The organism is Microbulbifer mixtoriginis (SeqCode) (genome assembly GCF_052466765.1).
Window position 1 is genome coordinate 1,210,436 of the sequence record NZ_CP174289.1, and the last position, 57,671, is coordinate 1,268,106.

At 47.9% G+C, this 57,671-nt stretch carries 52 protein-coding genes and 1 tRNA gene (2 of these 53 running past the window's edge); 19 read left to right on the forward strand and 34 right to left on the reverse strand.

What is annotated here, in order from left to right; translation table 11 throughout:
• From ACJJIV_RS05350 to ACJJIV_RS05365, 4 genes are all read right to left on the reverse strand, one after another.
• Nucleotides 1-610, reverse strand: partial view of an aldehyde dehydrogenase family protein gene (locus ACJJIV_RS05350; protein WP_444891021.1) — the 5' end (the start) only. The gene continues 818 nt to the left of window position 1, outside the view; only the first 610 of its 1,428 coding nucleotides appear in the window; it begins with the start codon at nt 608-610; the stop codon falls past the left edge of the window.
• 173 nt (nt 611-783) lie between these two features.
• Nucleotides 784-1,659 (reverse strand): regulatory signaling modulator protein AmpE, encoded by an 876-nt coding sequence (gene ampE, locus ACJJIV_RS05355; protein WP_252084956.1) that lies wholly within the window; start codon nt 1,657-1,659, stop codon nt 784-786.
• Nucleotides 1,660-1,766: 107 nt separating this feature from the next.
• Complete coding sequence (gene ampD / locus ACJJIV_RS05360; protein ID WP_444891022.1) at nt 1,767-2,327, reverse strand: 1,6-anhydro-N-acetylmuramyl-L-alanine amidase AmpD; 561 nt, start codon at nt 2,325-2,327, stop codon at nt 1,767-1,769.
• A gap of 168 nt (nt 2,328-2,495) precedes the next feature.
• Complete coding sequence (locus tag ACJJIV_RS05365; RefSeq protein WP_444891023.1) at nt 2,496-4,856, reverse strand: DUF1631 domain-containing protein; 2,361 nt, start codon at nt 4,854-4,856, stop codon at nt 2,496-2,498.
• A 481-nt stretch (nt 4,857-5,337) separates the two neighbouring features.
• On the opposite strand from ACJJIV_RS05365, the gene nadC reads away from it, so the two are divergent.
• Nucleotides 5,338-6,192: a carboxylating nicotinate-nucleotide diphosphorylase gene (gene nadC, locus ACJJIV_RS05370; RefSeq protein ID WP_444891024.1), complete on the forward strand. Its 855-nt coding sequence runs from the start codon at nt 5,338-5,340 to the stop codon at nt 6,190-6,192.
• A 55-nt stretch (nt 6,193-6,247) separates the two neighbouring features.
• Here nadC and ACJJIV_RS05375 read toward each other — a convergent pair whose 3' ends face one another.
• The 10 genes from ACJJIV_RS05375 to ACJJIV_RS05420 form a co-directional block, all read right to left on the reverse strand.
• Nucleotides 6,248-6,994: a sulfite exporter TauE/SafE family protein gene (locus ACJJIV_RS05375; RefSeq protein ID WP_252084952.1), complete on the reverse strand. Its 747-nt coding sequence runs from the start codon at nt 6,992-6,994 to the stop codon at nt 6,248-6,250.
• 6 nt (nt 6,995-7,000) lie between these two features.
• Complete coding sequence (ccoS, locus tag ACJJIV_RS05380) at nt 7,001-7,177, reverse strand: cbb3-type cytochrome oxidase assembly protein CcoS (RefSeq protein ID WP_252084951.1); 177 nt, start codon at nt 7,175-7,177, stop codon at nt 7,001-7,003.
• Nucleotides 7,178-7,193: 16 nt separating this feature from the next.
• Nucleotides 7,194-9,638, reverse strand: a complete 2,445-nt coding sequence (locus ACJJIV_RS05385; RefSeq protein WP_444891025.1) for a heavy metal translocating P-type ATPase — start codon at nt 9,636-9,638, stop codon at nt 7,194-7,196.
• Nucleotides 9,635-10,159 (reverse strand): FixH family protein, encoded by a 525-nt coding sequence (locus ACJJIV_RS05390; RefSeq protein ID WP_252084949.1) that lies wholly within the window; start codon nt 10,157-10,159, stop codon nt 9,635-9,637. The genes ACJJIV_RS05385 and ACJJIV_RS05390 overlap by 4 nt, the downstream gene beginning before the upstream one ends.
• 84 nt (nt 10,160-10,243) lie before the next feature.
• Complete coding sequence (ccoG, locus tag ACJJIV_RS05395; protein ID WP_444891026.1) at nt 10,244-11,662, reverse strand: cytochrome c oxidase accessory protein CcoG; 1,419 nt, start codon at nt 11,660-11,662, stop codon at nt 10,244-10,246.
• A 139-nt stretch (nt 11,663-11,801) separates the two neighbouring features.
• Complete coding sequence (gene ccoP, locus ACJJIV_RS05400; RefSeq protein WP_252084947.1) at nt 11,802-12,710, reverse strand: cytochrome-c oxidase, cbb3-type subunit III; 909 nt, start codon at nt 12,708-12,710, stop codon at nt 11,802-11,804.
• A complete protein-coding gene (locus tag ACJJIV_RS05405; protein ID WP_252084946.1) occupies nt 12,710-12,946 on the reverse strand; it encodes a cbb3-type cytochrome oxidase subunit 3 in 237 nt (78 codons plus the stop codon). Before ACJJIV_RS05405 ends, ccoP begins: the two co-directional genes overlap by 1 nt.
• 18 nt (nt 12,947-12,964) lie before the next feature.
• On the reverse strand, nt 12,965-13,582 hold the full coding sequence (gene ccoO / locus ACJJIV_RS05410; RefSeq protein ID WP_252084945.1) for a cytochrome-c oxidase, cbb3-type subunit II: 618 nt from the start codon (nt 13,580-13,582) through the stop codon (nt 12,965-12,967).
• An 11-nt stretch (nt 13,583-13,593) separates the two neighbouring features.
• On the reverse strand, nt 13,594-15,048 hold the full coding sequence (gene ccoN, locus ACJJIV_RS05415) for a cytochrome-c oxidase, cbb3-type subunit I (protein WP_252085974.1): 1,455 nt from the start codon (nt 15,046-15,048) through the stop codon (nt 13,594-13,596).
• Nucleotides 15,049-15,235: 187 nt separating this feature from the next.
• On the reverse strand, nt 15,236-16,456 hold the full coding sequence (locus tag ACJJIV_RS05420) for an argininosuccinate synthase (protein ID WP_444891027.1): 1,221 nt from the start codon (nt 16,454-16,456) through the stop codon (nt 15,236-15,238).
• A 321-nt stretch (nt 16,457-16,777) separates the two neighbouring features.
• Between ACJJIV_RS05420 and pyrC the strand changes: the two genes are divergently transcribed.
• The 3 genes from pyrC (at nt 16,778) to ACJJIV_RS05435 (ending at nt 18,943) form a co-directional block, all read left to right on the forward strand.
• Complete coding sequence (gene pyrC, locus ACJJIV_RS05425; protein WP_252084943.1) at nt 16,778-17,809, forward strand: dihydroorotase; 1,032 nt, start codon at nt 16,778-16,780, stop codon at nt 17,807-17,809.
• Between the two features lie 90 nt (nt 17,810-17,899).
• A complete protein-coding gene (gene rnt / locus ACJJIV_RS05430) occupies nt 17,900-18,574 on the forward strand; it encodes a ribonuclease T (protein ID WP_252084942.1) in 675 nt (224 codons plus the stop codon).
• A gap of 174 nt (nt 18,575-18,748) precedes the next feature.
• A complete protein-coding gene (locus ACJJIV_RS05435; RefSeq protein WP_252084941.1) occupies nt 18,749-18,943 on the forward strand; it encodes a PFL_1563 family small protein in 195 nt (64 codons plus the stop codon).
• Between the two features lie 135 nt (nt 18,944-19,078).
• On the opposite strand, the gene secF is transcribed toward ACJJIV_RS05435, so the two are convergent.
• The 4 genes from secF to queA all read right to left on the reverse strand — a co-directional run bounded on the left by secF (nt 19,079) and on the right by queA (nt 24,372).
• Nucleotides 19,079-20,080: a protein translocase subunit SecF gene (gene secF, locus ACJJIV_RS05440; RefSeq protein WP_252084940.1), complete on the reverse strand. Its 1,002-nt coding sequence runs from the start codon at nt 20,078-20,080 to the stop codon at nt 19,079-19,081.
• A gap of 11 nt (nt 20,081-20,091) precedes the next feature.
• The gene (gene secD / locus ACJJIV_RS05445) at nt 20,092-21,960 is read right to left on the reverse strand and encodes a protein translocase subunit SecD (RefSeq protein WP_444891028.1); all 1,869 of its coding nucleotides are present in this window, start codon (nt 21,958-21,960) and stop codon (nt 20,092-20,094) included.
• Nucleotides 21,961-22,165: 205 nt separating this feature from the next.
• On the reverse strand, nt 22,166-23,284 hold the full coding sequence (gene tgt, locus ACJJIV_RS05450) for a tRNA guanosine(34) transglycosylase Tgt (RefSeq protein WP_444891696.1): 1,119 nt from the start codon (nt 23,282-23,284) through the stop codon (nt 22,166-22,168).
• Between the two features lie 14 nt (nt 23,285-23,298).
• A complete protein-coding gene (gene queA / locus ACJJIV_RS05455; protein WP_444888286.1) occupies nt 23,299-24,372 on the reverse strand; it encodes a tRNA preQ1(34) S-adenosylmethionine ribosyltransferase-isomerase QueA in 1,074 nt (357 codons plus the stop codon).
• 178 nt (nt 24,373-24,550) lie between these two features.
• Here queA and ACJJIV_RS05460 point away from each other — a divergent pair.
• The 4 genes from ACJJIV_RS05460 (at nt 24,551) to ACJJIV_RS05475 (ending at nt 27,094) form a co-directional block, all read left to right on the forward strand.
• Nucleotides 24,551-24,637: transfer RNA gene (locus tag ACJJIV_RS05460), tRNA-Leu, on the forward strand.
• Nucleotides 24,638-24,988: 351 nt separating this feature from the next.
• The gene (locus ACJJIV_RS05465; RefSeq protein WP_444891029.1) at nt 24,989-25,462 is read left to right on the forward strand and encodes a hypothetical protein; all 474 of its coding nucleotides are present in this window, start codon (nt 24,989-24,991) and stop codon (nt 25,460-25,462) included.
• Between the two features lies 1 nt (nt 25,463).
• Entirely contained in the window at nt 25,464-26,333 is an 870-nt protein-coding gene (locus ACJJIV_RS05470) for a DUF2971 domain-containing protein (RefSeq protein WP_444891030.1), read from the forward strand.
• Between the two features lie 89 nt (nt 26,334-26,422).
• Nucleotides 26,423-27,094, forward strand: coding sequence for a hypothetical protein (locus ACJJIV_RS05475; protein WP_444891031.1), 672 nt, complete (start codon nt 26,423-26,425; stop codon nt 27,092-27,094).
• A gap of 121 nt (nt 27,095-27,215) precedes the next feature.
• Here the strand turns inward: ACJJIV_RS05475 and ACJJIV_RS05480 are convergent, their stop codons facing one another.
• Both ACJJIV_RS05480 and ACJJIV_RS05485 read right to left on the reverse strand, forming a co-directional pair.
• The gene (locus ACJJIV_RS05480; protein WP_444891032.1) at nt 27,216-27,467 is read right to left on the reverse strand and encodes a hypothetical protein; all 252 of its coding nucleotides are present in this window, start codon (nt 27,465-27,467) and stop codon (nt 27,216-27,218) included.
• Between the two features lie 30 nt (nt 27,468-27,497).
• A complete protein-coding gene (locus tag ACJJIV_RS05485; RefSeq protein WP_444891033.1) occupies nt 27,498-28,046 on the reverse strand; it encodes a hypothetical protein in 549 nt (182 codons plus the stop codon).
• Between the two features lie 354 nt (nt 28,047-28,400).
• On the opposite strand from ACJJIV_RS05485, the gene ACJJIV_RS05490 reads away from it, so the two are divergent.
• Complete coding sequence (locus ACJJIV_RS05490) at nt 28,401-28,832, forward strand: GFA family protein (RefSeq protein WP_444885785.1); 432 nt, start codon at nt 28,401-28,403, stop codon at nt 28,830-28,832.
• A gap of 356 nt (nt 28,833-29,188) precedes the next feature.
• On the opposite strand, the gene ACJJIV_RS05495 is transcribed toward ACJJIV_RS05490, so the two are convergent.
• Both ACJJIV_RS05495 and ACJJIV_RS05500 read right to left on the reverse strand, forming a co-directional pair.
• On the reverse strand, nt 29,189-29,446 hold the full coding sequence (locus ACJJIV_RS05495) for a hypothetical protein (protein WP_444885786.1): 258 nt from the start codon (nt 29,444-29,446) through the stop codon (nt 29,189-29,191).
• 43 nt (nt 29,447-29,489) lie between these two features.
• Complete coding sequence (locus tag ACJJIV_RS05500) at nt 29,490-29,717, reverse strand: hypothetical protein (RefSeq protein WP_444891034.1); 228 nt, start codon at nt 29,715-29,717, stop codon at nt 29,490-29,492.
• Nucleotides 29,718-30,312: 595 nt separating this feature from the next.
• On the opposite strand from ACJJIV_RS05500, the gene ACJJIV_RS05505 reads away from it, so the two are divergent.
• Both ACJJIV_RS05505 and ACJJIV_RS05510 read left to right on the forward strand, forming a co-directional pair.
• Entirely contained in the window at nt 30,313-30,858 is a 546-nt protein-coding gene (locus tag ACJJIV_RS05505) for an NYN domain-containing protein (RefSeq protein ID WP_444891035.1), read from the forward strand.
• Between the two features lie 207 nt (nt 30,859-31,065).
• Entirely contained in the window at nt 31,066-31,425 is a 360-nt protein-coding gene (locus tag ACJJIV_RS05510) for a hypothetical protein (RefSeq protein ID WP_444891036.1), read from the forward strand.
• A 304-nt stretch (nt 31,426-31,729) separates the two neighbouring features.
• Here ACJJIV_RS05510 and ACJJIV_RS05515 read toward each other — a convergent pair whose 3' ends face one another.
• Complete coding sequence (locus ACJJIV_RS05515; protein WP_152452115.1) at nt 31,730-32,449, reverse strand: helix-turn-helix transcriptional regulator; 720 nt, start codon at nt 32,447-32,449, stop codon at nt 31,730-31,732.
• Between the two features lie 175 nt (nt 32,450-32,624).
• Here ACJJIV_RS05515 and ACJJIV_RS05520 point away from each other — a divergent pair, with 175 nt between their 5' ends.
• On the forward strand, nt 32,625-33,569 hold the full coding sequence (locus ACJJIV_RS05520; protein ID WP_444891037.1) for an alpha/beta fold hydrolase: 945 nt from the start codon (nt 32,625-32,627) through the stop codon (nt 33,567-33,569).
• Between the two features lie 71 nt (nt 33,570-33,640).
• Here ACJJIV_RS05520 and ACJJIV_RS05525 read toward each other — a convergent pair whose 3' ends face one another.
• A complete protein-coding gene (locus tag ACJJIV_RS05525) occupies nt 33,641-35,587 on the reverse strand; it encodes an aconitate hydratase (RefSeq protein WP_444891038.1) in 1,947 nt (648 codons plus the stop codon).
• A gap of 461 nt (nt 35,588-36,048) precedes the next feature.
• Between ACJJIV_RS05525 and ACJJIV_RS05530 the strand changes: the two genes are divergently transcribed.
• Complete coding sequence (locus ACJJIV_RS05530) at nt 36,049-37,074, forward strand: patatin-like phospholipase family protein (RefSeq protein ID WP_444891039.1); 1,026 nt, start codon at nt 36,049-36,051, stop codon at nt 37,072-37,074.
• A 205-nt stretch (nt 37,075-37,279) separates the two neighbouring features.
• Here ACJJIV_RS05530 and ACJJIV_RS05535 read toward each other — a convergent pair whose 3' ends face one another.
• Nucleotides 37,280-37,930, reverse strand: coding sequence for a class I SAM-dependent methyltransferase (locus ACJJIV_RS05535; RefSeq protein ID WP_444891040.1), 651 nt, complete (start codon nt 37,928-37,930; stop codon nt 37,280-37,282).
• 489 nt (nt 37,931-38,419) lie between these two features.
• Between ACJJIV_RS05535 and ACJJIV_RS05540 the strand changes: the two genes are divergently transcribed.
• Together ACJJIV_RS05540 and ACJJIV_RS05545 are read left to right on the forward strand one after the other, a co-directional pair.
• Nucleotides 38,420-39,304: a DUF4396 domain-containing protein gene (locus ACJJIV_RS05540; RefSeq protein WP_444891041.1), complete on the forward strand. Its 885-nt coding sequence runs from the start codon at nt 38,420-38,422 to the stop codon at nt 39,302-39,304.
• A gap of 312 nt (nt 39,305-39,616) precedes the next feature.
• Complete coding sequence (locus tag ACJJIV_RS05545) at nt 39,617-40,708, forward strand: acyltransferase family protein (protein WP_444891042.1); 1,092 nt, start codon at nt 39,617-39,619, stop codon at nt 40,706-40,708.
• A 142-nt stretch (nt 40,709-40,850) separates the two neighbouring features.
• Here ACJJIV_RS05545 and ACJJIV_RS05550 read toward each other — a convergent pair whose 3' ends face one another.
• A complete protein-coding gene (locus ACJJIV_RS05550) occupies nt 40,851-41,489 on the reverse strand; it encodes a LysE/ArgO family amino acid transporter (protein ID WP_252084900.1) in 639 nt (212 codons plus the stop codon).
• A 101-nt stretch (nt 41,490-41,590) separates the two neighbouring features.
• On the opposite strand from ACJJIV_RS05550, the gene ACJJIV_RS05555 reads away from it, so the two are divergent.
• Complete coding sequence (locus tag ACJJIV_RS05555) at nt 41,591-42,493, forward strand: LysR family transcriptional regulator ArgP (RefSeq protein ID WP_444891043.1); 903 nt, start codon at nt 41,591-41,593, stop codon at nt 42,491-42,493.
• Nucleotides 42,494-42,533: 40 nt separating this feature from the next.
• Here the strand turns inward: ACJJIV_RS05555 and ACJJIV_RS05560 are convergent, their stop codons facing one another.
• Nucleotides 42,534-43,430, reverse strand: coding sequence for a fatty acid desaturase family protein (locus tag ACJJIV_RS05560; RefSeq protein ID WP_444891044.1), 897 nt, complete (start codon nt 43,428-43,430; stop codon nt 42,534-42,536).
• A gap of 20 nt (nt 43,431-43,450) precedes the next feature.
• Nucleotides 43,451-44,257 carry a hypothetical protein gene (locus tag ACJJIV_RS05565; RefSeq protein WP_444891045.1) on the reverse strand — a complete coding sequence of 269 codons (807 nt, stop codon included), beginning with the start codon at nt 44,255-44,257 and terminating at the stop codon, nt 43,451-43,453.
• A gap of 793 nt (nt 44,258-45,050) precedes the next feature.
• Between ACJJIV_RS05565 and ACJJIV_RS05570 the strand changes: the two genes are divergently transcribed.
• Nucleotides 45,051-46,358, forward strand: coding sequence for a CAP domain-containing protein (locus tag ACJJIV_RS05570; RefSeq protein WP_444891046.1), 1,308 nt, complete (start codon nt 45,051-45,053; stop codon nt 46,356-46,358).
• Between the two features lie 630 nt (nt 46,359-46,988).
• Here the strand turns inward: ACJJIV_RS05570 and ACJJIV_RS05575 are convergent.
• Nucleotides 46,989-47,993: an alpha/beta hydrolase family protein gene (locus ACJJIV_RS05575; protein ID WP_444891047.1), complete on the reverse strand. Its 1,005-nt coding sequence runs from the start codon at nt 47,991-47,993 to the stop codon at nt 46,989-46,991.
• 155 nt (nt 47,994-48,148) lie between these two features.
• Nucleotides 48,149-51,454 carry a DUF5060 domain-containing protein gene (locus ACJJIV_RS05580; RefSeq protein WP_444891048.1) on the reverse strand — a complete coding sequence of 1,102 codons (3,306 nt, stop codon included), beginning with the start codon at nt 51,452-51,454 and terminating at the stop codon, nt 48,149-48,151.
• 861 nt (nt 51,455-52,315) lie between these two features.
• Between ACJJIV_RS05580 and ACJJIV_RS05585 the strand changes: the two genes are divergently transcribed.
• A complete protein-coding gene (locus ACJJIV_RS05585) occupies nt 52,316-53,317 on the forward strand; it encodes an AraC family transcriptional regulator ligand-binding domain-containing protein (RefSeq protein ID WP_444891049.1) in 1,002 nt (333 codons plus the stop codon).
• A 411-nt stretch (nt 53,318-53,728) separates the two neighbouring features.
• Here ACJJIV_RS05585 and ACJJIV_RS05590 read toward each other — a convergent pair whose 3' ends face one another.
• Nucleotides 53,729-54,568, reverse strand: a complete 840-nt coding sequence (locus ACJJIV_RS05590) for a nucleoside deaminase (RefSeq protein WP_444891050.1) — start codon at nt 54,566-54,568, stop codon at nt 53,729-53,731.
• 25 nt (nt 54,569-54,593) lie between these two features.
• The gene (locus tag ACJJIV_RS05595) at nt 54,594-55,463 is read right to left on the reverse strand and encodes a LysR family transcriptional regulator (protein WP_444891051.1); all 870 of its coding nucleotides are present in this window, start codon (nt 55,461-55,463) and stop codon (nt 54,594-54,596) included.
• A gap of 93 nt (nt 55,464-55,556) precedes the next feature.
• Between ACJJIV_RS05595 and ACJJIV_RS05600 the strand changes: the two genes are divergently transcribed.
• Complete coding sequence (locus ACJJIV_RS05600; protein WP_252084890.1) at nt 55,557-56,060, forward strand: lactoylglutathione lyase family protein; 504 nt, start codon at nt 55,557-55,559, stop codon at nt 56,058-56,060.
• A 73-nt stretch (nt 56,061-56,133) separates the two neighbouring features.
• Here ACJJIV_RS05600 and ACJJIV_RS05605 read toward each other — a convergent pair whose 3' ends face one another.
• Together ACJJIV_RS05605 and ACJJIV_RS05610 are read right to left on the reverse strand one after the other, a co-directional pair.
• Nucleotides 56,134-56,778 carry an SGNH/GDSL hydrolase family protein gene (locus tag ACJJIV_RS05605; protein ID WP_444891052.1) on the reverse strand — a complete coding sequence of 215 codons (645 nt, stop codon included), beginning with the start codon at nt 56,776-56,778 and terminating at the stop codon, nt 56,134-56,136.
• A gap of 113 nt (nt 56,779-56,891) precedes the next feature.
• Nucleotides 56,892-57,671, reverse strand: partial view of a multidrug effflux MFS transporter gene (locus tag ACJJIV_RS05610; RefSeq protein ID WP_444891053.1) — the 3' portion only. 420 nt of this gene lie beyond the right edge of the window; 780 of the gene's 1,200 nt are visible here — the last part of the coding sequence; its start codon lies beyond the right edge, outside the window; its stop codon occupies nt 56,892-56,894.

Sequence of the window (57,671 nt, forward strand, 5' to 3'; positions counted from 1 at the left end):
ACATAATATGATCCCAGCGCTGCTCCAGTAACTTAGAGGTCTCGGCCGCAGCGCCTTCAACACAGGCAAAAGCGTCGTGGTCGAGGTAACGTGGCAGCAGTTCAGCAATCAATTGGGAGATACTGGGAGCCAGCTCCGAGGGTTTCACAACTGCGCAGTTACCCGCAGCAATCGCGGGAACCAATGGCGACAACAACAACTGCAAAGGGTAATTCCAGGCACCAATAATCAGAACCACCCCAAGCGGTTCCGGCTGGATGTAACTGTTTGCGGGCTGGGTCAAAAGTGGTGAGGATACTTTGCGAGGGCGAACCCAGCGCTTCAAGTGTTTCAGAGTATGTTCGATATCAGCGTAGAGGAAAGCAATCTCGGTCAGATAAGCTTCTTGTGGCGCCTTATGTAAATCTTCACCCAGGGCCTGAATAAAGCGGGATTCATTTTCACTGAGCATCTTGCGCAGTTGATTCAACTGCCGGCGTCTCCAGCTCAGTTCCACAGTGGCACCACTACGGAAATAAGCCCTAAGGCCAGCAACCAAAGCTGCGGTATTGCCACCACTTGCCACACTGAGATCTGACAGCATTTGTGCTTCCAGTAATGAAACCTTCAACCCCTGCATCCTCCACTAAGTATATGTCGCCCGCAGCCAGGCAAAGAACCTGGATTTTGTAGCGGGCGCAATCTTCTTGGATACTGGTGTTAAGTCAAGTAACTGTTAGCAAATTAATCCCACTTTATAATTTTTTGTGGAACTTTGATTCCAATGGGTGCGAGTGTTCACATTTAGAAAAACAAGACAGTAAGTGCCAGTGCGGTAATCCACAGCAGTAGGGACCTGGATAGTAACGCCTGCAAACCTTCGATCTCCGCACCACTCTGGCGCTGGATATGGGAGAGATCTGCAGAGGCACTGCACTCACTGGCATCAATCCCTCCCAGGGCCCCCTCCAAATAGGATTCGAGAACCTGATCAGTATCCCGTTCCCGGCACATCAGGCACTGCCTCCAGGCCCTGTAACAGCCGGCAAAGTTACCGACAATGGCGAAACTTAGCCCCATCAACCTTACTGGCACCCACTCCAGCAACCACAGCCAGCGCGCGGCCACAGCCTCTCGTTCGGTTCCCCGAGCACGCTCCGCGTAAAGAGCGCTCAGGCGAAACAGCAGCGCCCCCGGAATACCCAGCAGGATAAACCAAAACAAAACGGCAAAAAGTCGCTCGAAAGCGGAATAGGCCGCTCCGCGAAATACCTGCTCATGCAAACGTCCGCCCTCGGCGGCACTCTCGTGAATTTCCCGCAACAGGGGGCGTGCCGCTTCGGCGGCCCCGTTAAAATCACCCCGATACCAGTTGCGCAGATAAGCACTCAAAGTCTCATTAAAATTTCCACGCCCCAGGCAATAGAGCAATAGAGGGACCCCTAGCAAAAGCCCCCCCAAAGCCCCAGCGAAAGATTGGGCAAAAGCCATTGCCAGCGCCGCCACCAGAACCGGCGGCAGGACGCTAAATCCGATTAGCAAGCCTTCTTTTCCCTGTAGCGGGGAAAGCCCCTCGATGTGGGTACTCCAGCGATCGAACCAGTGATCGCGATGTAAAGGCGCGCCCGATCCCCAAATTTGTACCAAACCTAAGGTCAATAAAATAATCAGCAAGGTCATAACGTTGCCGTGATAGTGCGTAAAGAAATTCAGTTACCGGCACAAAAGTGCCGAGATTCGATTGTAAGACTCTATTGATAAATATGCGCCAATAATACCGCTCACAATTACTCGGCGACTTTTTTTACGTGCCCCAGATAGCGCTGCCAGTCAAAGCCTGGGCCCGGGTCTAATTTGCGCCCAGGAGCTATATCAGAATGCCCGGTAATTTTATCGACTCCTATCCCTGGATAAGCCTGCATAATCGCTCGGGTAACTTCTGCCAGCGCCAGATACTGAGCATCGGTATAAATATCCGTATCCAGGCCCTCCAGCTCAATACCAATGGAAAAATCATTGCAGTTGCTGCGCCCCCTAAACTCCGACTTGCCCGCGTGCCAGGCTCGCCGGTCCAAAGGCACATATTGAGTGACGATGCCGTCGCGATCGATAAGCAAGTGGGCAGAAACCTGTAAAGCGGCAATTTCCGTGAAGTAAGGGTGGGCATCAATGTCCAACTGCCCAAGGAAAAACGTATCAATATAAGGGCCACCGTACTGACCAGGGGGCAGGCTTATGCTGTGAATCACCAGTAGGTCTACAGGGCAGTTATCCGGCCGGCTGTTGCAGTGTGGGCTGGGAACACGACGCGCCCCTGATAACCAGCCGGAATCCACTTGATATTTCAATCTGCGATCTCCGCTCCAAAAAAACTACCAACCCGAGTAGCCCGGGATTTCAGCAGTAACCATTTTATGGAAGCGTTGATCGATATGCCAATCCGTTTGGAACTGTCTGACGACAGAAGTGGAAACCCGGTCTAGACTGCCGGGTATATGAAATTGCCTTTTTATTCCCTAACGCTGTTCACTGCGTTTTTTACGTACATTACCGATTACTGACTGCAAGGCGCGCTCGAACAGCATGCCGTCATCTAGGGGTAACAACTGTGCTGAGCGCAGGGCATGGGCCAGTTCCAGGCGGGCAAATTCCGCTACTTTGGCACCATTGCGATTTACAAAAATAAACTGGTCGATATCCCGGATCACCGCCGCCAAACGGCAGCGGAACTGTTCCTCTTCGGATCGCTTCAGCTCGAACCAGCTACCCTGAGCCAGGCGGAAGGTCATCTGCCAGTGGGGATCGTCTTCATCGAGTTGTGCCAGTCCCTGCTGCTCCTCGGTAACCGGGGCGACTTCAGCTTGGGCCACCGCCTGCTCTATCTCCTCCATAGGCGGCAGAGCAACTTCCTCCTTGGCTTCGGCACTATCAACCGCTACCCGATCCTCAGCCAAGGCCACTTCAGCTTCTGGCGATTCTGCAACACCTTCAATCTTGGCTGTTTCAGCCGGTGTTTCCGCCACCACTTCTAAGGCAGTAGCGGCTTGGACTTCCCTGGCTACCTGCTCTTTGACTAAGCGCTCACGCTCCTCTGTTAAGCGTTGTGCCAAGGCGAAGCGCTCGCGATAAATTTCCTTAAGGCCGGCAAACAGACTACGGGCCTCAAAGGCATTGTAGGAAAGTGCTTCAATACCTTCCCTCAGGCGCTCCTGCAAAGTTGGCAGAAGGCTCAAAAGCTGCTTTCGCGCTTCCGGCATCGGCGCCTGCACACTCCAGACCAGGTCCCGAGCGGTGCGTACATCGCGACTCCAGGCCTCACTGTCAGTACCCTCTTTAACGCAGGTGAGGAATAAAACGTTATTCCAAACCTTGTTGAGCCAGTCCTGCACAACCGGCGGCAGATCGCGCTCCGCCACCAACGCATCCATAACAGCGGCAACGCGCGCTCGCGCGGCCTGGGTTTTTGCACGGCCATCGGCCTCATCCACCACCCGGCGTTCTAGCATCTCGGCGCGTTTGCGCTCACGGGCTATAAATTCACGCAGGGACTCCAACAAGGATGAAAAGATATGAATATCCTGATCAAACTCATTCAGGGCGCGCTCAACAATCTGGGAGATTTCCCGGAAAAGAGGGTCGGACTCATAGTTTTCCGGAGCCTGCCAACCCGTGGCTGCATCGGCGAGTTCGTTGAGCAGCTTACGTGCGGGGTGCCCCCCTTTACTAAAGAATGATTTATCGGCGATAGCCACCTTTAGCAAGGGCAGCTGTAAACGACCCAACAAGGATTTAATGGGCGTTGCCAGGCTGCGATCTTCCAGGATAAAGGAGAACAGCATCTCCACCAGCTTGATAACATCACTGTCCACTTTCGCCAGCGATGCCGCTTGGTTTGCCTCTACCAAACGCTGCTGTAATAGCTCACCCACATTGAGCAATTGGGCCGTACCACCGCCCTGGTAATGAGCTCCGCTCTGTAAGGCGCCCAGGTGGCTGAGCAGATCTCCCGCCGGCATGGGGGTCATACCAGCTGTAGTAGGTACTAGGCCCGGAGCAACGTGGCCGCTAACTGGAACGCCTGAAGCAACCGGCCCCTGCCCCTCAGCCTCAGCATGGCCAGTACCCGCTGTAGTCTGGGCACCACCTGACACCGGCGTAGAATGTGCAGGCCGTTGGCGTGCCGCACGCTGTTGCTCCCTCAGAGAGGGCAATACTCCCTGCTCCACCAACAACTGGTTACAAAAATCATAAAACCCCCGCAGCTGTTGCATAACAAGCTGCTCAAACTTTTTCAGCAGGGTGAGGCGGGCGCGAATATGTAGATCGAGAGGCTGGATTGCCTCCACAAAGGCGTCGCAAATAACATCGGGCCCCAAGGGGTTGTTCTTGTCGTAAATCTTAACCGAATAAAGGGTATCCAGGCGCAGACACAATTCCGTTAAAGGTTCTGCAAAATCGCGTTTTGCAGAAGCCACCATGGTATCTGCAGCCACCAACTGCTCTAGATCATCGTTGTGTACCAGTGACAGATTATCTGGAGCAAAGCTGGGTGTGTCCTGAGCCTCCTGGCGAATCTGAAAAGCCTGTTGGACATTGCCAATGAAGTTTTCTGCAATATTGCGGCGCTCAACCCGCAACAGGCGCAAGGCTTGGAACAATCCATCTTGCTCTTCCTGACCATGGGCACGCTCGGCCATGGCAAAAAGTGAGTCATCCACTTTGCCAAACAGTGACTTGACCCGCTCGAATAACTCGGCGCAAGCCTTCTCCTTCAACATTGCAACGGCCGATGGAAGCACCATGGCTTTACCTGCAAGCGCCGTAGATCGCTCTGCGCTTTTCTCTGAAAGGGAAACTACCTTGCTGGATTCACTCATTTCCAAGAGGTCCTTCAAATACCATCCGGCTATTACGTATTTGCTGGCTTAAATCTTGTTGGCCGCACAAGTCGCGGTAAATAACCAAGCCTTACTTTTTACCCACACCACTTCTATCAATCAGTGGCAACAGGTTGGGATGCACACCGCCACCACTAATTGAAATTAATCGACATTCTGCTTGAAAAAACCAATAACCTGTTGATTTTGCTCAGATTTCAAGCTTTTTAATGCAGGTAAATTGAATAGTGAAGACAGGGATAACGTGCGCCTACGCCGATACCCATCCGCCTTGGATTTTACCCATGATAACTGCCCTATTGACACAGTTTCGCGACACATTTGAGACACTTGTCACAGCGAAATGTTGGGGCAGCTGCTATCGGGAAAAATACATGCAAAGGAGTGGCATGGACCCCCAGGCAATCCAAATCCCATGGGTTTTGGTAAACTGCCCGCGCGTTTATTTCGAGGTTTGCCAATGCACCCTAAAGACTCCACCATCCCAAACATCATGACCGACCTGCAAAGGGCTGTGCGAACGGCACTGGAGGAGGATATTGGCAATGGCGATATCACCGCCCAGCTGATCCCCGTTGATCGCAGTGCCCGCGCCCGCGTGATCACCCGCGAGGACTGCGCCCTGAGCGGGCGCGCCTGGGTTGAGGAGATCTTTCGACAACTGGATCCCGACCTGCAATTAACCTGGCATTTTACTGATGGCGATAGAGTTTCCGCCAATAGCGTGATTTTTGAACTCGAGGGCAATGCCCGCACAATCCTCACCGGCGAGCGCACCGCACTTAACTTTCTGCAAACCCTGTCCGGCACAGCAACCACTGCCGCAGAGTTCGCCGCACGCGCCACCGGTACCGAGGTGAAAATCCTCGACACCCGCAAAACCATTCCAGGCCTACGCAGCGCGCAAAAATATGCCGTACTGTGCGGCGGCTGCCACAATCACCGCATCGGCCTCTACGACGCTTTTCTTATCAAGGAAAATCATATCGCCGCTGCCGGTGGTATCGACAAGGCCGTAGCCCAGGCGAGAACGATTAAACCGGGGGCACTGGTAGAGGTTGAGGTGGAAACTCTCGAAGAACTCCAGCAAGCGCTAGATAGCGGTGCAGATGTAATAATGCTCGATGAATTCAACGATGCGGACACCCGCAGTGCTCTGGATATGGCCAAGGGGCGCGCGCGAATTGAAATTTCTGGCAGTGTAGATCGGGAGCGCATCGCACAGCTGGCGGAACTGGAAGTCGACTACATATCCTCTGGCAGTTTGACCAAGCACCTGCGTGCTGTCGACCTATCGCTGCGTATCGAATTTTAGATTTGATGGGGCACAGTGCTGCTACTGCCGTGCCCCACAAGCCCGCCAACAACAATCAGTGATGATGGTGGTGGCTTTCTTCCTGTGGCTTCTCCTCAACAGATTCCACGGCATTCATAGCACCGTGATTGCTGTGATCTCCGTGCCCCCCATGGCCGAGAGCGCCCCACAATGTCCAAAAGCCAAACAGCATAATCGCGGCGGCAAACCCCAGACGCACCCCTGGCTTCTGCACGAAATTACGCACCTGTACGGCGGCGGCGCCAGTGGCCAACATGGCTGGCAAGGTGCCTAGGCCGAAAGCAAGCATCGCCAACGCTGAGCGTTCCGCACTGCCCTGGGCCAAAGCAAAAGTCAGGGCGCTGTAGACTAAACCGCAGGGCAACCAACCCCACAGAGAACCCAGTGCAATAGCCTGTCCCGCGGAGCGCACCGGCAACAACTTAGCGGAAAGCGGCTGAACATAGCGCCAGAGGTAGCTACCGCCCTTCTCAAGCCACACCAGGCCGCGCCAGATACCCGCTACATAGAGCGCCATCACAATCAACATTATTCCTGCAGCAAACCGCAACGGTGTCAGTGCCGGAATAACGGCAGCCCCCAGGGCACCGGCCAGGCCACCCATCAATGTGTAACTGGCAACGCGCCCCAACTGGTAGGAACCCAGTTGCACCCAGGCGGTCTGCCTACCTGGCACCGCCATGCCCAGCGCGCCAGAAATCCCTCCACACATACCAATACAGTGACTACTACCGAGAAAACCGATGGCGAGCGCAGCCGCCAAAAAACCCCAATCCCCCACGAACTACTACTCCTTTTCCTCAGTCTTTGTGGATGATGCCTGCAGATCATCTTCAAACAAGATTCGTCGTCCCTCCGTCTCCAGATCGTCATATTGGCCGTTATTTACGGCCCAGAAGAAGACTTTTATGGCGAGAGCAACAAATACCACCGCAATAGGAATCAGGAAATAGAGACTGTCCACGCTTCACTCCTCTGTATTAATCCGCCAATCTGGGGCGAATATTGGGCTCTACACGGGTGGTGTCCTCTGTAGAAGGTGCGGCTCGAGACAAGCGCAGTGCATTGATGACCACTACCAGAGAGCTCAGAGACATACCAATAGCGGCGGCCCATGGAGGCACCAGGCCGCACACCGCCAGGGGTAGTGCTATGACGTTATACCCCAGGGCCCAGGCCAGATTTTGACGTACCACCCGGCGACACTTACGCGCCAGAGCGACAGACTGCGCCAACACCCGCAGGTCACCGTTGAGCAGAATTGCATCCGCGCGGGATTGGGCCAGGTCAGCGGCAGACATCATCGCCACCGACGCGTCAGCACCTGACAATACCGGCACATCATTGAGGCCATCACCCACCATCAGGACTTTCTCCCCCGCGTCCTGCCGCTGCTTCATATGGGAGAGCTTGTCTTCGGGCGATGCACCAGCGCGGAAACCTTCGATGCCCGCCTGGGCAGCCAACCGTTTTACTTCAGCGGATTGGTCGCCGCTCAACAATTCAACTGACAGGCCCATTTGGCCCAGCTGCTCAACCGCCTGTGCAGCGGAGTCCCGCAATTTATCGCCAAGCGCGATCCAGGCGATGGCGCCAACCTCATCGGCCAGCAACAGCCACTGCCCCTCTCCCTGTGGAGCTGTAATAGATTGCATGATGACAAAATCGGCTCGGCCCAGGCGGTAGCGGTTGCCCTCTATCTGCCCCTCCAGGCCGCGGCCTGTATGTACCTTGAGCTGGCTTGCAGTCAGGTTGCCACGCCAGGCACGAAATGCCCGTGCCAGTGGATGGTGAGTTTGGGACTCGAGTGCTGCAGCCACATCTTTGACTTTCTGTTCGGTCCAGCCATCACGCAGTAAATCAATATGCAGGATGCGTGGTTCGCCACGGGTCAAGGTACCGGTTTTATCGAACACCACACGACTGATGCGGGGCAAGGTCTCTAAAAGACTGCCGCCAGCAACCAACAAGCCCAGCTCCTGCAGACGCAGAGTTGCTGAGGCCAATGCCGCGGGAGTCGCCAAAGACAAAGCACAGGGGCAAGTCACCACCAACACGGACAAGGCCACCCAAAATGCCCTACTCGGGTCCAGTTGCCACCAGACCGCGAAAGCACTCAGGGCTGCAACCAGTACGACTCCGACAAAAATGCCGGCAACCCGATCCGCCAGGGCTACCTGAGCTGGCTTCTCCAGCTGGGCGCGCTCCACAAGACGCTCAATTGCCGACAAGCGCGTGGATTTTCCGGCGGCAGTGACACGCACGGTAAGACTGGAATCGCCGTTGACGCTGCCTGCATACACAGGACTGCCCACGGTCTTTTGCTGTAGCGCGGATTCACCACTGAGTAGCGATTCATCTACGCCACTCTCACCTTCGAGTACCTCACCATCAGCGGGAATCGTATCGCCGGGGCGCAGTAAAATCCGGTCGCCAGCCGCCAGGGCTGCTACGGGGACGTGGGCAACCTCAGTGCCGTCATATCTTGCCGCGGTCATGGGCAACAGCTGCGCGAGCCCACCGCTGGCTAGCCCCGCTCGGTGGCGCGCGCGCATCTCAACAGTGCGCCCCAACAGCAAAAAGAAGGTAAACATGGAGATGGATTCAAAATATACCTCGCCGGTACCGAATACGGTGGCATAGAAACTGGCCCCATAGGCCAGGCCAATAGCGAGGGAAACCGGCACATCCATACTTAAATGGCGCGTGCGCAGACTGCGCAGGGCCGCGCTAAAGAAAGGCCGCGCGGCATAGAACACTACAGGAGTGGCTACCAGCAGAGAGACCCAGCGGAAGTAGCGTTCGAACTCACCCACATCACCGCTGCCGGCACCAAAATAGAGGGCGATGGCGAACATCATCACCTGCATGGTACCGAGACCAGCGACCCCGAGGCGGCGCAGGGCAGCGCGATGCTCACTCTGAATTACACTTTCGCGGTTGGCGGCAGTCGCCGGCGCAGGGCGATAGCCGATCTGCTCCAGGGCCTCAAACAGGGCGCTGGGTTGAATCTGCTCTGGATCGAAAACAATTTGCGCACGCTGGGTACTGGCGTTGACCGAGACTTTCTCGATACCGGCTAATTGCCCCAGATGTTTTTCTATCAACCAGACACAGGCGGCACAAGTAATACCACCGATCAGCAGCGCCGCCATTTGGCGCCCGCCGTCCCAGTCGTGCACAAACTGCTGCTGCACTTCGGGAAGATCATAAGCACTCCAGCGATCCTGTGGCTGGTTCTGCTCCGGGCGATCACTTTGTTTTTCCCGATAACGGTAAAAGCCGTCCAATCCCCCGGAGACAATTGCACTCGCCACGGCCTCACACCCCGGACAGCACATGCTGCGCGGGACACCTTCGATCACAACAGAGTGATTACTGCCAGCGGGAACCGGTAGCCCACAGTGATAACAGGGTGACTTCATTGACTGCCGGGATTCATGGGCGCCGCGTTGCCCAGGTCGAAGTTAATCTCGCCTTTCAAACGCCACTCGGCTTGCTGATGTGCACTTGGGTCAAGTTCAGGCATCAGGCGCAGGTACCAGCGGCTTTTTAAGGCGCCCGGTACTTCACCGGAATAGCGCCCCACAGAGAGCTGTGACAACTCGATATGCTGGTCCAGATCCTCTTCCATCGGGTGGCTCAAAGTCAGCAGAAGTTTTTCCGGGTAGTCGGTATTGCCATTCAATTCGACAGTAACGCCACCTTCAGTGCGCTGGAACTGCACCAAGGCCGCCAGCCCCAGAGCTTTGGCACGCTGGTCTTGCTCCGCGGAAAAATGGTACATGCGGCTGTCTTTGTAGTAGGTATCGCTGACCTGATCATCAGCAAAGCGCACGGCAATGGAGACCGTAATAGAGGAGACTACAACCACCGTAATCAACGGTGCCAAGACCATCCAGGCCCAGAATTCCCGATACCAGGGTTTCGACGTTGGTTCATTCATCGCGTTACCAAAATTACCGTTTTATGCAGAAAAGCAGAGCCCGCCTGAGCGGGCCCGTACTTTGCAACGGGAACGGCTTCCCGTCTACTGCTTGGGACCAATAAATACCGCTCGATGCTTATTGACCAGCTCCGGGTCATCGACAGCCTGCACCACGATATCAATATCGTGCTTGGTGTCCTTCAGCTGAGTCTCGGGCACACTCACCCGAATCGGTACCGGGTAGATCTCCCCGGCCTTCAGGTAAATATTGCGCGGTTTGCGCACCGAATAATCATAATTCGGATTGCCCTCAACACGGATCGTGAACTCATGAGCTGCCTGATCCATATTGCTGATCTTCACGGTATACACATTCTGCACCAACCCTTGTGAAACCCGATACATACGGGCACCGCGGTCACGGGTGACTTCTGCCTCGATAGGACTGCGAGTTGCCACCTGATGCGAAAACAATCCTATCATGGCCAGCAAAACGACTGCGTAGCCAAACAGTCGCGGACGTAAAAAGTTCGTCTTGCCAGTCTGTAGTTCGTCTTCAGAGGTGAAGCGAATTAAGCCCTGCTCATAGCCCATCTTATCCATGACGCTGTTACAAGCATCGACACAGAGACCGCAGTTGATACACTCAAACTGCAAGCCATCGCGAATGTCGATATCCACCGGGCAAACCTGCACACACCAATAGCAATCGATACAGTCACCCATACCTTCGGCTTTGTAGTCCACGTTCTTTTTGCGCGGCCCGCGAGTCTCACCACGCTTGGCATCGTAGTAAACCGCAAGGGTATCCTCGTCGTACATCACCGACTGGAAGCGCGCATAAGGGCACATGTATTTACATACCTGTTCCCGCAAGAAGCCCGCGTTCATGTAAGTGGCAAAGGTAAAGAAAGCTACCCAAAAGACACCTTGCGGATGAGCTTGAAAGGTGGCGAGGTCTACAACCAACTCACGAATGCCATAGAAGTAGCCAACGAAAGCCAAGGCTGTAGCCAGAGAAATCAACAGCCATAAAGCGTGCGTGCCGCCCTTGCGCAGAACCTTTTCCACGTTCCACGGGGCCTTATCCAGCTTCATGCGCTTGTTGCGATCACCCTCGCAGATACGCTCCGCCCACATAAACATCATGGTCCATACGGTCTGAGGGCAAGTGAAGCCACACCAGACCCGCCCCATCCAGGTGGTAACAGCAAACAGGGCGAAGGCGGCAATAATCAGCAGCCAAGCCAGTAGGAAGCCGTCCTGGGGGCCAAAGGTTGTCCAGAAAATATGGAATTGTCGGGTGGGGAGATCAAAAAAGACTGACTGGCGCCCGTCGATATTGATCCAGGGAAGAAAGAAGAAAGCCAGCAACAATGGCAGGCCGGTATATTTGCGGATACGGGTGAAAACACCCTTGATATGTCGGATGTAAATTTTATCGTCCGACTCATACAGCATGCGATAGCGAACCTCGCCATCACCTTCCTGTTCCTCACGGGTTGGAATTAAATCACTCACACAAACCTCACTCTCGCACGGACACATCTTGTACGCGGGCCAGGCAGCCACTTATTTTGAGGCTTTTTTCTCCGTCCCTGCAGCGCCCGGAGTCCCTTGAAAAAACAAGGCCCAGCAAATGCCGGGCCTCAATAGTAAATTACTGCTGTTCTTCGTCCTGCTGGGACAGGCTGTAGACATAAGCCGCTACCAAGCGGATTTTGTCTTCACGCAGTTTATCTCTCTGCGCGGGCATCATATTGGAGCGCCCACTGCGAATGGTGTGCTGGATCTGCTCCCGGCTGCTGCCGTAGAGCCACAGATCGTCGGTCAGGTTGGGAGCACCCAGGGCTTGATTACCCTTGGCGTCCATTCCGTGACAGGCCATACATACAGTGTTAAACACCTTCTGGCCTTCAGCAGCCATCGCCTTGTCGTGGTTTAGGCCATTGAGAGAGAGCACATACTCGGTGGCATTGCGCACACCCTCTTCACCAATAATCGGACCCTGTGGAGGCATCATACCCTGACGCCCATTGTATAGGGTCTCAAGGATTTTCTCCGGGGTACCACCATACAGCCAAGCGTTATCGGTCAGGTTGGGGAAGCCAAAGTTACCGCCGGCATCGGCACCGTGACACACCGCACAGTTGTTAGCGAAGATTCGAGAACCCATTTTTAGGGCTTCCGGGCTCTGCGCAATCTGCTCAATAGGCATATCGAGGTATTTGCCAAACTGCTCGTCGAACTTTTCCTGGGCCTTAGCCTGGGAAGCTTCCAACGCGCCGACAGATGACCAACCACCAAGGCCTTTGAAGTTACCCAGGCCTGGGTAGATCACCAGGTAAACTGCTGAGAACACCAGTGTGGCGATAAACAGCAAGAACCACCACTTGGGCAGAGGATTGTCGTACTCCTCAATACCGTCGTAGACGTGGCCGGTTGTTTTGTTTTCCGGTTCAGCCTGGTCGTCAACCGCTACTTTTCGGTTGGCGAACAACACCCAGGTAATCAACGCCAGATTGGCGAGGGTGAGTACAATTACCCACACACTCCAGAATGTACTCATTACTTATCCTGCCCCTGTTTTCGTTCAGTCCCGGGCTTTTGCCCGGATTTGGATTCGTCCTTCTGAGCAGCCGACGAATCATCCTTATCGGCTTGCTGCTCATCATCGGCAAATGGCAAATTGGCATCTTCTTCGAAGCGCTTCTTGCGCTTCGGAGAGAAAGCCCACCAGCAAATAGCCAGAAAGGCCAGTGATCCCAGAACCAGTCCGATTTCCCGCAAAGTTTCGATAGTCACGAGTTTCCTTCCTCGCTATTAGCGTTTTTGGGTAACCAGGGTACCCAGCTGTTGCAAGTAAGCGACCAGCGCATCAATTTCTTTCACCTTGCCACCTTTGAAAGGCTCAGCGGCATTGGCGATATCCTCATCGGTGTAGGGCACACCGACCAGGCGCAGCGCTTCCATCTTACGCGCGGTGTAATTACCAGTAACCACATTGTCGAACAACCAGGGGTAGGCCGGCATGATGGATTCAGGCACTACACTGCGCGGGTTGTACAGGTGAGCACGCTGCCATTCATCGGAATAGCGGCCGCCCACACGGGCCAGGTCAGGACCAGTACGCTTGGAACCCCACAGGAAGGGATGCTCGTACACGGATTCCTGTGCCATGGAATAGTGGCCGTAACGCTCCACCTCGGCGCGCAGCGGGCGCACCATCTGGGTGTGGCATACGTGACAGCCTTCGCGAATATAGATATCGCGGCCTTCCAGCTCTATTGCGGTCAGCGGCTTCTGACCCGGCAGCGGAGTGTAGTTCGCCTTGGTAAAGAACTGCGGGACAATCTCTACCAGAGCACCAAAGCTGATGGCGATAATGGTGAAAAAGATCATCCAGCCGATATTTTTTTCTACGATGTCATGATTCTTCACGATCTAAACTCCTATGCCGCAGGCACTGCACGAACGGTGTTATCGGCTTCGGCATCGTTTACTTTCTCAGTAATCGTGCGGTAGACGTTGTAAGCCATCAGCAGCATACCGACCAGGAACATGGCACCGCCCAACCAGCGCACCACATAGCCCGGGTGGCTCGCAACAACACTTTCCACGAAGCTGTAAGTCAGGGTGCCGTCGGCGTTGAAGGCGCGCCACATCAGACCTTGGGTAATACCGTTTACCCACATCGCAGCGATGTACAGAACCGTACCTACAGTGGCCAGCCAGAAGTGCGCGTTGATCAGCTTGGTGCTGTACATTTCGCGACGCTTCCACAGAACCGGAACCAGGTGGTACAGAGCACCGATAGAGATCATCGCAACCCAGCCCAATGCGCCGGAGTGTACGTGACCGATAGTCCAGTCGGTGTTGTGAGACAGAGCGTTCACAGTCTTGATGGACATCATCGGGCCTTCGAAGGTGGACATACCGTAGAAGGACAGGGATACCACCAGGAAGCGCAGGGTAGGATCGGTGCGCAGCTTATGCCAAGCGCCAGACAGGGTCATGATGCCGTTGATCATACCGCCCCAGGAAGGCGCCAACAGGATCAGGGACATTACCATCGCCAGGCTCTGTGCCCAGTCGGGCAGCGCTGAGTAGTGCAGGTGGTGACCACCGGCCCATACGTACAGGGAAATCAGTGCCCAGAAGTGCACGATAGACAGCTGGTAGGAGTAAACCGGACGACCAGCTTGCTTAGGTACGAAGTAGTACATGATGCCGAGGAAGGCCGCAGTCAGGAAGAAGCCTACCGCGTTGTGGCCGTACCACCACTGGATCATCGCATCCTTGGTACCGGAGTAGATGGAGTAAGACTTGAACGGAGCAACCGGAATTTCCAAATTATTAATAATGTGGAGTACGGCAATGGTGATGATGTAAGCACCGAAGAACCAGTTGGCAACGTAGATGTGGGAAGTCTTGCGCTTCATGATGGTGCCGAAGAACACCAGCGCATAAGCCACCCAAACTACGGCGATCAGGATATCGATCGGCCATTCCAGTTCAGCGTATTCCTTGGTGGAGGTGAAGCCCATCGGCAGGGTAATAGCCGCTGCCACGATAACGACCTGCCATCCCCAGAAGGTGAAGGGAATCAGCCAGCCGCCCCAAAGGCGAACCTGACAGGTGCGCTGCACCACATAGTAGGAGGTGGCAAACAGAACACTACCACCGAATGCGAAGATAACCGCATTAGTGTGCAGTGGCCTCAATCGCCCAAAGTGCGAGAAGGGCTGCCAGAAATCGTTCAGCTCGGGCCAGGCCAGCTGAGCCGCGATCAATACGCCCATGCCCATACCAAAGATGCCCCAGACCACGGACATGATGGTGAACTGGCGCACGATATTGTAGTCATAGTCCGGCACAGGGCCGGTCTTTGCCACCGTTGTCGTCATGTTTTTACTTCCGTTGCTTTTAAAATTCGGTTCCACTGAGCGGGCCTGGCCCACCACTGGGTCTGCAGCAGTCATGTATGAACCCGCTCATAACGTCGAAGGCATACACATAACTGTCACTGTTGGCCAGAAAAGGATTTAAGCGCATCCATTTCCAGCCTTGACTGATCTAAATCAACTAAGCCGACTAAATCAATTTTCTTCCTTTACCGGCGGCGATGCGCAGGCGCAGGGCATTGAGCTTGATAAAGCCCTCTGCATCTTTTTGGTTGTAGGCCCCGGCATCATCCTCGAAGGTAGCGATACGCTCATCGAAGAGGCTATCTACAGAGCGGCGGCCTACTGCAGTGACACTACCCTTGTAGAGTTTCAGGCGTACTTCACCATTCACCACTTCCTGGGATTCATCGATAGCGGCCTGCAACATACGGCGCTCAGGCGACCACCAGTAACCGTTGTACACAAGATCCGCGTAGCGCGGCATCAAGGAATCTTTCATATGCGCCACTTCGCGATCCAGCGTAATGGACTCGATAGCGCGGTGCGCCTTCATCAAAATTGTTCCACCGGGAGTTTCGTAACAACCGCGGGATTTCATACCCACATAGCGATTTTCCACAATATCCAGGCGGCCAATGCCGTTAGCTCCACCCAACTTATTCAGTTTTTCCAGCAGGGTGGCCGGGCTCAAACGCTCACCGTCGATTGAGACTGGATCACCTTTCTCAAAGCCGATGGTGATGTAAGTCGGCTCTTCTGGCGCGGCCTCTGGGCTCACACTCCAGCGCCACATATCTTCCTCGGCTTCCGCCCAGGGATCTTCGAGGATGCCGCCCTCGTAGGAAATATGCAGCAGGTTGGCATCCATCGAGTAAGGGGATTTTTTCTTCGTAGAAGAGAAATCCACTGGAATCTTGTGCTGCTCGCAGTATTGCATCAGCTTTTCGCGGGAATTTAAGTCCCATTCGCGCCAGGGCGCGATTACCTGAATACCCGGCTTCAGTGCGTAGGCACCCAGCTCAAAGCGCACCTGGTCGTTGCCTTTACCGGTGGCACCATGGGAAATAGCATCGGCACCGGTCTCGTTGGCAATTTCAATCAAGCGCTTGGCGATCAACGGGCGCGCGATAGAGGTGCCCAGCAGGTACTCGCCCTCGTAAATCGCATTGGCACGGAACATTGGGAAAACAAAATCCCGCACATATTCCTCGCGCAGATCGTCGATATAAATCTCTTTCACACCGAGCGCCTCGGCCTTGGCCCGCGCCGGTTCAACTTCCTCACCTTGGCCAATATCCGCAGTGAACGTCACTACTTCACAGCCGTAAGTATCCTGCAGCCATCGCACAATCACTGAAGTATCCAGTCCGCCGGAATATGCCAGTACTACCTTCTCGATTTTGCTCATTGCTGTCCTCTGCTGCTGGATTTTTGCCGCCACGATCAAAGTGCGGCGATTGGAATCACCTATCTGTGAAGTTTGTTTCGTTCTGGGGGAGGTTATTCTTGGAGGTATGCCCAGGCTCGGTATTTATGGGCACAATTAATACCCACACACTTTATCGGGGCGCGATTGTAGCGCCTCTGCTCGCAATCGACTAGCGCCAAGGTGAGAGTCTATACAATTGATTAACTTTTAACCGGACCGCGCATCGCATTTTGACCCTGCATCGGGTAGCATGCGCGCCGCACAGAGACACTTCTACAGCAATTGATATCCTGGAGTACCATGACGGAGCAAATCACTCTTCGCGCCCCCGACGACTGGCATATTCACCTGCGTGATGGCACCGCCCTGGAACGCACCGTTGGCGATGCCGCCCGACAATTCCACCGCGCAATTGTGATGCCAAACCTGGTACCGCCCGTCACCACCGGTGAAGGCGCAGCCGCATATCGCGAGCGCATTCTCGCGCATATCCCAGCCGGTCGCACCTTTGAACCGCTGATGGTGATTTACCTCACCGACAAGACCGATGCCGAAGTGATTCGCCAGGCCCACGCCAGTGGCGTAATCGCAGCAAAACTCTACCCGGCTGGTGCCACCACCAACTCCGACTCCGGCGTAACTGACATTGCCAATATTTACCCGGCTTTGGAAGAAATGCAGTCCTGCGGCATGAAGCTGTTGGTACACGGTGAGGTCACCACCAGCGATATCGATATTTTCGACCGCGAGCAGGTATTTATCGAGAAGACCCTAGCGCGCCTGGTAGAAGATTTCCCCACTCTGAAAGTGGTTTTTGAGCACATCACAACCGCCAATGCCGCTGAGTTTGTGCAAAATGCCCGCGAAGGCGTTGCCGCGACGATTACCGCGCACCACCTGCTGTACAACCGCAACCATATGCTGGTTGGCGGTATTCGCCCGCACTTCTACTGCCTGCCAATTCTCAAACGCGGCGATCATCAGTCGGCACTGATTGAAGCCGCCACCAGTGGCAGCCCGAAATTTTTCCTCGGCACCGACTCGGCCCCCCACGCGCACCACAAGAAGGAGCACGAGTGCGGCTGTGCCGGTTGCTACACCGCTTACTCCGCTATCGAGCTGTACGCCGAAGCCTTTGAGCGCGCCGGCAAGCTGGATAAGCTCGAGGGCTTCGCCAGCAATTTCGGGCCGGATTTCTACGGCCTGCCGCGCAATCAGGACACCATCACTCTGGTGAAGCAGCCCTGGGCACTTCCCGAAGCGCTGGATATGGGCGGCGAAAAGCTGATCCCCCTGGCCGCCGGTGAAACCCTGAACTGGAAGCTCGTATAATTCCAGTTCAAACCCTCGCGGGCCCAAGCCCGCGAATCCCCTACCCCGCCGGATTTACCCCGGCACAACTGAGATTTACAAGGACCCAAAGTGACCCCGGCCGAAGAACCCACAGGACCAAAGAGCTCCCTTGCCCAGCGATTTCGCGGCTTCCTGCCGGTTGTGATCGATCTGGAAACCGGCGGCTTTAATGCGCGCACCGATGCCCTGCTGGAAATTTCGGCGGTAATCCTGGATATGGATGAAGAGGGGAAACTTTTCCCACTGGAAACACACAGCTTTCACCTGGAACCATTCGATGGCGCCAATGTGGAGCAATCGGCGCTCGACTTTATCGGCATCGATCTGGAATCCCCCGAGCGCGAGGCCTGGCCCGAGGAAATCGCCCTGCCGGAAATGTTCCGCAAGATCCGCAGTGCCGTGAAGAAACACAGCTGCACCCGCGCCATTATGGTTGCCCACAACGCCCACTTCGACCTGGGCTTTGTGAATGCCGCGGTTGAACGGACCGGGATCAAGCGCAATCCCTTCCACCCCTTCTCCTGCTTTGATACCGCCACCCTCGCCGGGCTCGCCTACGGCCAAACCGTGTTGGCGAAAGCCTGCCAGGTAGCCGGTATTGAGTTCGACAATAGCTGCGCCCACTCCGCCGAATACGACGCGGAAAAAACCGCAACCCTGTTCTGCGGTATCGTCAACAAATGGCGGGAACTGGGTGGCTGGCCAGTGGCCAATACCGAACTCCTGGAGCAGGAGACCGAATAATCCTCGTTCGGGCCAGTGCAACTGGCCCTCTCCCACAAACCGCCCTTTAGTGACAGTACAATCTCTGTATATGGCGGCAAACTGTGCACTATGAGTGCCACTTAGGCAGTTGGATGCTTTTTTATCCAATTTGCTGTATGATGACTGGCCAACCCAAAACACCGGACAGTCACCGTGGCCAAAAAAGCATCCTCCTCTTCCAGTCGTAAGCAGACCGCCCCCTTAGAGACCAGCGAGAGTATTGAGGCGCAAGTGCAAGCCTTTTTGGAGAAGGGTGGCGAGATCGAGCAGGTCCCCAAGGGTGTCAGCGGCCAGACCAACACTTCCGGCCCCAAACATATCACTCTGGGCAAAAAACCTCGCAGCTAACTGATTGCCACTCGCTACGCAAATTACCCCACAGTGAAAACCCCGATTGCAGTGCTTACTTATCAGTGACTGAACAATCGGGGCAAAAAAAAGGCCGCTAAACAGCGGCCTTTTTTATTTGGAAGCTCTTCCCGATTAGGGCATTTCTTCCAGCTCTGCGCCTTCTTTCACCGGCGGCATCAGATCCTCTTTGCTGATCTTCAATGCCATCAGCACGTTCGCTGCGACGTAAACAGACGAGTAAGTACCCACAACCACACCGACAATCAACGCCAGGGAGAAGTTGTGGATCAGCTCACCACCAAAGAACTGCAGTGCCCAAAGCACTAACAAGGTGGTGAAAGAGGTCATAAAGGTACGGCCCAGGGTCTGACTGATAGAGATGTTAATAATCTCCTCCGACTCTGCCTTGCGCACTTTACGGAAATTCTCGCGGATACGGTCAGATACCACGATAGTATCGTTCAACGAGTAACCAATCACCGCCAGCACCGCCGCCAACACGGTCAGATCGAAGTCCAGCCCCATCAGAGCAAAGAAGCCCAGCACAATAATGACGTCGTGCCCCAGTGCCGCTACCGCGCCAACCGAGAACTTGTACTGGAAGCGCAAAGCGACGTACATCATCACCAGTGCCAACGCCACCAACATACCCAGGCCGCCGTCGTCGCGCAGCTCGGCACCCACTTGCGGGCCGACCAGTTCGACCCGGCGCAGGGTAACGGTGCCCTCACTGCCAGCACGTAGAACTTCAACCACCTTGTCACCAATAGGCGTTGTGGTCTCCTGATCGGTGGCGCTAATGCGAGTTTCTTCTTCGGCTACCTCTGGGGGCAACTTGATCATCAGCTCGTTATCAGAGCCGTAGTTAACAACCGTGGCGCCCTCGAAGCCGGCATCTTCCAACTGAGTGCGCACGTCGTTAATAAACGGAGTAACTTCGTAGCCCACTTCTACCTGGGTACCGCCGGTAAAATCCAGACCGAACTTCAGGCCCTTGGCCGCCAGTATCCCGATCGAAGCCAGCACCAGTACAACGGATAGTACGGTGGCAAACTTGCGCCAGCGCATAAAGTCGTACACGCGCTTGCCCATGTACTCGGTAATCTTTCCGCTTTCCACTTTGGTCTCACTCATGGCCAGCCTCCTTAAATCCAGAGTTTCTGTACACGGCGACCGCCGTAGAACAAGTTGATGATTGCGCGCGTGCCCATGATGGCACTAAACATAGAGGTGAGAATACCGATAGACAGGGTCACCGCGAAGCCCTGTACAGGGCCGGAGCCGATAGCGTAGAGGATCACCGCCACAATCAGGGTAGTGATATTCGCATCCACAATGGTGCTGTAGGCGTTATCGAAACCGGCACTAATCGCTGTTTGGGGAGGCATCCCATTCCTGAGCTCCTCCCGTATTCGCGAGAAGATCAGCACGTTGGCATCCACCGCCATACCCACAGTCAATACGATACCGGCGATACCGGGTAGCGTCAGGGTGGCGCCGAGAATCGACATCACCGCCACCAGCAGAATCATATTGACCGCCAGGGCAATATTGGCGGCGAGGCCAAATACCCGGTAGGAGATCAGCATACAAATAATGACTGCGAGCAGACCGATCTGTACCGATTGCACCCCCACCTTGATGTTATCCGCACCCAAGGACGGGCCGATCACACGCTCTTCCACAAAGTACATGGGAGCGGCCAGCGCACCGGCGCGCAGCAGCAGGGCCAGTTCCTGGGCTTCTGCCGGGCTGTCCAGTCCGGTTACACGGAACTGTTTGCCCAGGGCGCTCTGCACGGTGGCCAGGCTGATAATCTTTTTATCTTCGGTTCTAACCTGTTCGACAATCTCATTGCCCTCGGCATCCATTTTGGTCTGCGGGGTAAAACGGGTCTCGATAAACAGGGTACCCATACGGCGGCCGACATTCTTCCAGGTGGCGCGGTGCATCAGCTCACCACCACGGGAATCCAGGGTGATATTCACCTGGGGAAGACCGCTCTCATCGTAGCCGACACGCGCATTGGTTACGCTGTCACCCTTGATGATGATCTTGCGCTCCAGCCAGGCGCCGCCGTACATCTGCTGTTGGCGCTCGCTGCGGTACTCGAAGTACTCCTTGTTGGTGACCAGCTCATCGGGGCGGGCCTCCATACGGTATTCCAGGTTGGCGGTCTTACCGATAATCCGCTTGGCTTCGGCGGTGTCTTGAACACCGGGCAGCTCCACCACAATACGGTTGCGCCCCTGGCGCTGTACGATCGGCTCGGCCACACCCAGCTCATTCACCCGGTTGCGCAGGGTGGTGAGGTTCTGGGAAACCGCGTAATCCTCAAGTTGCTTGATCTCTTGCTCAGACAAGGTGGCCCGGATTTCCAGGTTCTCGCCACTGCCGGTTTCGCGCAGTTGCAACTGCGGGAATTCCTTGCGCATGGTGGAAAGGGCCAGACTGCGCAGCTCCTCGTTGCGGAAGCGCGCGACAATCTCGCGATCGTCGATCAGGTTAACGCTGCGGTAACGGGCCTTGGCCGCGCGCAGTTTGGTTTTCACATCCTGCACATAGCCTTCCATATTGGTTTTTACGATGGTGTTGGTATCCACCTCCATCAGGAAGTGCACACCACCGGCCAGGTCGAGACCCAGCTTCATGGGGCTGGCGCCGATATCACTGAGCCACTGGGGGGTAGTCGATGCCAGGTTTAGAGCAACCACATAGTCGCTGTGCCCCAGAGCCTCCTGAATCGCGCGCTTGGCAGGCAGCTGCTGGTCGATGGATTCGAGGCGAATCAAAATCGCCTTGTCACCAACCTCGCCACCGAAGTGGGGAATACCCGACTCATCCAGGGCTTTGCGCGCCTTGGTGAGGACGTTCTCGTCCATCTCCATGGCACTGGACTGCCCGGAAATCTGCACTGCAGGGTCCGGCTTGTAGAGGTTGGGCGCGGCGTAGATCAGGCCGAAGGCCACAACCGCGAGAATCAGAAAGTACTTCCAGATCGGGTAGCGATTCATGCTGTTCTCATTGTTCTAGTGTGACCCCGAGGGCCGGTAAATCTTGGCAATCTGCCTGGATATGTGGGCGCAGTACACAAATTGCAAGGTGCACAGCCGCCGACAAAAGTGGGAGCGATTATACGGGGATCGAATGAACGGACAAATGACAGGGGCACAATCGTGCGATCGACTGTGCCCCAGATAGGATAAAAGTGCGACAGGGTTAGGCCTGCAGTGGCGGCACCTCGCGGCCCAGACCGCGGTAGAACTCCGCGACATACGCCTCCAGCTCATTGGCGGCAATGGCGTCGCGCAGCTTTTGCATCAGACGCTGGTAGTGGCGCAAATTGTGAATCGTATTCAGCTGCGCACCGAGAATTTCACCGCAGCGATCCAGGTGATGCAGGTATGCGCGGGAGAAATTCTCACAGGTATAGCAATCGCACTCTTCCTCCAAGGGACCCGTATCGTGGCGGTGCCTGGCGTTGCGGATTTTCACTACACCCTCAAAGGTAAACAGATGGCCGTTGCGGGCATTGCGCGTGGGCATGACGCAGTCGAACATATCCACACCACGGCGCACCGCCTCGACAATATCCTCCGGCTTGCCCACGCCCATCAGGTAGCGCGGCTTATCTTCCGGCATCTTGTGCGCCAGGTGATCCAGTACCTTGATCATCTCTTCTTTCGGCTCACCCACAGACAAGCCGCCAATGGCATAGCCATCGAAACCTATCTCGGTCAGGCCGCGCAGGGACACATCGCGCAATTCCGGGTACATACCGCCCTGTACAATACCGAACAGCGCCGATGGGCTATCGCCGTGGGCCTTCTTGGAGCGCTCCGCCCAACGCAGGGACAACTCCATAGATTTGCGCGCTTCGTCAGTGGTGGCCGGATAAGGCGTGCACTCATCGAAGATCATGACGATATCGGAACCCAGGTCCCGCTGAACGCGCATGGATTCTTCCGGGTCCAGAAATACCGGACTGCCATCGATCGGCGAGCGGAAGGAAACCCCCTCTTCGGTAATCTTGCGCAGCTCGCCCAGGCTAAACACCTGGAAACCGCCGGAGTCGGTAAGGATCGGTCCGGACCATTGAGTAAAATCGTGCAGATCGCCGTGGGCTTTAACCACTTCGGTTCCCGGGCGCAGCATCAGGTGGAAAGTATTGCCGAGAATAATCTGCGCACCGATCCCTTCGATATCCCTCGGCAACATGCCTTTCACGGTGCCGTAAGTGCCCACCGGCATAAACGCCGGGGTTTCCACCACACCGCGAGGGAAGCGCAAGCGGCCGCGACGGGCCTTGCCATCAGTGTTATCCACTTCAAACTGCATAAAACATTCGCGGCTCACTGGGTATCTCCTTTCGCTGGTGCGACTTCTTCTTTTTTGGCATTGGGATCGCGGGTAATAAACATGGCATCGCCGTAACTAAAGAAGCGGTAACGCTCCTCAACTGCGGCCTTATAGGCGGCCATCGTATGCTGGTACCCCGCGAAGGCGCTCACCAGCATCAATAAGGTGGATTCCGGCAGATGGAAGTTGGTGACCAACTTATCCACAACCTGGAATTCATAACCGGGATAAATAAAGATATCTGTCTCTCCCACGGTGGCCTGTAACTGGCCACTGCGCGCCGCACTTTCCAGCGCGCGCACGCTGGTGGTGCCCACCGCAATCACGCTGCCATTGCGCGCGCGGCAAGCGGTTACCGCATCCACCACTTCCTGGGAGACATCCAGCACTTCGCTGTGCATCTGGTGCTCGTAAATATTGTCCACGCGCACCGGCTGGAAAGTACCCGCACCCACATGCAGGGTAACGAAGACAACCTCGACACCTTTATCCCGCAGCGCACCGATCATTTCATCATCAAAGTGCAGCCCCGCCGTCGGCGCCGCCACTGCACCGGCGTTGCGGCCGTATACGGTTTGGTAGCGTTCGCGATCGCTGGCATCGTCTTCACGATCAATATAGGGAGGCAGCGGCATATGGCCGAGGCGATCCAAAATCGCCAGCACACCCTCTTCTTTGGGGAAGGACAATTCAAACAGTGCATCCTTGCGGCCGGTCACCTCTATACGGGTACCGTCTTCAAGGACAATGGTTGAACCGGGTTTGGGCGACTTACTGGAGCGCACATGGGCCCAGATATCCGTCTCATTGAGCACCCGCTCCACCAGGATTTCCAACTTACCGCCGGTCTCCTTTTGCGCGAACAAACGCGCCGGGATCACCCGGGTATCGTTAAAGACTATCAGGTCACCTGCCTGTACCTGGTCGAGAATATCTGGGAACTGCCGATGTGCAATGGCCCCGCTGGGCCCATCCAGACACAAAAGACGGCTGCCACGGCGCTCTTCAGTAGGCGCGCGGGCGATCAGCTCATCGGGCAGATGAAAGTCAAAGTCCTGACGCTGCATGGAATCCTGGAAATCTAGAAACTATGGAGAGGTCGCGAAGGTTATAGGAAATTTTAGGAGCTGTTAACTGGGACGACAGAAAATGCGCTAAGTTATTGAAATCACTGGTTGACCCAGACTAAAGCATTGCTATAATCACGCCCTCTTCGCACCGACCCCAAGGTCGAGCAGCGAAAGTGCCAGAGTGGTGAAATTGGTAGACACAGGGGATTCAAAATCCCCCGCCCTTAAAAGCGTGCCGGTTCGAGTCCGGCCTCTGGTACCATATCTCAAACCCGCGATAGCGTAGGCTTTCGCGGGTTTTTCGTTTCTGCACAGACAACTTTGTAAAAGACTCATTTGTTGGTTTAAGCGCCAAAGTGTCAGCGCAAAATCACGTTGACACCTTGCTATCCCCTAAGCCTTCCGGCTGTGCAATATCCTTTCACTTCTCTTCGCAACTCTTCAAAGTGTGAAATCCCGAGCATCTCCAAACCCCGCACCATCTCAAGCCTGGCCCGCCAGACTCATTTCATCAACTAAAAGAGCGCCCAAAATCGGCAGGCGTGGGGAGGAGTGACCGGCGCCATTTTTTACTGCACAATTAATAACCAAAGAAAATCAGAGGGAGCTGATTTTGCGAATTTTTAAGGAGTTTTTGAATGTTGGAGCCTGCTTGGTAGCTTTATCTGGCTGCCAGGATGCAATGAAGGGAAATGAAATCTACCCAACGGTAGATAACCTGGTAGAAATCGAAGCTAGTCGAGTCAAAATCATGGAAGCCAGGAACACTGATAATGGTATCCAGATTGTGCTAGATGAATCATTAAGCAACAAATGTAATATTCAAATCCACAATGAAAAGTTAGGCTCCAAAATTGTGTACAACTCCTTAGAGGGGCAGCCTGATGGAGTTACAGCAAAATGCCAGTGGAACGGCAATCACTTCAAGCAATCTCGCAAGCACTTTACTTCCCTCGCTCTAAGGCTTGAAGAAAATGAAATTACAATTGATCTTCAGCTGCTAGACATGAGCAATAAAAATTATTTAGCTTTTACGCTGCTTGAAACCTCACTATCAAAGCAACTAAAAAAATCAGGACAGGTGTAAAGTGGAATTAATCTATCACTACACCGACATCAATGGACTTTATGGAATCATTGGTGAAGGTGAATTCTGGCTTACAGACCATCGCTTTCTCAATGATCACACAGAGGGTCATTATGCACAAACAATTTTAGAAGGATTTCAAGGTGAAATCTTAAATGATTGCAAAACGGAACATCATCAAGCAATCCTAACTATTCTCTATCAGGAATATCGAAATTTCAAAAATAACAGAGTGTATGTCGGGTCTTTTTCTGAAAAAAACATACTAAGCCAATGGCGAGGTTACTGCCCGAAAGAAGGTGGATATTGTATTGGTTTTAACAAAGCTAAGATAAGAGATATACGGCCTTTTCAAATAGCCACATGCAATTACAACGAACATCAAGCGATTAAGCAGTGGAAGCAGTTAGCAAGTTCAATAAATAAAAAACTAGAAAAGTATAAAAGAATTAAGGCCATTGGACCTGCCCTTTCTGCAGAATTCACACTTGAAGATTCAGCCTGGCCATTGACGATTGATTCTCAAGTAAACAGAATTAGAATGACCAACAAGCATCCTGACTATATGGATGAAAGAGAAACGCGAATATTTAGATTTGTAGAGCCAAGCTCAAAGCATAAGATTGTTAATGAAGAGTTATATGTGATTAAAAAAAGACTAGACATAAGAAAAACAGAGGTTTATTTCAGAAAATCAAAAACAGGGCTTGTGCCGTACATCAAACTTGAAAACATCGAAAACCTAATTGAAAAAGTACACCTAGGACCTCAAGGTAACCCTGAATTAAACGAACTAGCACTTGAAGAATTTAAGATCCACAATAAGAAACTAAAATTCGACATTGAAAAATCCGAAACACCATTTCGATAACAAAGTAGACTAAAGTCGTTAGCGGTCAAGCAAAACCCATATTTTTCACCACCACAAAGTTAACAATCAAATTATTTAACTGAGAGCACATGTCGAATTCACCTTATATAACACCTGAGATTAAAGAAGAGATCGCCACCCAGGTAAATTCTCTACTCATAGATTATGGGATGGCGGGACTTATAATTTTAATTATAGCTGGCGCTATACTGAAATACCTTAGCAAAAGGTATATTGACAAATTAGTTGACACAGAAATAAGAAAGTACCAATCAGAGCTAGACAAAAAATCACTTAAGACCATTGATATCTGGAAGTTTAAAAAAGAAGTCACCTTCGAATTTATGACATTCATGGATAAGAATGTATTTTTCAATCCGAAACTAAGCTCAGAAGGGGAAAAAGAAGAAGAAAAAAAGAGGGTCTTCCGAGAGCTTAATTTCTTATATGCGAAATTATTCGTGGTATTCGACGCTTCAATGCTGAAAAATATCAATAAAATTTTAGACGGATCTGTTAGCGAAGTTCACAGATTCTATTTGTATCGCGAGATTAGAAATGAACTGCAAGGCTATCTCAACGATGCCAAACCTAATCCAGATGACTGCCCATATATTAACCGTGAGGTTGCCAACATACTAACTCCGGAAAATGATGGCAGTGTAAATACTTTCGACCAACTTAAGACAATATATCCTTTCATTGAAGCGGGAGATACACAATCGACAATAAAGGGTACACCCTTTTATGGGGTGGTATAAAAATTGAGATCCCTAATTATCTGTAAAGGTCCCCCCTAATTAATCATCATTAGTGCGCTGCCTCCTCCAGACATACTAAGCCATAGTATTCTGAGGAGGGCAACAACAGTTTATACAAGATCTAACAGGCAGAGCGTTCCCTTTTCTCTAAAACCCCACCCCACTTGATCGAATACTCGGTATAGGTACCTGTCACAATATCCAAAATCTGCAACCAAGAATAAAACGCCGCTTTCTTAGACTTCGCAATCTCTTTTGCTAACTCCATTGCCGCCTCTTCAGTAGGCGCAGAACCTCTAAAACTCTTAGCACCACCATTCATCAAGTGGACTCGTTCGGCAAAAATGGCATACCTGTTTACCTTATTTTTCATAACTTCTCTCCTTTTAAGTGTATAACCCGCTTAGGCCCGAACCGCGCTAAGCTGAGATTTCAAACTATCCACACTGCTCTTGTGCCCATTAATTGCCGCATCCTGATCCGGTTTTTTTCCATTACTGGGGTGCGTGTGTGTAGCGATGGTGGCGGCCAGGGCCGATACGACGCCGATTAAATCCTCTAGCACTTTAAGCACATTTAAAGATTCACTGCCTAACCAAACCTTGCCGCCATCTTTTACTTTGATAGCTTGGCGGACCTTGGCCACTGATTCGCGAATATTTCCGATCTGTTCTTTTAAGTCGCGCCCCACGGAAATATTAATATCACTGCCGCTTGTAATATTTAGATTGTCTAGGGCTGACAAGTTCAGGCCACCAGCAGATAAGAAACGTAAAGCTCCAAGAACTTCAATTATTTTTACGCCGGCCACTTCTTCCACCGAATGTTCCCGCACTTGTCGGTGTTCGCTGTCACAGTTTGTCTTTATTTCCGCGGCCTCTGTAATCCTGCGTAATGATTTCTCACGTATATCCCCGTGGGTTTCCCGGCTCCAGTCTGTGCTGTCATCCACTTTTAGTCACACTGAGTCGCATTGCTGCCACATTAAACTCCACGGTCGAGTACTAGGTGCCCTACCCCGTGCGATAACACCGTACGAACAAATGGCTCATCAGCCATTGCCTGCATAGTGCAGCGATAGCGGTACAAAAAACAGGCAAGCAATCAAATGAAAAACCTCTACCATCTCGTAATTTATATCGAAATAGGACGGATAAATAACTAGCCAAGCTACCAACATTTATGTTTACATCACGTTGTGTGATCTGCATTTACAATTCAAACAAATCATCTTGTCGATAATAAAAAAGCATACTTAATTTAGATTCTTAGTTTAAGTCAACTTTTACATCTACAGGCTCAATATATGAATAGTGAGAATACAATTACTTCCGGTGGTTGCTTGTGTGGCGCTGTGCGGTACGAGGTTAAAGGGCCACTACGCAACGTAGTTAACTGTCATTGTAGTATGTGTCAAAAGTTGCATGGAAGTTTCGGCCCTCACACAAAGGCTCGCAAGGTCAATATTAAGATAACAAAAGATAACGGGCTGGCGTGGTATAAAACATCAGAAGTAGCCCGCAGAGGCTTCTGTCAGCAATGTGGCTCAAGCCTCTTCTGGGAGCCATTTAATCTCGATGCCACTGGAATTATTGCAGGATCACTCGATGGCCCAACCGGGTTGAAAACAATGGGGCATATTTTCACCGGAGAAAAATCTGATTTTTACGAAATTGATGACGAACATCCTCAATTCAAGGGGTCATCAAATGGGCAGCTTGTCAATGACTACAAATAAATCATTATTTTTTTGACTGAGAGAAAACCACAGGTCTAAACGAAGAAAAGAAACATAAAATTAATATTTCGGTCATAGGCTCAACCCCTATCTGACCGAAAATAATCAATTTAAATAGCAAGTGAGCTGACACTTAAGTGAAAATACCGACTTTAGTGACAGCTCAAATTAAAATTGGAACAGTGCAAAACAACATAGCTGATAGCCTTTTAACAGAATAACAACCTCTCGAGAAAAGGATTTCACCGGCCACTCTCGCAACGGTTAAGGCTCCCTTCTATGATGCCTTCTTCTATGATGTCCTCTTCACTTTTATCGAACCTGGCTGAAGCCAGAGGGTGCCATTCATTAGCTATTCAGTTTTTACTGTCCGGACACTCTCTTTCCTCCAACACCCCACCGGTCTTGATTGAATACTCGGTATAGTTACCAGTCATAATATCGAGAATTTGCAGCCAAGAATAAAACACCGCTTTTTCAGACTTAGCAATTTCTTCTGCCAGATCCATGGCGGCTTCTTCTGTGGGTGCAGAATCCCTAAAACTTTTTGCACCGCCATTCATCAAATGAATTCGTTCTGCAAAAATTGCGAATCGATTGATCTTTCTTCCCATGATCTATCTCCTTATCGATAAAACTGCTTAAGCACTTACATTCTTATGCAGTGACTGCCAGCCAATCCATACTGCGCTCAACCTCCCGCATCTGCGTCAATGTCAGATCCAACTCCTTGCGCAGATTTACACCCACAGAAACTGAAAAGCTGCGCACATACTTCGTATAATTCAGCATACAGATAGCATACATTGCTCGGTTGTCATAATCCGAGCGATACCGGCAAATCCGGACAGGCTCTCCGTCGAAAATGATGCTTCTGGTTCCCATGACTACCCTTACCAAACTACTGTACATGCATACAGTATAAGATATGGTGATCCTGCTTTGTCAACCCACAATGGACTCAACACCCTTAATGAGCCCTGAATAGGCTAAAAATCAATCTGTTATCACAAAGTGGGGTCTTGAAGATTTTTGAGGTCTGAATGAGTCGCGGAATAAACTGGGATCTGTTAAACAACGAAAAATCGTTAAATAACATTACTAAAAGTTGGTCGTTCAGAAAGGTAGCCCTGCACCAATTGCAAGTAGTCAAGGGAGACTGAACTCCATTCAACGCTACTCTACTTATTAAGAGAAACAGATTTTCTGAAATACGGCCTGAATAACCGATTTAAGCGCTCACTAGCTTATCTTGGTTTATATCGTTGAGTAGATAGCGCTAACTTGGTCGATCAGCACAATTATTCACTAATGGTAGAAGGCATTCCAATCGTTCAGTTTGCACAGCATTGAATTTATATACCATCACTTTGCCAATACATGCTGTCATTTTTAATAGCCTGTTTTTATAATTCAGAACATTCAAAATTTAGTATTGACTAACAATTGTCACTTGAAATTAAAAGGCGAGCAACATAAAGTGTCAACATTATTAATAACAGTCAATATCGCTATTTTTGGTATTAGGTTTTTAACATTATTGGACTATCAAATGGAAAAGGTTGCCATTCTTGTTGACGTGCAGAATGTTTATTACACATGCAGGCAAATCCATAAACGAAACTTTGATTACAATAAGTTTTGGTCTGAAGCAACTAATGGAAGGAGAGTCGTAAAAGCCGTGGCCTACGCCATCGACCGTGGCGATAGAAAACAGTATCAATTTCAAAATATCTTAAGATCTATCGGTTTTGAGGTGAAACTAAAACCCTTCACACAACGGTCCGATGGTTCCGCCAAAGGTGATTGGGATGTGGGGATAACGATAGATGCGATGGAATATTCAAGCTTAGTAGACACTATAGTTTTAGTTTCAGGTGATGGTGATTTTGATATTCTTGTGCATAAGCTCAGATTAGATAGAGACAAAAAGGTTGAAGTATATGGCGTACCAGAGTTGACAGCAGCCACATTATTCAACGCGGCGAGTGAATTTATTCCAATTGATAACAAGCTTTTACTTTAACAGCTATCTATCTAAGTATACGACTCTTTTATAGGCTAAAATGCACCTACAAGACCCCAGCATAAATTCCAAAGCCAAACATCAAAAAAGGGGCCTGGTGCTAACTTGAAATTTTTATACAGGAAGTATGACTCTCGACACACATGACCCTCTGTGACTACAATTCAATTAAACAAATAAAAACTTCGGAAATTATACGGTTGGCTAATGCGAAGAATCAAAATTTTGAAGTTTTATTATGATGAATGGAAAGGATTTTCTTTAATAACTCTCTTTTTTTTATTAGTTCTGCTCCACTTAATCAACCTAGCGAGAAATACTGAAAAGGTAATAGAACAGAACGGCAGAATTACATCAAAATATCACCACGGTTTTTCTGGTGCAGGTAGAAAGGGGACGCTAGAGTATTCATATAATGTAGAGTTGAATAATAGGAGTGTGATTCAGGTAGTTAGTGATTTGAATCTAAGCATAGGTGATACTGTTTGTGTCGCAAGTATAACCTATAAAAACAGCTTGAGAGTTGCCCAGTATGTAATAGAGACTAAAGGAGTGTGCCGTCAATAACGAGTTACAGAAATAGAACAGGAATATATCTCCGTACTGACATAATCATATCTATACGATTACTTGAACGATCAATAGAAGTATGATGTCACAAACCTTGGTAAAGATTAGTCAGACTATATCAATAGGAAAGATATAAGCTTAAGTGAAAACAGTCAGAAACTTTTAAAAGTTTAGTATGGATAGTTGACTTATTTCGTAATGACTCCCTCATAACTCTTATAAAAAAGCCTGAATAAATACAGTATTTTACTCTAAAAATGAAAAAAAAACCGAAAGATTAACTTTTGTACATTCGTAAAGATTAACGAGATAAATCCCGAATTGGAGAAACACTATCTTCGAATAAAACATGTCGGCGTCGAAATTTTTTGCCCTTGAGATACTCCGGTTTACTGATCCTATCCATTCGAAAATGACGGAAGTCTTTGCGTGCGGGATCCCATGCCACCAAATACCATAGAGGTGGTAAAATCAGCATCGCCTGTGGCTCAACAACCCTACTGGTTACAGACCCCTTTGCATCACGGTATTGGAAGCTTAGTTGTAATCGCTGGAGAAAAGCTGTCTCGAAAGTGGGAAGCAGCGCGGGCTCCATTTCCTGAATATTTGATACGTCTACCTGTGGTGAAAGCTTACCGATATATAAGCAGTCTAAAAACCGGCGTAAATCACGTACTTTGTCCGGTGGCAAAGCTTTCTCTATTTTGGCAAGCCCAGTATCTGCAAGCCCCGAAAAAGGTAAATTCCCGGCCGCACGCATTGATGCAACGCTGATAAGGAGTGCAAAGACCTCGGCAACCGAGAGGCGCGCTGTGGTTTGGACCGATTGCGGGTCTAATTGCAGACCGCCCCCAGGACCAGGGTCAGAATGGATAACAAAGCCCTCATCGCGCAGTGCGCTAATATCACGCAACACTGTACGCCTGGATACACCGACCTCTTCTGCTAAGTCAGCAATCGTAGAAGTACCATTTCGGCGAAGGCTGCGCACGATGGCGTCTTGTCGAAGGCGAACACTCATTTTGTAAAGATATTATTAAATGGTGACATTATTTGGCACCATTTGATTTTAGCCTATGTCTGTTCTTTTCAGCAAAGGAGTTCTGAAATTGCAACGCACATCCGTAGCCCCAAGTCGAAGAAAAGGGGCTGTCCGGCACATAAGGCATTGTTGAGCCTCAATAAGGAGAAATACATTGTTTAATCTAACCGAATTCCCCAAGCCCACTCTTATTCCAGTCAACGGCGTTGAGTTAGAAGTCTTTGAAGCAGGTCAACAGAATACGGGAAAACCAATTGTGCTTTGTCACGGCTGGCCAGAACATGCCTATTCTTGGCGCCACCAGCTGCCTGTACTTGCCGCAGCCGGCTACCACGTTATCGTTCCAAACCAGCGTGGTTATGGCAATTCATCCCGACCTGCCGATATAACTGACTATGGCATTGAAAACTTGTCGGGTGACCTCGTCGCGCTTCTTGATCACTACGGATACAAAGATGCCACGTTTGTCGGCCATGATTGGGGCGCAATGGTGGTTTGGGGGCTTGCGCTATTACATCCAAACCGGGTCAACAAAGTTATAAACATGGCTTTACCTTATCAGGCTCGAACAGAAAAGCCGTGGGTCGAGTTTATGGAAGAATTTCTAGGAAGCGACTACTACATTGTTCACTTTAACCGACAGCCAGGCATCGCGGACACTGTGTTAGATGCAAATACTTCACAATTCCTTCGCAACATATTCCGCAAGAACGTACCTCCAGCACCACCAGAGCCTGGAATGATGATGATCGATCTCGCCAAAGCAGAAGCGCCACTTGGCGAGCCCTTAATGAGTGATAGCGAACTGGCTGTTTTTGTTTCCGCATTTGAGAAAACAGGGTTCATGAGCAGTATTAATTGGTATAGAAACCTTGACCGAAATTGGCAGATCTTGGCAGATGTAGAGCCAACCATCCAAAAGCCAGCACTTATGATTTACGGCGATCGAGACTTGATCCCTAAGGCTCCAAACTTAAAAGAGTTCGTTCCCAATGTTGATATAGTCAGTCTCAACTGCGGCCACTGGATTCAACAGGAAAAACCGGAAGAAACAAATCAGATCATTCTAAAGTGGTTAGAAAAACAGGATGCCACTTAGCGTAAAAGGCTATTCGATATAAAAATTATCTATGAAAGCATCTGAGTAATTTACGGGTGCACTAAAACCCACTATTTCTCGTTACTCAGATACTTTTCTCGTACTTGATTAATCATACCACCAGCCTCTAGCACTTCAATTTCATCCGCTGACAAGTCACTGCGTAGACTAATACTCTCACCAGATGGCTTAATCAAAAGCTTTACAGAATTGTTTGATTTCAGTTGTGCTATTGGCTTGTCAATCTCAAGGATTGAATCCTGCTCCAGTCGGTCGTAATCATCAAAGCTCTCAAAAAGTAATGGCAGAACACCAAAGTTAATGAGATTACGGCGATGGATACGAGCCATGCTTTTTGCAATTATGCACCTTACCCCAAGAAATCGTGATGATACCGCTGCATGTTCACGGCTGGAGCCTTGCCCATAATTTTCACCACCAACAACAAAACAGTCACCATTCAATTTTATCGCCCGCTGGTAAAAGTTTTCATCAATACGGGAAAATGTATAGCGACTAATGGCGGGGATATTTGAACGTAAAGGTAAAATCTCCGCTCCAGCAGGCAGTATTTCATCTGTCGAAACGTTGTCACCCGCTTTCAGTAATAGCGGACCCGTTAAGGTATTTGGAAGCTTTTCAAAGTTTGGCAACGGTTTGATATTCGGACCTTTAATCAGCTCAACGGCTACGGGGATTTCTTGTGGTGGCTGAAGTAAAGGTCTTATATCTGGCAGATATTCCGGCTCACTAAAGCTGGGATAGTCCATGTCCAGATCACGAGGATCGGTGATCACGCCCTTCAGTGCACTGGCAGTGGCGGTTTCAGGGCTGCATAAATAGACTTGGTCATCTGCTGTGCCGGATCGACCGGGGAAATTACGTGGCACAGTACGTAGGCTGATACGGCCAGTGGCCGGAGCCTGCCCCATACCAATACAACCGCCACAACCTGTTTGGTGCAAGCGCGCACCCACTTCAAGCAGTTTTGTGAGATCGCCACTCCGGCTAAGCTCCTCTAGCAATTGGCGCGAGGTTGGGTTGATATCAAAAGAGACATCGTCGGCTAATCGACGACCTGCGACAATACGCGCTGGTATGGCGAAATCCCTCAGCCCAGGGTTAGCAGAAGAGCCAATATAGCTCTGGTAAATAGGGCGACCAGCCACTTCACGTACGGTTATCACTTTGTCTGGACTGGATGGGCAGGCGATCAGCGGCTCAAGATCAGATAAATTAATGGTGTCCTCTTCGTCATAGCTTGCACCCTCATCGGCTTTCATTTCTACATAATCGCTTTCCCGATGCTGTTGCTTGAGGAAGGCCTTCACAGCGTGATCGGCAGGAAAGACACTGGCCGTGGTACCCATCTCCTGCCCCATATTGGCGATTACATGGCGGTCCATAGCAGTCAGATTGGCGAGGCCTGGGCCGTGGTACTCGACAATTTTATTCACACACCCCTTGACCGTTTGCCTACGCAACATTTCCAGGATGATGTCTTTGGCACTGACCCAGGGAGGCAATTCACCCTCAAGCTTTACGCCGAGCACTTTCGGCATTTTCAGCGCGAAGGGAACGCCAGCTATAGCCATGGCCACCTGTAGACCACCAGCACCAATGGCCAGCATACCCATAGAGCCGGCTGCACAGGTATGGCTATCGGCGCCAAGTAGCGTCTTTCCGGGAATATCAAAGCAAGCCATATGTACCGGGTGACTTACACCGTTTCCAGGACGTGAAAACCAAAGTCCAAACTTGCGACAGGCGCTTTGCAGGAACAGGTGATCATCCGCATTTTTGAAGTCCGTCTGTAGAAGGTTGTGGTCTACATACTGTGCGGAAAGCTCAGTTTTGATTTGTGATAAACCAAGCGCCTCTAGCTCTAACATCACCAGAGTGCCAGTACCATCCTGAGCCAGCGTCTGGTCAATCTTTATCTCTATTGGGCTACCGGGTTCCAATGAACCGCTCACGAGATGACTCTTAATCAGTTTCTGTGCGAGGTTCATAGCCATAGTGGGTACCCTTGAGCAAATTTCCTTAATCTGAGAAGCTCCACTTTCGGCGCCTCTTAAACCTGATTCATTGTAGTCCGGGTCAAGATAGTTACTATGTGTGTCTAAATGCCCTTCTGTATTGGCATGATTAATTAAACGCCGGGCCGACAACCTAAGGTCTTGGACAATTCGAAAACACACTAGCCTCAATATGCCATTAAAAATAGCCTTCTCTTTTTCCTTTTGACAAACCAGTGATCAAACCCAACAAAACTCACGCCCTGTGCCTATGTGAGTTTTCTTTAAAATTAACTTATTCATTTTATGAATACAGCCGTACTGCTCAACATGTATTTTTTAATACCAGAAACTTATTTTTACATGCATTAATCACCGCTCACATTGAAGGCATTAACCATTGAGCCTAGTGCTATCTTTCTACAATTGCACTCAATGAATGAATCCAGGGAGAGTTAACAGTGGCGATCCGAATCCTATCTATTGATGGAGGGGGAATAAGAGGCATACTGCCTGGTGAGATATTAGTCTCTCTTGAACATAAGCTAAAAATGCAATCAGGCAACCCCGACGCCAGAATAGGAGATTTTTTTGACCTCATTGCAGGAACAAGCACTGGCGCCGTATTAGGCGCAGCCTATATTTTCCCTAATGAAGAGGGAAGACCAAAATTTTCAGCCCAGGAAGCCGTTAATATTTATTTTAAAGAAGGAGACAAGGTATTTAATGGTGGAATCTGGCCTTACCTGGATAAGCTGAGACTCCTCAAGGAAGAAAAATACTCTACACATGAACTAGAAAAGATATTAAAGAAATATTTTGGAAAAAAAAAGCTTAGTGAACTATTAAAACCCACCTGCTTTATTTCCTATGACATTAAAAAGCGCGAACAAGTTATCTTTAGGCAACACTGCGCATTAGTGAGAAATGAAGACTTTCTAGTTAGAGATTTACTACGAGGCAGCACCGCCGCACCAACCTACTTTGAACCCGCACGTATTTACTCACTATCACCAATTAACAAAAAATATATCCTGGTAGATGGTGGTATGGTTGCCAGTGACCCCGCTTTATGTGCTTACTCAGAAGCCATTAAGTTTAGCGGTGTGAGTGGGATCAAGGATATGATTATTGTGTCTCTTGGTACTGGTAAGCAGCTAACAAGTTACAAATACAAAGAAACGAAAAATTGGGGTATTTTCAACTGGGCAAGGCCAGCTATAGATATTGCATTAAGTGGCGGAGCTCAAATGACCCATTATTACCTGAAACAAATTTCATCAACCGTAGAAAACACAAAGTACTACCGAATTCAGCCAGATCTCTATGATGCGAATTCTGCATTAGATGATGCATCTCCCAAAAATTTGAAAAAACTGAAGAGGTCTGGTGAAAGAAATGCAAAGTACTATGATAATTTATTAGATGACATTGCTCGGACACTGACAAATACACAAGATAACCATCAATATGTGCAAAGATATTGATACCTATCAATACCAAATTAGCTATATTAATAAATAATCATTCAAGCATCTCGTCAAACAGAGACCATACATTAAAAATTTTCTATAGAGTTTACCAATACTCAAACCATATCTATTCTTTATCTTTAATCCGCTATTTATAATTGAATAATATAGAAACAATCGGCAGCAACACTAAGCTTGTTAAGCTCATATGATTCTTTATTCAGGCCTCACATAAAACAATGTTTATTAACTTTTCTACTCGATCTCCGGTATTACTCTCTCCATATTCAATATGCCTTTCACAGCACAGAACCCTAAAGCCAGCTTCAATTAATTGAGTCCGAATATCGCTTTCATCAAAAAGCTGAAACCCAAACGATGTAAATGATAAATTCTGCATAAAGGACTTATCACCAAAAGCTAAACAAAACTTTCCTTCAGGCACCAATACTCTGTGTATTTCAGACAAATGCGTTTTGATAGATTCCCAAAAGTAGATGGTGTGGACAGTAATCGCCTTCTCGAATTGACTGTCAGCAAACGGTAACCTCTCCGAGGTTCCAACTTTAAAGTCCATCTGTCCCGATTCAATGTGTTTAGAGTTGAGAGTTTTCGCGCTCGCAACCATTTCACTAGACCAATCAATTCCGGTATAGCGAATGCTAGAACCTTTTCGAAGTACATCGACTGCAAATTTACCATTGCCAGGCCCAATCTCAAGAATATGGTCATGATCCACCACACGAAGTAATTCTAGTGCGGCCAGGTTCGTTGCTTTATTAGCCTTATTCATCTGCAGTGCAGTATCTGAAGCTAAGGCCCCAGATGGCTTCCTTAGTTGTTCGGCGACTAGTTGAGGATCTTTAGACATTGTATCTCCATTTAGTATTCATCATAAAATGTATATTAATATCCAAAATATATTATTTATGATACTTACAAATTGACATTCATTCAGAGATTAAAAATAGTCCTCTCGAGGTGGTTTTGCCTTAGTGTTTAGCCGCCATAAAGAAATTGCTATCTTTTATTGCTTAGCTTATAAAGCTCATCATTAAATTTAGCTAAATACACCCAAAACAAGCAAATACTTTTATAGAAATCCCTAGAGTGAAAAATAGACTACCCTAAGCAATTTCAATATATAACGTTAAGCGGATTCGTTAGGAGGTTTTAAATGTCGATTAAAATAAAGACTAAAGGTATTCCTCCTGCATACGCCATAGCGCAGCAAAAGTATATACATATACAAATATGTAGCTGTGGGTGGATAGCAGCTAATGCTCATCCGGATTCTCAAAAACCAGCACCTATCAATTAAACTACTAGATACCGGCATAATCCTTAAAGAGAATCTGGCATGCTAAATGGCGCTATGCTTGTCTGGTTTATTTTCGCGGCTATAAGTGTGGTCTTTGTCGTTTGGGATTCTATCACCAACGCGCCGACCAGCTGGGTACAGCGCATGGCGTGGATACTGGTTATTGTATATACAGGTGTTGTTGGGTTGATTCTGTATTTACTGACTTGCCGGCGCCCCTTTCCCGGTGGCCACGATGCATTTACGCGCGCCACTTGGAAACAGAGTGTCAATAGTGAGATGCACTGCCTGGCCGGTGATGCCACCGGTATTGTTATTGCCGCATCCATTGTACCCTTCTATGGTCTCACCAATGGCCGGGATGCCACCATTGAGTATATTGCTGGCTTCATTTGCGGGCTGTTCATTTTTCAGGCGTTGATGATGCTGGGTATGTACCAGGGCAACTATTTGAAAGCGGTGCGCAAAACATTTTTTGCTGAAACGGTTTCTATGAATATGGTAATGGGGGGAATGATTCCTACCATGGTGATACTGGCTTCACTGTGGCCAGAATCGGAAGATCCCACCAATGCCACATTTTGGTTTCGCATGAGCCTTGCAAGCATTGTCGGTGGCTTTATCGCTTATCCCATCAACTACTGGCTGGTAAAAAACCACCTAAAACACGGATGCATGACCCTACCAGGACTGGATGGTCCTGCGCCCTGTCTAGGGTTCTGTTCACCGGAAACTGATCCTGATATCAAGAATAGCCAGCCAATCCCCTCATCCACCCATGATTCACAATCCGAACATAAGGGGCATACCATGACAATGCAAACATTGCCTTTTATTGCATCCAGTTTTTGGGTAGTGGGAACTTTTCTGTTTCTCTTATTTGCGATACTAGTGACTAATCAGTTTGTGCCGTTGAAGTTTTGACTGTTTATTTAATAATCAGTCTCGAAAAGATCAGCAAGTAAGATTGAATTATCCTCTGATTCGAGGATTTATGGTAGGATTCGGTTCATTCATCAGTGTCCTCTGGAAGCTAAGAACCGTTCGCTTTAAGCAATAAGGCTCATTTCCTTGACCTGATTTTAAGTATAAATTGCCTTGTAAAGGCTTATCATTGTACTTAATTACGGCTCGCCTTAAATGCTATTTATAGCATTTCAAGCTTGCTCGTAGCAGCGAAATAAATTCTAAAACCTATGGGTTTTCCTCTGCTGATTAAAGGAATACAGCAAATCTATGAATAGCCGTTTACTTAACCTTGATGCACTGCGGGGGCTTGCAGCAATTCTTGTTGTTTGGCAACACAGTAGTGAAGTTTTTATTCGTAATTCCAGTATCGCCCAACATGGCACCGAGCTGGCTGAGTTTGTGAACCAACTAGATTTTGGCCGAATAGGAGTAATCTGTTTCTTTTTAATTTCGGGCTTTGTTATTCCTTTTAGCCTCTCTAGTGCTCAAAGCTCCTTAAAGAACTTTGCCATTCGCCGTTTCTTCCGTCTGTATCCAGCCTACTGGACATCGCTATTTATGGCACTTGGCCTAACTTGGCTTATCAGCGACTGGATGTATCCTGCAGCTACTATTGCCGCAAACACAACCATGCTACAGGGGTTAATGGGGTTTGATAATGTGCAAGGGCTTTACTGGACCTTGACAGTTGAATTAATTTTTTACTGCTTATGTGCATTGATTTTTGCCAAACGGCAACTTGCTAACCCCCTGGTCCTACTACTTTTCTGTTGGGGGGGATTATCCCTATTTATAGGTTGGCAATTATTAGAGCAATTACCCATTAAGCTGCCAGAGATAGCTCCCACCATTACTTATATTCCTTTCTGTCTCGCCGTTATGTTCTGCGGAACCTTGATCCGACATAGTTATGTGAGTAAGAAAAACTACTGGTATGCCATTCTCGCAGTAGCAGGCACCTTCTCTATTCCGCTGATGGTTTTGTTTCTTTATTTTCTCGGTAAACCGGTCACCGAAGACCCTTTGCGCTTTGCCCTACCGCATCTCATTGCTTTGGCTATTTTCTTTGTAGTTCTGCTAGTACCCATTAGGCCATGGCGCAGTCTGGTAGCATTGGGAACCATCAGTTATTCCGTTTATCTATTCCACCCCATTGTGATGCGTGGGCTGAATTGGACCATACAGCAGTCGTGGGCACAGTCATTTTCTGCTTATTCTGTAGAGGTCTATATGTTGGCCACAACTCTTGTGAGTATTGCCCTGGGAACTTTGGTGTACAAGCTGATTGAGAAGCCGGCTATCAATATGGGTCGCCACTTAAGCAGAAACACAGAAAATAAAGAAATGGCCATTGCCTAAGAGGAAGCTGCCACCAGTTAGTGTTTTTTAACTTGAGGGTATTGAGAAATGCCTGGATAAACGTGCTTTATTCAGGCATGTATGCATCAGAGCAGTGACCCAATAAAATTTACCTGCCACCACTCCTTATTAAGTGAACTTACTACTGTGCCCAGAGAAGGCTGGCAGCAATCGACCACATCATAATACCCACCAGTACATCCAGCACGCGCCAGGTTTTTGGGTTCTTAAATAGTGGCTGCATCATGCTGCCACCAACCGATAACAGCGCAAACCAAAGCACCGAGGCACTGCAGGCACCAATCACAAAGAATAAAGTACCTTCTCCTGCGTACTGGGCACCGACCGAGCCAATCAGGACAACCGTATCCACATAAGCATGGGGGTTTAACAGGGTAAGCGCCACAGCGGTAATCAAGGCAGAGCGCCTGGATTTAACCCACTCTTTCTTATCCTCTAGCCCCTTATTGGTAAAAGCTGAACGAAACGCCATAGCACCATAGCCAATCAGGAAGGCCACGCCCAACCAGGTCAACCAGACCATCCAGTTTCCTTCTGCTTGGGCCAAGTGTGATACCAGGTAGACACCACTGGTGATCAGGACAATATCCATCAGAACACACAGCGCAGCGATACTGTAGTGGTACTGACGGCGAATACTCTGCGTCAATAGATAAGCATTCTGCGCGCCAATTGCCATGATCAAGCTGATAGTAGTGATAAAGCCCTTGGTCAGAGGGGCTAGCAACAAACCTGAAATCACGTTGCCTCCTGTGGTCATTGGGGTCTGCCCGCGGTGTGCGGGTCGGAAAGTGGCGGGAGATTAAGAGGCGAGCTAGAATAAGTAAATTTAATTATATTGATACCTCATAAGAATATCTTATGTTAGATCTCAAACAGCTTCAGGCCTTTGCTTTCGTGGTAGAGGAGCAGAGTTTTGATAAGGCCGCCGCTTTGCTTCACGTCAGTCAATCTGCAGTATCCCAGCGAATCAAAGCGCTTGAGGGACAAGTCGGGCAGGCCCTGCTCATCCGATCAACACCACTACGCCCTACTGAAGCCGGTCTTAAGGTGCTGGGTTATTTCCAACAGATGCACCTTTTGCAACACGAGCTGCTAGCAGACATAGACCCGGAGGGCAGTAAAACCCGTTATAGCAACCAAAATAAGGTGCGTATCGCCCTTAACTCGGACAGCCTGGACACTTGGTTCCTTAAAGCCGTGACCCCCATCATTCGTTCCCACCACCTACTTGTTGACTTGAAAGTCGATGACCAGGAAGCCACCTTGGAGCTGCTCAAGAACGGAGAAGTCATTGGCTGTATTAGTTCGGTAACCAGTAACCTGCAGGGCTGCCAGTCCATTCTATTGGGACACATGGCTTACTACCCGGTATGCACTCCGGCTTTTAAGGAACACTACTTCTCGGACCCAGTCGATGTGGATGAATTTCGCTATGCCCCTGCAGTTGAATTCAACTATAAGGACCAGCTGCAAAGCCGATACTTAAAGCAGTTTTGGGGAATAGAGGCCGGCCAATACCCGTCTCACGAAATCCCCTCCTCTAAGGGATTCCTCAATTTTCTGACATTGGGCTTGGGCTGGGGAATGGCACCAGATATACAAGTGGAGGATTTGTTAAGACAGGAGAAACTGATCAAGCTGACTCCAGATCAGCATCTGAAAATCCCCTTGTACTGGCATGTTTGGAATTTGAAATCCAAGTTAATTAAAGAAATCACGCATACTTTGGCTGAGTATGCCCATAAAGCATTGCACCAGTAAGCAGCACTGGTGCAAATAAACACTTGACCTTTGCTAGGCCTCATCTCACTACCTGTTTCAAAACACCGAAGTAGTTACTGGCCAGCTCAACATCATCGTAATAACCACGATCCTTTAGCAACTTATGCAACGCCCTGAGGTTATAAGTGGGCACTGCCATGAAGGCATGATGTTCACAATGGTAACTCAAACCTTCTGTGGGACTGACAAACAGAAGCCCTAAAATACCCCTAGGCACCGAACGCGTATTGTATTTTGGTTCCAAGTGGTAAAGATCTTTGACCCCTGCGTGTTCGGCGATCTGACGCATCCGAATAATAGCCATATACACGGTAAGATAAGCCACAATCCACAATAGATATAACTGCGGGACACCAAAAGCCCACAGTATGGCAAACATTACACTATTAACGAATAAACCTCGGGTTAACTGAAAATTCACTCGCTTTTTACGGCTTAGTAAGTCTCGCCCACTCAAAAATAAATATAAATTCGCTTTTAAACCAGTTAACCCCAAAAAATCTCTGGAAAACTTCCTAACCAAACTCTTTTTACTGACAGGATAATCCTTATAGTTTTGCAGGTCTGGATCTTGATCTGTACCGGCTTTACGGTGATGCATCATATGACTTTTTATATAGGTTTCTCCATCCATTAACAAAAACGGTGAAGACAACCACTTACAAACAAACTTATTATAGGCTCGAGTTGCGAAAAGCGTTTTATGACCAGTTTCGTGCATAATGGCTGCCAGGGCCTGCTGCCGTCCAGCAAGTAAAAATACTGCAACAATATAAATTGTCCAGTGTGGCAATAACGCTGCTATGGTAAAAATTCCCATAATACCGAGCCAAGTACTGACCACTATCCACCAGGCCTTGGCATCACTGCGCTGTAGGAACGGCTTAACCTCTTCTTTACTAAGGGGGATATTCATTGCAAGTCACCATTTTGTGATTATGTGTCAACGCCTAACTTCTGCAATTGTTCCAACCAAATATTGCGACCTGTACGGTCATACTTACGTACAATACTTTTAAGTTCCTGGTATTTATTTTGTGGCCTGATTACTTTTGGTAGTAAAGGGTCAGTCGCTAAACGATGGATAGCCTCGCCACCCAAGCGGCATGTTTCAGATAACGAAGCTTTGGCAGGCTTTGATGCCAGGTTTGTAAGACTGCTCTCAAGAGCATCTATCAAGGCATCATACTCTCGATCTAAACGTTCAATATCCCACAAATCGTCTCCCCATTGATTAACCAGTGTGTCCGATACATCCTGCAAGACAAAGCAGTGCGCATTGGTTTCGAGACCTAGTGTAATCAGCATGTCGGTTAATTTTGCATGACTCAGTGTGAGATTATTGGGTCGCACCAGCAGGTGATCCAGACCTTCGGCAAATCCATACCACTCAAGTACCATTAATGATTTCTTACGAACTGCACGTGCTGCTCTTTTAGGTAAGTGGCAGGCTATCCACCTAAAATCCCAGTTATCGTATAGAAAGGTTTTGTTTTTCCAACGGTTTATAAAAGCGCGTTTGGACAGTGCTTTTTCTGTCAAACTGTAGATACCACGCCGATTTTGAGTGATCAGGCCTGTGCCCACCAATCTATTAAGTGTCACCCGTAAATTATTTGTGGAAACATCAAATGCATCAGATATAAAACCCAGCTGATTGGTTGCCAGTTCATGTCGCTTATTAACACCCATCAAATCCAATAGAATATTTTTGGGGGTAGGCTCATAGGTAAACTGATACATAGTGAATATTACGTCATTAGTCTTGAGATACCTTTTGTGTAATATTACAGAACCAGACCCAACACACAACACTTTGTAATTTTGATTTTAGAAAAAGTCATTTAAATCAACATAAACATTACCTGGATATTACTACAGGTATTCAGAACGCACTCTCACTTATTGCCACCTAATAGCATTGCGATTAATAAAACACCCTAAACATACCCATAGGATGACACATTTCCCCACACCCTACTTAGACAAGCACTATACAAATCGTTTACCACTACTGAACTCCTTTAATTGTTGATCTAATGTACACAAAAAGAGGCCACCCATATAAACGACCAACCAAATAAAATATATTGACCAATAAATTAGCACCTCCAAAAATGGCAAGATTAAAATTAACCTACAGAAGATCTGGAGCAACTTTCATTGAAAACCGACTGAAACTTTTACTGAGTGATCGCTATTAATCCATATTTGTTTTAATCGCAGCTACAACTCACCTTGAGATTCCGGCCCAACAGCCTCAAGAGAAATCCGGGCTACTTAAAGTAAGTTTACTCTAGGGCACCATTCAATAAATATCATGCTGCTTCACTTTCCACTATTACAAAAAATCAAGCATCAAGATTAAAAAACGAAAAATAAATAAATTTTTCACTAATTAATTTACCTTCTCAACAGTCCATAAACCATCAATCATATTGCAATAAAATACATGTCACGCTTCACAGAATAACGGAAATGCCTCTCTATAATTCGCTCGATTTTATAAAAGTACAACGTGTAAAGTGGGTCTGATATGAATGATTCCTTCAAACTAATAACAGCTATCTGTTTATCCGCCCTCCTGGCTGCATGTTCAGGTGGCGGGGGTGGTTCCGACAATGACAATAAAGGCATTCCTGAGGTTAATGATGATGGAGGGATGAACCAAAATCCCAGCCCTGATCCTGATCCCGATCCCGATCCCAATCCCAATCCCGATCCCGATCCCGATCCCGATCCCGATCCCGATCCCGATCCCGATCCCGATCCCGATCCCGATCCCGATCCCGATCCCGGTGAAGATGGTTCCTTTGAACTCTCTTTGGAACAAAAACGTATCATGTTAGACACTCATAATGAGTACCGGGAGAGATGCGCGAAGGGTGAATCTGGAGAAGGTAACGGCCCAGAATCTGCCGGTAATATGCAGACCCTTTTTTGGGATGATGCTTTGGCAAAAATGGCCAAAGAAAGAGCATCAGCCTGCTATTTTGGTCACTTAAATGAGGCAACCGGTATTAGAGAGGCATTTGAAAAAGTTAAAGGTGAAGTATCTTTTGTATTGCCCGCTGGTAGTATTGAAATCGGAGAAAATGTTTCAATTAATATTTTTAATCCACCGGCATCGCAGTATGCTGCCGAGACCTGGGCCGGCTCAGTTAAATCTTGGTATGATGAAAGCTATGGGTATGACTGGGATAATGAATTCTGTCATGCGGAAACATGTGGCCATTGGGCCCAGGTATGCCATGGAGAAACCCGTTATGTTGGCTGTGCTGTAGCGGAATGCGATAGCATTATTGGCTCTAGTAACCCTGCCTATAACGATGGCGCACATGTGGTGGTATGTAATTACTTCCCCTCATTAGATAAGAGCCGACGTATTCCTTTCACCAACGGCTGGGGATATGAAACCTGTAGAACGTGCCAAAACTACGACCTTCCCTACTGTGTTGATAACATGTGTACAGGAGGGATAGCCAAAGATTGGAATGCCTCAGAAAAAAGAAACAAGAATGTAGATCAGTGTACCGATGGCTTGGGCAGAGATATAGTACCTTGTAGCTTTTACGATAATGAGGGTGTTCCCCCCCAGGTAACAGGGTTCAAATATAAATACTCTGAAGGAAAAGTAAAATTATCATGGAATGAATCCATTAAAAATGGTGGCACACATCACTATAAGATTTTCCGAGATGAGGAGTTTGTAGGTAAAACTCGCCACTTGACCTACAGTGACTCTGATTTAGGTCAGGAAAAAAATTATAGATATAAAATAATTGCTGTGGATCATGCTGATCAAAGAAGTCAGCCAGCATTTCTGGATATAATTATTGATTAAGTTTACAAGGTCATAATATAGCACTTGATGACTCAAGGGACTAAGAAGGTTATTAGGGTCTACCTACTTCAATTATCGTAGATAGAATAATGAGTGTAGGCAGGCCCTAGTAAGAGTCTCAAGAGTTGTTCTTCGTAATAAAAATTGCAGCCAATATAAATTGGCTCAATGCGTACCTTGATGATCCGATTTATTAACTCACCGATCTTTAACCGCTAATAACTATTTTATCTGTCATAGAGGACCATAATTTTAGCTTTTCCATAGTCAGAACTCCTTATAGCGGCTCTAAAGGATCTCTGAAGAATACGGTAGATTTTCCTTACCCGATGATGGGTAATAGGGAGCTATATGGGCTTCCAGCCTATGCCATGGGAGGAGGCCATCCATTTGAGAAAGGAATTTTCCCAGCGGGTTTTAGGACGCTTCAAACGGTATCCTGCTTCGGCAAAGGTGACTTGATGCATGATCTATCATAGCCTTGACTGACAACCGAATACTATTGAATTTGATTCAAATTATTCAGGCCCCTTAGAAAAGAAGGTAGCCTCCATGATAACTACCTCAATGTAGTTATCCTGGCAGGGGTTTAGTGCCTACTAACACTTCAAGATAAGGGGATAAAATAAACTAAAGCACGTCATCTAAGTGCTGTAAGAAGGGTACTATTGTTTGATTCCTCACATCCTGACTCATATCTCGACCGATACTCGTATGATCCAAATTTACCCATCTCTGTGAATACCATCCTAGGTCAGTATCTTGAGCTGTATAAGTAAAAGAGTGAACCCCAGATAATTCAATGACCTCAGCCCCACCAGTCAACTGCCTAAGATATAAATTATCTTTGTAAGGAAATTGTGTATTGAGATCAGTGTAATAGCTTAAGTAACTAGAATTCATGGGGTTACGATGGAATGAAGAAGTTACTCCCAACTCATTTTGGGTCCATTTACAAACACCATCAAAACTGTGTACAACAGTTCGTATATTACGAAAATCGGGATCAGCTCGCATAGCTTTCGCCAATCTCATAACGAGACAACCACCACGAGAAGAACCCGCCAAGTAAATAGTCTCTAGATTGGAGGCATAAGCTTTTGACTTAAGCCAACTGAGGTATGCCTTTTCTATACGAGACTTCTCATTACCATTAATCATCTGGTTAAATTGCGTATCAAAAGCAATCGCCAAGAAGGTCTCATCTGTTGGAAAATGCTCTGAATCTACCAACTGTCGAGCAAGTGAACGTCCATCTATACTGCGAGAGCAAGATCTCTTTAGTACTCCACAGTCTTTTTTATAGCCAGACCTCTGGCCTGTCACAGAACTTTCTGCACCATTTCCTGGTGGCTGTTGTCCTGCAGCAATAAATACTAAGTTTTTTACTTTATCGCGCGCTGGGTTTTGCACTCTAGCAATCTGAGTATGAAGTTGACGGCTATTACTAACACCCTCTATCTCCCAGGCTCGATACTCAGATGGAGTGTCTTGTTTAAGGCACAAAAACTCCTGGCAATACCGAACCCGCTCCAAACTCACCGAAAAATCTGACTTTGGCTCGAAAGCTTGAGCCTGGGCAGAATTAAAAGCAATCGACAGCCAAAATAAATTTTTTATTATTTGAAATTTCATTATTCACCAATAGTGTACTTTAACGATCTAATGAACCATGAGCGCCCAAACCGCATATAGCCCTAATTACTGCCTTTAGCAATGAAGTAGACCGCAATTGAAAACTATTCTACTCCAAGCGAAAGAGCCATCCATGGCTCTCACTGAGGCAGTTACTACTCAACGGTTTCTGGATTATTTATATTCTCGGCATCAGATTTAGAAACATCAATATGCCGGAAAACTATTCTATCTACCTTAAATTTCTGTGAACGGCCTGACATCACCAGTTTATACGATTCGCCTGCTTTTAGCTTATAAACGGCGACACGTTTATTATTATGACCACCAGGATCAAATTTATTGCCAGATTCCCAGATGAATTTATTATGTTCTCCACCAAAGAACTTTGTATCTTTTTTTAATAGTTCCAGAGGAGCATCTTTACCATGACTATTCCCAGCATTAGGTCCCGCCTCATAATTTCCTTCAAGTCTAAAGTAAGCGTCATTTGCTAGGTCTGTACGAAACTCACCCTCATACACTAAGTTTTCTTTCGCAGCGTGCAGGTGCAAATAGTACAAACCACTTCTTGTTATATTGAAAGTGTACTCCAAGGGAGATTTAGGTGGGCCATTTAGTGGCGTATTACCATTAAACTCAAGATAACTGCTCCCTGTATGGCCGCCAATATCATTTTTCTTGATCCATTCACCTAGATTTGAGTAGGTATTTTCAGCCTCCATAATTACCAGGCCGTTTTGTTCCGTGTAGTCACCTTCAGGTTGATCTGGGTTTAACTTATCAAAATTCCACCTCGGGCCAATATGGCCACACCCTTCTTTACCTATATCCACACGACCTGGACAGTAATCCTCATCACCGGCATCATTTGCCGGGCCGTTGCCGCACTGAATATCATTATATTTGGGACGGCCAGCCGATCCTGGGCCCGGGCCAATTAGGTCACAAGCTTCTTTAACCGTTATTGTTCCATGGTCGGTCGAAACCATAATATCGGCAATGTTGTGGTCAAAAGTTGACTCACAAAAACATTGATCGCCAATAGAATAACTATCCTTCCAATTAGTTTGAGGTTCGAGTAAAACATCATTAGGGTTAATTGGTAGAACTTTTACAATATCTGGGTGAACATTGCTATTTATACCTTCCGCTTTGATGACTACTGCCCAGTCCTGATTAGCTTCTGTTGGGGCAGTGCCAATACTATGAGTACCTATTCCGTCAAGTTGATTACCCGTTGTCAACTGGCCGCTTCTTGGATTGAACCAGTAAACCTTATAGGTATCCTCATTTGGAATCTCTATATTCGTTGTGCCACCTTCACGCAAGTAAACTAGATAAACTTTACCGCTATCTGAAAGCACCCAATCGTTATTGGTTGAAGTTACTTCATTATCCACATTCAAACTGTGTAGATTAACTTCAAGTTGATTTTGCAAAATATCGTTAAAGAATTTAACAAAGTGACCAGTTTGCTCCCAATGGTTGTCAAACTCCCTTAAGTTCTCTACCGCTAAGTCATACGCGTGGCCGGAATTAGGATTTTTTAAATACCACTCAAATCCTGCACCACCTCCCATAACACTGCCCCACATCCAGTTGACCCTCTGAACTTGGGTAACCTCAGAATGGGGCACAGGCGCTTGCCCGCCGGAAGCTTCAGTGAAAGTAACATACCAAAGATGGTTATTATTCTGGGATTCAGTCAGCCACTTTCTACTCATCTGATAAGGGGCATTGCGATGGTTCGCATCGCTAGGAATATTATCAATTTGAATACTCGGTCCATCAAAATTACTATTTCCCAACAATGGCCGATAGTGCTGATCCCACTGGCCACCATACGTATGAAGCAGGGTGGGATGATCGTAGGGGTCTACATCCTTTAAATATTTAGCGATTGCCTTGTGTTGCTCTTGGCTAAGAGTGCTCTCCTCACCCATATTCCATTGTAGCGCCGGGTGATGTCCAAAGCGGGAAATCATCTCCCGGTAATATAGTTTACGTTCAAGCCCTAAATTACCGTTATTCAGAACTTTATTATTCTCTGTTTCCTGCGTCATAAAGTGAATCAGCATGCCTTTACTGGTCATGTGATCCATCGCGACTTCCCACTGGTCTAATTTGCTGACATCAAAAGCCCGATGGTTACCATCATATACCGTCCAAGGATGGGCATCGCAACCATCACCACTCTCGGTGTTTGCCATGATATAAATTGCGTTGACATTTTTTTCAGCTATATAGTTCACTAAACCAATAAGGCTTTTTCCTTTACCATCTTTCCAGGTAGGGTCTCCATTATTCCAATCACCAAGGTGGGGCTCAAAACTGTGTAATATGCCTTTGCAGGAATTTACGTTATAGTGTTTTTCTGTATTATCAAAGCCTGAATAACCAAAAATATTTTCAGGGCTATCCATTCCACCTTCTATATATACCGACTTATCCCCCAGATGCTGCAAGTAGCGGGTTCCTTTTTTATGTACCAGTAATCCCTTACTCCTCATATCAAGCTCAGGTGCTGTGGATTGTAATACTGGGAAATAACCACTTTCACCATCAAATGAAATAGCATTACCTGCATTTGTATCTAGATCAACCGCAACCTGGCTTCCTTGTCTCATAGATATATCGAAGAACCATTTACCTGAAGTTGGCGGTGAAAAGTAGGCACGCCACTTAGTTCCTTCAGTTGCACCTGTATTTGCTGAATTGCCATCAGCGGCGAAATGTCCAGGCACTGTGTAAGACAAGTCACCTTGTGTAAATATCACGTTATATCGATAATCGGTAAACGTAGCATCATCATTTTCTGATGCATACAAATCATCACAAGTGATCGTTATACGGTGCCACTTTTCCAGCGTACCGGAAACAGTACAATGTTCACTATGGCCGATATCATCCGGGTCAACTGGACCCGGAGGATCTGTTGGATCTGGGTCTGGATCTGTAGGATCGGTTCCATCATTCTGCTTTACAGTAAATGTAATTGAGGCACTGGTTCCGGCAGTGCCTGCCCCATCATCCAGAGAATAAGGTGTTGCGGTAAGGGTGTAAGTTCCAACTGCGGGGGTCCAATGATTAAAATCACCCTGATCATCACCAAATAGAGCATAGGGCGAGACATTTTCAGTCATATTGTGCGTCTGAGCCCCTGTCAACTCAAATATTACACTCTCTGCCTGATCACTATTTGCCCTAATATTTAACTGGCTTCCAACCTGGCTTAGATATATCTCTGCACCATCGGTAAGTGAAAAAATATCCGAGTTGCCCTGTGAATTGACCAGAGTGAAAGACGATATTGCTAATCCATTCCCAGGGTCCGTTATATCAGAACCTGTCGAAGGAGGCGGGCTCTCATTATCAGATCCCCCAGATGACGAGTCGCCACCACAACCAGCCAATGTGGCGGTAATCAGAAGTGCCAAAGGCAAGCTACTGTTATTCATTTCCAGTTTTCTCTACTTTAGAAGTAAACAATTATTTACTAATTACAGGATTTAATGGGCATATAGAAATTGGCTACAGCATGCAGCACTGGCCAGATACTAAATCGCTCAGATACATACCTACCGTGAATTCAGTCACATGCAATCATGACTAGTTCCACAGCTTATAGATTGGCGAAAAAAACTATTTTTTTTCATTTTTCTCAAACAAGAAGGTTTTGATCCACCTTCACTTTAATAGCATTAGAATTACTCTTATCAAATCCTTAAGCTAATCAACAAACCGAACAAAAGATTCTGAATAGAACCAACAGAACAATTAGCCCCAACAAGATAAAATAGTGAGAAATAAGATGAGTAATGCTAAGAAATTATTCGACGGAGCGGGAAATCTGGACAATGCTATACCTCACTCAAAATATACACCTGCGAGAAAGCTATCTGTTACGATAGAAGAGATTACTTAACCCGATAATTTATAGCTTCAGATCATATTAAAAGCTTTCGCGCGATATTACGATAGCGCTTTTATTTTCACTCCTGACATATATTAAACCATTTTTAATTTATATCTCCGCGGATTAGACAAATTGGAACACCAACTGTTTAGCAAGGATCAGTTAAAATCGGAAGCGTTACCGCCAGCGCAGTAAAAATTATACTTTGTAAGTACTGGAGGAATTTAATCTCACCAAATCCAAATCGCCAGTCAAAAAAACTGGTTCAAAATCACACTTTAAGTGTTAAACTAATACTATAATGGCGTTGCTTTATATATTGACTTAAGAAATTCACCCCAATAATTTATTTGTCATTTGGCGACCAACTTCATAGATTATTAGCAGTACAAAAAAAATCAGTATGACTACCAATAACCAGGAACTTTATGCTTCTGAGCCAACAGGGTTGGCAACTTCCACTTATCGTCACGTACTATACTGGCAACACCTGGGGTTTCCAAAAGATAAGTTAAAGAATATATATGGTGATCATTACTCTGAGTTTCAAAACCTACAACATCGTGTACCAGTAAGGCTGACTGGACAAGCACTTCAAGAGGTATCCGACTACTTCAGTGATAACACCATAGCGTTTCGTACTGGTCTAGATGTGTCAATTTCCAGCATTCAAGCATTTGCTCATGTCTTAATGGCTTGCCCTACTGTCAGGCATCTTGTTAGCCTCGGCACGCAATTCCAACAACTGGGCACACAAGGCTATCAAGGGTTATTCAGTGAGGGGAATGAACGCTCCAGTTTTGATATTTTAATTCCTAGCTTTTCGCCTCTCACTACACAACAAGTTGAATTGAATATTGGAGTCATTTTTAAGCTAATTTCAGATATTGTTGTCGATTATGAAAGCTGTCATCCGGTTATTCACTTTGCTCATCATAATTCCGAATTAATGAATAATGCCTCCTCCTTAATTAATATTCCCATTGAATTTGGACATCAAAAAAATTGTATTAGCTTTGATAACTCCATTCTTGATAAACAACTATGTAGCCCAGGAAAATCCTCTCTTGACTTTAATAAGCTCACTGCAAAGAAGCAGCTCCAGAAGATGAAATCAGATGAATCATTACCCAATCGATGTAAAGATATTATCAAAGATTATTTATCAGTGGGTGCAGCCAACCTGGATTTCTTGGCAGACATACTGCAAATTAATAAGCGTTCCTTACAGATTCGTCTAAATGCACAAAATACATCTTTTAGACGTTTATTGGATTTAGCCCGGAGAGAAAAACTGAACTCACTAGATATCCAGTCCATGGACAAGTTACAAGTCGCAAAAGAATTAGGGTTCTCAACAATTATAGCGTACGAAGAATCCTACAAACGCTGGAAAAATATTTGAGCAAGCCTGTCAAATAAAAAATAAATAAAAGAGAAAATCAACACACCACCAACCAAAATCATCTTATTTAAACTCTAACTGTTAATTCTACAGTCCACGAAAATACTTCTAGCGAGCATATAGATGTCACTCGATCTATATTGCTCGCCCCCAGAAATTCAACTATCTATTCTTCAACAACTCCTATGGAACCTTTCAGATCATGCTTTCACAACTGAAATTTTAAGAGTGGACCTAGGACCAATCTTCTATTTTTGAAACTCTGGAGAACGTCAGTATCTTCATAAGTCGAATCAAACACAATTAAGCCATCTAGAAGCAACAAAAATCAGGAATTTTTAAACCACTAATGATTGTCATCAATAAAGCAAATCAATCGCCCCATAATCTAAAGGCTCACATTTAACAATATTAGTGCCGATGTATCTCCCCCACTAAACACCGATCTATATCTCCTGGAGCACTTTCTAATTGCTTCAATTGCTTTTGGCTCTCCAGCAGAAGATTATAGTTAGCCTGATATTTAGGCTTAAAACCCATAAGCCGCTGGTGAGCAGCACGATAAATATTCTTCGCTTCAGCACTCATCAGAAAATCTGTAATCGTGCTACTAAACAACAAGCGATGACTGTAAAACGCCCCTTCAAGCTGGGCCCTCTGAAGTAAACTAGATGGCTCTGAAGAAATATTTCTAGCTCGATAATTTGCAGGAATATCTATTTTACAAACATTTTCCACATGCGGTTTCGACTCAAATTTATATCTACAATCAGACTTAAAACTCTGCTTCAGCCTTTCTATATTCTTCCCAAAATCCGGATCTGATTGGCCATATATAACTCTAGAGACCTCAAGAAAAATCATCATACCTCCACACATCATACAGGGCTCCAGAGTGCTGTAGATCGTAGTATCATTCAGGTAATTAGTATCTTTCCCTCTACATTTACTGCCGATACATTGCTGCATTAATCGCACTTCCGCATGTTGGGTTTTATCTCGACACAAACCAACTGCATTGCGCTGTACGCCTATAATTTTTTCCTGCGCATTGTCATACAGGACTGCCGCAATATTGTAGCCGCGCTTCTGTTTTTCTTTTGGCTCCACCCAATCAAGGTAAGCTACCGAGTAAGCAAGCAGCATGAGTATCTCGTCTTTCTCCTGCTGAACAACTGAGCTGGGCGGCAACTCAGCCTGAGCACCCATAGCAATAATCCAAAAATATAACCAGCAAATAAAAAGCAACATAAAATGTCCGAAGTATTCTAACGGTTTAAAGCCACTCCCTAGCTAAAGCAACCACAGTTTTTACCCGCGCCGGTAACGCCTTGTGGCGACGTGTAATTAGAAATAAAGTCTCAGTGATGGAGTTCGCCAAGCGATGAGGCTTAATTTGCGTAAAATTATGAAAGGCATTGACTGCATGAGCGGGTAATACCGTAAAACCCAAGCCCATACTGACCGGTTCCAAGATCAGGCCAATTTGGTTACAAAATCCCTTGAGTTTAAACATATCTACGTGCTGGAATTCTGAGAAATTTGCCCCCAGTAACAAGCCCGCTTGATGAGCACCATCTGGGTGACCGATATAACCCAACTCTAGCAACACCCTCCAACTCAACTTCTTGACTGACGAAGGGGTCACAAGCAGTAATTCTTCACTGCCTACAGGCTGACTCGCTATCTCCGCCATTGTTGACGGATTAGTTACAAACCCAATGTCTGCCTTATAACCAAGTATGGATTCTTCCACAGCCTGATTTGGAGCAAAACGATAGTCTATGGTCAGTTTCGGGTATTCTCTTTGCAGGTCCAGTAATTTTGGATAGAGCTTTAGACCCACACTACCTGGGGATTGAATACTCACTTGTCCCTCATAAGCTGGATCTTCGCCAAGTCGTTGACCCAGTGTAGAGAGGGATTCGACGATATCTTGAGCCTCTAGGTATAGCTTTTCGCCTGCCTCGGTCAGGGTGAATTGTTTCCCCTGCCGATGGATCAGCGCCAACCCAAGGAAGTCTTCCAGGCGGCGTAAGTGTTGACTAACGCCAGATTGGGTCATATGCAGGTGCTGCGCCGTTTTGGTAAAGCCACCCTGCTCCACCAAAGTACAGAAACTACGCAGCCACACAGGATTAATCATTACAAAAGTTACTCAAAAAAATCACAAATCATAATTATACGTAATGATCTGGGCACAGTAACTTATACGAAAGTAATTGTTGGAGAGTGACTAATGAAGAGTGTTTATCCGAGAAACTTTTCTCATATCGGTATTTCAGTGCCAGACTTGGAAGCTGCCGTTAAGTTCTACACAGAGGTCATGGGCTGGTACCTGATTATGCCACCAACGGAAATCAGTGAAGATCACAGCGCCATTGGTGAGATGTGTACCGATGTCTTTGGAGCCAAGTGGGGTAGTTTCCGCATCGCTCACCTTTCCACCGGCGATCGTATCGGTGTGGAGCTATTCCAGTTTCCCAACCAGGAAAACCCCAAGGATAATTTCGAATACTGGAAAACCGGCGTATTCCACTTCTGTGTTCAGGACCCGAACCTGGAAGAACTGGCAGAGAAAATTGTCGCAGCTGGTGGTAAAAAGCGTATGCCAAAACCCAGATATTACTATCCAGGAGAAAAGCCATATCGCATGATTTATATGGAAGATCCGTTTGGCAATATTCTGGAAATATACAGCCACAGTTACGAACTGATTTATAGTAGCGGTGCCTACAACTGATTCTACAGTGAACCGGCACCGGTACTTCCGGTGCCATAATCAGCATTTGGTTGATCCCTGGCAGTTTGTATTTCTAGTGCAGGACTTTATTGTCTGAGAGGAAATCAGCAATCACCTTACCTAGAACCGAGTGTTGATTCTCGTCTAAATGAATACCATCCCGTTCACTGACTTTGACCCACCTATTTGCATCCAGAAATAAGGTACCCAGATCGTTAGAGACTTTTTCCAGCTCCTGCGGGAAACCTTCACAGCGTTTTTTCGCACCAGTAAATTTATAGCCAATAATGCCGCAAGGATTGTTGATCGTTAGGGGAGCAACAATTAGAACCTTAGGTACTAGCATACCCGGCTCGATAGGTGCACTGCGAATTACGGAGACTAGCTTAGCCACCCCCTGGGCAGACATACTGGCTTTATTATCGTGAGTATCCTGGAAATCATTGGTGCCCAACATTAGGATTACACAATGCAATGGGGAGTGCATTTCAATCACCTGTGCCAATCCCTCAACACCCCGCCGGCCCTCACGAAATGGATCGTCCCAAACGGTCTTGCGACCATTCAGGCAATTTTCAATCACTCGTACATTATGTTTATTTTCGTTTAAGTGGAACTCCATAACTCCAGGCCAACGCTGGGCAAATGTCATGCGCTGTCGGGTATCCGGAATGATGCCCCAGGAAACACTATCGGAATAAACCAGAATATTATCCATCTTGCCGACCTCCTTCCTTATATTTGGGGAACTCACTTACAAAGAGATTCCCGAACTTTATGGACAAAGGGGCCAACTCCTTAGGAAATTTAAGCCCAAGCTAAATTTAAACTCTAGTATGGCACCGCCAATTGCGCTATTCCCCGCAAAGTTAGACGTGAAATAATCAACGAACTGACACCACAAACAGCAATAGCTGCCGTTAACGGCAAAGGCGTGCCATCAAAAACCAGACTGGTTAAAACAATAGCCAATGCTCCGAGCAACATTTGTAAAGCGCCACCCAGGGCTGCGGCAGTACCAGCAATGGGGCCATGTTCTTCAAGAGATAACACCATGGAAGTGGGAATAACCAGCCCAAGGAATATATTACAGGTCAACAACATTGCCACCAGTAATAAAAATTGATCATAACCCCAAAACACAACCATACACATTACCAGAGAGCTGATGGCAAAACCTGCAGTAGCCCACTTCACCACCGCCACTGAACCAAAACGGGATCCCAGGTTTGCAGCAAACTGACTAGAGATAAAGAAACCCAGCGCATTTAAGGCAAAAGCAAGGCTGAACTCCGTTGGTGTCAGTCCATAAAAATCGGTGTACAGGAAAGAGGCCGTGGCAAGGAAAGAAAAAAAGCTGGCGATACCCAAACCACCGATGCTAGTCAGACCCACATACACAGGGTCACGCAGTAATGTCGAGAAAGCGCCAAGCATGGCATTTAAACGAAATGGTACACGGTGATGATGATGTAAGGTCTCCGGCAAGCTGGTTACTGCCAGCAATAAGCTGGCCAGGGTCAGCAGAGCAATCAGTAAAAATACACTGCGCCACCCAAAAGGGACTATCAAGGTACTGCCTATCAGCGGGGCGAGCATCGGCGATATAGA

Coding starts and splice junctions, on each gene's coding strand:
- nadC (WP_444891024.1), top strand. CDS start 5,338: ATGCACCCTAAAGACTCCACCATCCCAAACATCATGACCGACCTGCAA.
- ACJJIV_RS05495 (WP_444885786.1), bottom strand. CDS start 29,446: ATGGGAAGAAAGATCAATCGATTCGCAATTTTTGCAGAACGAATTCAT.
- ACJJIV_RS05510 (WP_444891036.1), top strand. CDS start 31,066: ATGCGAAGAATCAAAATTTTGAAGTTTTATTATGATGAATGGAAAGGA.
- ACJJIV_RS05390 (WP_252084949.1), bottom strand. CDS start 10,159: ATGAATGAACCAACGTCGAAACCCTGGTATCGGGAATTCTGGGCCTGG.
- ACJJIV_RS05600 (WP_252084890.1), top strand. CDS start 55,557: ATGAAGAGTGTTTATCCGAGAAACTTTTCTCATATCGGTATTTCAGTG.
- ACJJIV_RS05515 (WP_152452115.1), bottom strand. CDS start 32,449: ATGAGTGTTCGCCTTCGACAAGACGCCATCGTGCGCAGCCTTCGCCGA.
- ACJJIV_RS05365 (WP_444891023.1), bottom strand. CDS start 4,856: ATGAGTGAATCCAGCAAGGTAGTTTCCCTTTCAGAGAAAAGCGCAGAG.
- ampE (WP_252084956.1), bottom strand. CDS start 1,659: ATGACCTTGCTGATTATTTTATTGACCTTAGGTTTGGTACAAATTTGG.
- ACJJIV_RS05555 (WP_444891043.1), top strand. CDS start 41,591: ATGTTAGATCTCAAACAGCTTCAGGCCTTTGCTTTCGTGGTAGAGGAG.
- secD (WP_444891028.1), bottom strand. CDS start 21,960: ATGAATCGCTACCCGATCTGGAAGTACTTTCTGATTCTCGCGGTTGTG.
- ACJJIV_RS05490 (WP_444885785.1), top strand. CDS start 28,401: ATGAATAGTGAGAATACAATTACTTCCGGTGGTTGCTTGTGTGGCGCT.
- ccoN (WP_252085974.1), bottom strand. CDS start 15,048: ATGACGACAACGGTGGCAAAGACCGGCCCTGTGCCGGACTATGACTAC.
- ACJJIV_RS05585 (WP_444891049.1), top strand. CDS start 52,316: ATGACTACCAATAACCAGGAACTTTATGCTTCTGAGCCAACAGGGTTG.
- ccoP (WP_252084947.1), bottom strand. CDS start 12,710: ATGAGTACATTCTGGAGTGTGTGGGTAATTGTACTCACCCTCGCCAAT.
- ACJJIV_RS05570 (WP_444891046.1), top strand. CDS start 45,051: ATGAATGATTCCTTCAAACTAATAACAGCTATCTGTTTATCCGCCCTC.
- ACJJIV_RS05525 (WP_444891038.1), bottom strand. CDS start 35,587: ATGGCTATGAACCTCGCACAGAAACTGATTAAGAGTCATCTCGTGAGC.
- tgt (WP_444891696.1), bottom strand. CDS start 23,284: ATGCAGTTTGAAGTGGATAACACTGATGGCAAGGCCCGTCGCGGCCGC.
- ACJJIV_RS05595 (WP_444891051.1), bottom strand. CDS start 55,463: ATGATTAATCCTGTGTGGCTGCGTAGTTTCTGTACTTTGGTGGAGCAG.
- ACJJIV_RS05575 (WP_444891047.1), bottom strand. CDS start 47,993: ATGAAATTTCAAATAATAAAAAATTTATTTTGGCTGTCGATTGCTTTT.
- ACJJIV_RS05565 (WP_444891045.1), bottom strand. CDS start 44,257: ATGTATCAGTTTACCTATGAGCCTACCCCCAAAAATATTCTATTGGAT.
- ACJJIV_RS05475 (WP_444891031.1), top strand. CDS start 26,423: ATGTCGAATTCACCTTATATAACACCTGAGATTAAAGAAGAGATCGCC.
- ACJJIV_RS05560 (WP_444891044.1), bottom strand. CDS start 43,430: ATGAATATCCCCCTTAGTAAAGAAGAGGTTAAGCCGTTCCTACAGCGC.
- ACJJIV_RS05550 (WP_252084900.1), bottom strand. CDS start 41,489: ATGACCACAGGAGGCAACGTGATTTCAGGTTTGTTGCTAGCCCCTCTG.
- ACJJIV_RS05590 (WP_444891050.1), bottom strand. CDS start 54,568: ATGTTGCTTTTTATTTGCTGGTTATATTTTTGGATTATTGCTATGGGT.
- ACJJIV_RS05605 (WP_444891052.1), bottom strand. CDS start 56,778: ATGGATAATATTCTGGTTTATTCCGATAGTGTTTCCTGGGGCATCATT.
- ACJJIV_RS05500 (WP_444891034.1), bottom strand. CDS start 29,717: ATGGGAACCAGAAGCATCATTTTCGACGGAGAGCCTGTCCGGATTTGC.
- ACJJIV_RS05420 (WP_444891027.1), bottom strand. CDS start 16,456: ATGAGCAAAATCGAGAAGGTAGTACTGGCATATTCCGGCGGACTGGAT.
- ACJJIV_RS05385 (WP_444891025.1), bottom strand. CDS start 9,638: ATGAAGTCACCCTGTTATCACTGTGGGCTACCGGTTCCCGCTGGCAGT.
- ACJJIV_RS05540 (WP_444891041.1), top strand. CDS start 38,420: ATGCTAAATGGCGCTATGCTTGTCTGGTTTATTTTCGCGGCTATAAGT.
- ACJJIV_RS05580 (WP_444891048.1), bottom strand. CDS start 51,454: ATGAATAACAGTAGCTTGCCTTTGGCACTTCTGATTACCGCCACATTG.
- secF (WP_252084940.1), bottom strand. CDS start 20,080: ATGAGTGAGACCAAAGTGGAAAGCGGAAAGATTACCGAGTACATGGGC.
- ACJJIV_RS05545 (WP_444891042.1), top strand. CDS start 39,617: ATGAATAGCCGTTTACTTAACCTTGATGCACTGCGGGGGCTTGCAGCA.
- pyrC (WP_252084943.1), top strand. CDS start 16,778: ATGACGGAGCAAATCACTCTTCGCGCCCCCGACGACTGGCATATTCAC.
- queA (WP_444888286.1), bottom strand. CDS start 24,372: ATGCAGCGTCAGGACTTTGACTTTCATCTGCCCGATGAGCTGATCGCC.
- ACJJIV_RS05535 (WP_444891040.1), bottom strand. CDS start 37,930: ATGTCTAAAGATCCTCAACTAGTCGCCGAACAACTAAGGAAGCCATCT.
- ACJJIV_RS05480 (WP_444891032.1), bottom strand. CDS start 27,467: ATGAAAAATAAGGTAAACAGGTATGCCATTTTTGCCGAACGAGTCCAC.